Here is a 55937-nt window from a genome sequence, read left to right as displayed (position 1 = left end):
ACGGAGGATGCGGTGACTGCGCTCCCTACACAGAAACACCCCCACCCCCACGCCGCCGTCACCGGACCACCTGACCACCGCGCCCCCGTCGACAACCGAGGACGCGAGCCCCGCGCCCACCGCGATGCCCATGCCAGCGCGCGTGCCTGCCTCCTCACCAGCAGACCACCACACGGACCACAGCAGCATCCCACCAGCCAGGAGGACTCGTGACCGGCCTCGCAATCGGCCAGCTCTGGATGTGCAAAGACCCCCGCAGGGCCGGACGCACCCTGAAAATCACCGCATTCGACCACGAGCACGTCCACGCCGTTGTCACCGACAATACGTTTTCAGTCCGGGAACGCGTCCGCGCCGGATACAAAAAACTCGACAAGCGCGGACACCGCACCACCATCCTCACCCGCCGCTTCTCCGCAGACCTCTACCGCCTCCTCCCGCCAACAGGCGCACAGAACGACAGCGGTGTGCTGCGGCTGCCCCAGACCTGTACGGACTACGGGCCCCACACCTGGACCCCGATCCAGATCCTCGGACTCATGGAACGGGGAGCCGTCGTACGCCTGGTGTGCACGAAGTGCTACGCCCACACCCAGAAGCAGTCGGCATACGTGCCCGCTTCCCCACACCGCAAGATCGGCTGACGGCCGCCATGCACCCCTTCATCGGTATCGATCAGAGCTACTCCGGATTTGCCTTCGCCGTCTACTGCCACCCCAGTGAGGTCTACGAGACCAGAACTCGGAAGTGGGAGACGAAGAACTACATGTCCCAGTCGGACCGGCTTGCCCGCATCTACCGGGATGTGCAGATGCTGCTCTCCGAGGTGTGCTACGCCCACGGAGGGATTTCCCTGGTCGCTATGGAAGGCTACGCCCACGGGGCAAAGTTCCAGCGCGAGGCCCTGGGGGAGCTCGGCGGCATCGTCAAATTGGCGATAGCAGAGGTAGCTGGCCAACATCCGTGGCGTCACCCCCTGATCATCTCCCCGCCGACTCTCAAGAAATTCACCACGGGCAAGGGAACAGCCACTAAGCAGGAAATGATGGAGGCAGTCCGCACCCGCTGGGGCGCTAACTTTCTTAACGACAATCTGGCAGACGCCTACGCCCTGGCGCGGGCAGCAGCGGCAAGACACACAGGGCGGGTCAGCACCCAGCAACTCGAAGTCCTCAAGAGCATAGACGTGGCACCCGCTGACCAGGGATCCCCGCAGGCAGCCTGACGCGTATCCGGGAGCTCCCACTCCAGAAGCAGTGGGAGCTCCCGGCTGTTACCACTAATTCTGTGCCGCCTCCTATTCTCGGAATGTCCTTTCAAGACATACCGACAGAAGCGGCCAAGATGAACAACCAGAATTCCGAGGACATCACCCTCCTGGTGAAGTCCGGCACATCAGCAACGAGCCTCGGCTCCATGCTGGCCCGCTGCATCTACCAAGGGAAGCGCGTCACCCTCCGAGCCATCGGGGCCTCCGCAGTCAACCAGGCAGCGAAAGCCGTGCCCATCGCCCAAGGACACGCAGCCCCCAAGGGACACTGCCTCGCGGTCACGATTGCCTTCTTCGACAGCGAAATCCAAGGACAGAAGAAAACCGGGCTCCAGTTCCAGGTAACCGACACCGCCCGGTAACCGTCAGCCGCACACCCAGAAGCGCCACCACCCCACACCCGCAAAGCCACGTACCCGGGCCAGGAGGCCGTATGAGCGAGCACATCATCTCCAGTGGACAGTTCGCCACCATGGGCAAGTCCATGGCCCGCGAACACCCGGCCTTCGTCCAGCCCCAGGCTGGTATCACGGTCCCCCGCACCGGCAACGCCAAGGGCGGCACCGACTACCCCGAGCACGCCACCGGCCACCGCACCGGCAAGGTCGACCGCACCGGAATCGGCGGTATCAAGGCATACCGGCAGGTGAGCAACACACCCCTCGCAGGCGAGACCGGCCGCAACGTCCACACCATCCCATCGAAGTTCTACTTCGACACCTCGGGCAAGTGACATGCTCCCCCTCATCCTGGCCGCCCGCGCCGCCCTCCCCGTCCTAGGACGCGCCGTTGCCGGTCGCGCCGCAGGAGCAGCCGCCTCCGAAGGCGCCAGCAGCCTGCTCAGCCCCGCCCAGTTCGGCGCCGGAATGATCACCGGCTCACACACCGGCACCAGCAACAGTTCCCCGTCGGCACCCGACGACGACGCATCCAACCCGGTCTTCAACCGCTGACGAGGAGCCATGCCCGACACCAGCGCCTACACCGCCGGACTCCTGAGCCAGACCCAATTCGGCAAGGTCCCCGGCGAGGTCAGCAACATCCTCACCGGACAGCCGCAGCCCATGCAGCGCACCTCACCCATGGGCAACATCATCGGCGGCGCCCTCACCCCGACACCCCCAGCTCCGCAGAGCACCATCACCCGACCCACCACACCGCAGCCGTCCGCCCCGCCCGCCTCCACCACGACACGTCCCGGCAACTACACGGGCAGCAACCCCGTCACCAACCGCCAGGCAACAACCGGGAGCCGACCGTGAGCGACATCCTCTACTCCACGCCCTACCAACTCCCCAGCGGAGGCAACCCGGTATACGGCGGCGGTGGCAGCACCCACATCACCGGCGCCCGCGACATCGCCATCGCACGCTCCGGCATGACCAAAGGCCGACTCCCCGAAGCCGAATACCCCGACGGCTACATCGCCACGTTCACCTCCCGCCGCGCCGACCGCCTCAGTAACCAGTCCCTGCGCACGGCCGAGCGCAACAACACTCGCCCCTACCTCCGGGGCGTGCACAAGGGCAGTCGCATGACACCCAGCGACTACCAATGGCCCGCCGATTTCCATCCGATGACCGGCATCGAGTACCAGCGCCAGGGGCGGCGATGGACCGCCCAGGGCTCTCCCGAGCAGCCGACACCGGCACCGACCAGCTCCGGCAGTACCGGCACCACACCTCAGGATGCCGACCCCGCCCAGCGGCAGGCACTGCGGCAGCTCCTGCCCACCTGGAAGTGACGTCGTGACCCACACACCTGATCCCTGGCGCACCCTGCGCGAGCGCCAGCTCAGTGACCTGCTCAGCGCCTACACGACCACGATCGCGCCGGGCCCCTGGACAGCCCCCCGCCCCAGTCGTCTGCGCCGGAAGTCCAGTCCCACCCTCGCCGATGCCTTTCACCCGGACGCCGCTTTCCCCCTCGCTGAAAGGAAGCCCAGTCATGGCCGATAAGCCCATGTCCCTCTTTGACCGCAGGCGCTCCGGACGCGGTGACAACGTGAAGTACACCGTCAGCGACGACCTCGCACTCCTCGCCCGAGGGCGCCTGGACAACCTTTTCAACGACCGCTCGAAATCGAAACTCGGCAGCACCAAGCGCACCACCAAGCCGCCGCGCATCCCGAAGACCGAGGCGAACTGATGGTTTACATCCCGCGAGGCCCGCTGGTCGACGAGCTCAGCTACGGACTGACCGACGGCACCCTCCGCAAGGCCAACCCGAACCGGGGAGGCGCGGTGGAGCCGACGACCTCCCAGGCGCGAGCCACCCTCGACTACCGCCACTTCGGCTCGCCTGGACTGTCCGATGACGCGGCAGCCTCCCTCTCCACCTATGACAAGCCCGCACGCTGAAATCCTTGAAGGAATGGCATGAGCACACGATGGATCCCCGAAGCCGAAGACCTCGGAAACGGCGATATCGGCGGCGACATGGACTCGCCCGAACTCCCCGCCCGCGTCGTCTGGCACAGCACCGAAACCGGCAACGGCGACCAGGCATTCGACAACGTCGCATCCGGCCTCATCGAGGACAGCGTCCAGCCCCACATCCTCTACGACCCCACCACCGACCGACTCGGCCAGTTCGGTCCCCTCGACCAGTCAGCCCGCGCGCTGCGCAACGACGGCGACATCCGCACCAACCGCACCGGCGCAGCCTGCATCCAGATTGAAGTCCTGGCACGGGCTGCGAGCCCCTTTACCGACTACTGGAAGCCTGGCCCCAATTTTGCGGCTCTGATGAAGGCAATCCGCTCCTGGGACATCCCCGACACCTTCCCCATGGGCGACCCTCCGGAGTACCCGGGCGACTCCCGGCGTGACCGTGATACCTGGGAGAACGATGGCGGCCACTACTGCCACGCCAATATCCCGGGCAACGACCACGGGGACCCCGGCGCAATCGCCCCCGACGCCCTGTTCAACGCCGCTCCCGGCGGCGGGCAGCCCAGCAAGCCCAAGCCGCCTGCCGACGGCGGCATCGGCCACTACCAGGTCACCATCGACGGCGCCGCCTACGGGCCTGGCGCGTACGGCAGCCAGGTCACCCGCGTCGGCCAGGCCCTCGTCGCCAAGGGATTCGGCAGTGCATACTCCGAGGGCCCTGGGCCCCGCTGGACCGACGCCGACACCAAGGCGTACGCGGCCTATCAGAAGTCTCTCGGCCTCAGCGGCAAGGACGCCGACGGCATTCCAGGGCCCACTACCCTGCACCAGCTCCTGGGCACCAACGCCATGGAATTCCCGGGCAATGATGAGGTCAGCTACGGCGCCAGCGGCCCCCAGGTGCTTGCCGTCGACCAGGCCCTGATCCGCCACGGCTACGACAGCTACCTCTCCTACGGTCCCTCGGACTACTACGGAGACACCACCCGCGCGGGCGTGAGGGCCTTCCAGCGCGACCAGGGCTGGAGCGGCAGCGACGCCGACGGAGACGTGGGCCCGGTGACCTGGCAGAGGCTCATGCAGTGAACGACTTGACCGCGCTCGCAGCCATGCTCAGCGCCGGTCTCGGCTCCCTCGTCACAGCAATATTCCAGGGCATGCGGGCGCGCCGTGACGGCTACAACCGCACCAGACGCGAGCACATGGAAGACATCGCGCAATGGCGCGAGGATCTCGCACAGCAAACCCGCGAGCTGGAAGCCCTCCTCAACTACTGGCGGGGCGTCGCCGCCGGATACGAGTACCAGCTCCGCGCCGCCGGAATCGAACCCGAAAGACCCGAGCCCCCCGACTCACCCCTCTACCACCGTACTTCTGAAGGAGACTGACGTTGCGCCAGTACATCAAGGACAATCCCATCCTCACCCGCACCCTGGTTGTCGGATTCCTGACAGCGCTCGTGCACTGCGTCCCCGCCCTGGCCGGTATCGAGGTCAACGAAGTCATCATCGGCGGCCTGAATACCCTCCTGGTGCTGATCATCGGCCTGGAATCCCGGGTCCGGGTCACCGCCAACCACAAGATCACCCCCGCCCCCGCGCCGACTCCGGCCCCGGCCCCGGCCCCGGCGCAGGCTTCCCAGAGCTTCACCCCGGTCGTAACCCCCGGCGCCTCGACGGACAACTCCGTCCAGCTCTGACAGCACACAGCCCCTGGCGGTGTTGCCAGGGGCTGTTCCGCGCGCCCGCAGCACCGACAAGGAAGACACCCTCATGCACCCCAAGTTCGCCGTCGCACTCCTGCCCGCGATCACCGCCGCCACGCTCGCCGTCTCCACAGAGCAGGCATCCGCCCAGGCAGAACCCAGCACCACATCCACCACACGGCAGGCCGCCGAGAAGCCGTCACTCAGCACCTACACAGTCCGCACGGGCGACACACTCAGCCTTATCGCCGACCAGCAGCTCGGCGACGCCACCCGCTGGCAACGCGTCTATGAGATGAACCGGAAGGCTGTCGGCCCCGACCCCGACAGCATCCTGCCGGGCCAGAACCTCCTACTCCCCACCAGCTTCCCCACGTCCTCCACAGGCGAGAGCGAACAGAAGCCGCGCGACCGCACTCCACGCCATGCCAAGCCCCAGGCGACCCACGCACAATCCGGCAGTGGCAAGTGGGATCGCCTCGCCCAGTGCGAATCCTCAGGCAACTGGGGGACCAACACCGGCAACGGCTACTACGGCGGCCTCCAGTTCAGCCCCGACACCTGGCGTGAGTACGGCGGCACCGGCATGCCACAGAACGCTTCGCGCGAGGAACAGATACGCATCGCCGAGAAGGCACTTGCGGGCCAGGGACCTGGCGCATGGCCTGTCTGCTCCTACGAAGCTGGTATGCGATAGCCCTAACTCCTTCTGCTAACAGACCTGTCGGCTCGCCCCATAGCGTAAGGGGCGAGCCGACAGCCAATTAAGGAAAAGGTCTGTGACAGAAGAGAACATCCGGGTACTGCTCTGCCATAACTGCCACACGATCGAGGAGCTCCCGGACCACGAAGGAAGTCCGCGCGAAGACTTCCTCCTTGAGAACCTTGTCAACCGCCACGAGTTCCCTGACGGTGTCCGGCATCGCGGCCAGCTGATGAAGGTGCCGAAGCGGTACTGGGAGAAGGCGCACTACAAGGACGAGATCGTCAAGAAGATCAACGACAGCCTGGCCAAGGGCGGCAGCGACGGCCTCGGCACCGACTTTTATAACACCAAGGCCACATTCCAGGACGACGCCATGGCCTGCTTCAAGCGCCACCACCGCAACCTGGACTGCTCCGACTGGAAGAGCTCCAAGGCACGGCTCACACCCGGCACCGCCAAGGAACGCAAAGCCGCCGGACTCCCCAAGTACCGGTCGCCGAAGGACCGATACCTGTGCGATTTCTGCCCTGTCGCCAACGCCGTACGCCAGCACCACTTTGATAAGACCGCACCGAAGGACTGAGGATGCCAACACCCACCGTTGGGACAATCGTCCACCTCCGCTCTTACGGAACTCCTAGAGGCACCTGCTGCGCCGCCATTGTCACTGTCATCGAGCAGACCAGAGATGAAGATGACACCGTCCGCGTCGGGCTGGCAATCCTCCGCCCAGAGGGCATTGAGTTCAACCGTGACTGTCTCCAGGACGAGACGGCGACTCATGGTGGTACCTGGCATTGGCCAGAGAAGAAGGACTGATGATGACCTCAACGAAGAAACAGACCAAGGGAGAGGCAATTCTCTCGGGGAAACGTGGCACGAAGAGAGATATCGCCCATACTGAGAAGGGCTACCAGTCCGTCCGCGACCCCAAGACAGGCAAGGTCACCTACACCCACATCCTCGTCGCAGAGAAGCGGATCGGACGCAAGCTCAAGCCCGATGAAACCGTTGACCACAAGAACGGCGACAAGAACGACAACCGGCCCTCCAACCTCAAGGTCGTCTCCCGCGCAGAGAACGTCCGCCTCCGCCACCAGCGCGACAAGGCCAAGAAGAACGGAAAGAAGGCATGACCCTCGACCTCGGCAACCTCAAGGCCGCATCGACTGAACCGGCGAAGGCGCAGACGGCTTTCCTCGTCGTTGTGGACGTGGACGGCTCGGTATCGGTGAGCACTGACCTCAACAACCCTCCGGCCGTCGAACGGCCAGCCTCATTCACCGACATCCGTACGGCCTCCTACGTCGTCCAGGAGGACATTAAGGCCATGCAGATCTCAGCCCTGGTTCAGCAAAAGATGATGGCCGTCGGCCAGATGGTCCAGCAGCAGATGCAAACTGAAGCTCTCGCCAAGTCGCTGAGGATCTAGCCCCGGACGGCGACGCTCGCGCTTCCGCTCACCGACACGACAATGCGCTGGCCGTCATAGCCAGGGACTACCCGCACATCGCCTGAAGTCCTGCGACGCACCCACTCTGCATGGGCCTGGCGGTAATGCGACGAGGAATACGCTGCGTCGTAGTGCTGAACTAGCAACATCTCAGGAGCGAGTTGGCGGGCGATCACAGGGAGGTCGCGCATCCCCAGGTGACAGGCGGCCCGTCGCTCGTCGTCGGCATGCAGGAGGGCGGCATCGCCGTGGACGATGACCAGCCGGGGGCGCGGGGCGATGGCGGCCACAGCATCGAGCAGACCGGGCCACAAGTTGGTGTCCGACGAGTACCAGATGTGGCCTGCCGCTGTCTCCAGCACAAGCCCAATCGCGCTGTGGCTACGGCCTGCCTCCTCCAGATGCAGCGCCGGTGTGGCATGCACCGTCATGTCTGTGACCTTCACACAGGGCTCGCCGTCGCCCTCGGTCTCGGGATGCGCGAGGACGATCCACGTACCCATCGACTGGTGATACGGAGAGAACGCCGCGAACCGCTCGGCAGCGGTGGGATTCACCAGGACCAGGGGCGGGCGCCCACTCGCCATGGCCACCCCTTCCAAGCAGGGGATGAGGTCGGCGTAGTGGTCCGGATGCAGGTGCGTGACAACGATCCCCGCAACCTCAGCGAAATCGAACTCGCCCTCGGCCGCCAGCTTCAGCAGGCGAGTCAGAGCCGCAGGACCGGGGTCCATGATCAGCGCACCTCCAGCCGTCCGGACCAGGAGCCCCCCGGCCCCGCCGGACAGCATGCCGTACCGGCACCCGAGCGCCCCCAACAGCGTGACCTCACACGTGTCATCAGGGACGGCCCGCGCAGCCGGGGTGACACGTACAGGCAGCGTCCGCATGACGAGATCGGCATCGTCGGCGGCCGACAGGACCGCCTCCAGATCTCCGTCGCTGGCGGCTGCCGCCCATGCGGCGTCGTCGGACACGGAATGCGGACGGTCCACGTGGCGGTCTCCCGGGCGTGCGATAACAGCGAGGGCCGACAGCACCAGAGCTGTCGGCCCTACGTGGTACGGAAGCGGAGTCTACGGCCGCAGGACCGATGCCCGCGCTCGAATGCCACGGAATGCTGAACCCCGGGCCGCGTCTCGTACGCCTGTACGGACGGCGTTGATGGTCCGGGATACCTCGTCCTCCGTCATGCCGGGAGAGCACGGCAACTGGAGCACAGCTCGGCCCAGCCGCTCGGCCACTGGACAGGGCGCAGGAGCGCAACCCGCGTGAGCGCGAGTCTGATGCAGGGGAGTCCAGACCGGCCCCGCCGAGACTCCCTTGGAGGCCAGATGAGCCCGCAGCTCAGCGGCGTCGATACCAGCCGTTGCCGGGTCCACGGCCAGCGGCGCGAACCACCGCGTCGTCGTGGCCCACGGCGCGCAACCCGGCTGGGACACCCCCGGGACATTCACCAGCGCCTCGCTGTACGCGTCGTGGATGCGCCGCTTGGCCGCGACGAGGTCTGCCAGTCGCTCAACCTGGGCACAGCCGATCGCTGCCGAGACGTTGCTCATCCGCCAGTTGTGCCCGACCTCGTCATGCTGGTACGTCCCCGAGGCTGCCTGCGCTCCGAGGTAGCGGGCCCGAGCCGCGAGATCGGGATCGCCGGTCAGAACAGCGCCTCCACCCCCGGTCGTGATGATCTTGTTCGCGTTGAACGACAGCGAGGTCAGCACCCCGCCACTGGCGATGCCGCATCCCCGATAGGTGGCTCCCAGCCCCTGCGCTCCGTCGGCCACCACGGCTATCCCAGAGTCCTGAGCGAGCTCGTCCAACTCGGCGAGCGGCGCGGGGTGCCCCAGCAGATGCACAGGGACGACTGCTGCGACCCGTCGACCGCTCGCGGGGTTGATGACACGCCCCCGCCGCTGCTCGCACCCGGTCAGGAACGCCGCGACGGCGCAGGGATCGATCTGCCAGTACTCGGGGTCGATGTCCACGACGACGGGATACGCTCCCAGGTGCCGGACAGCGTTGGCCGTGGCGACGAACGTGAGCGCGGGCACGACCACCTCGTCGCCCGGCCGGACACCTGCGAGGAGCAGCGCGAGATGCAGGGCATCGGTGCCGCAGCAGGTAGTGACCGCACAGGCAGCGTCGCTCACCTCGGCAACCTGTCGTTCCAGGCGTTCAAGATAGGGGCCAGCAGGACCGATGTGGCCGGAGGCCACGGCATCGGTGACGTACTCGACCTCACGCCCGGACAGGTCCGGGACGCACCACGGAATGTCACGCGCGGACATGGTCGGCCTCCCCCGTGATCCCGTGACGTACAGCGTCGGCGATCTGCGCCGCGCCCTCCCCTGGAGACCAACGCGGCAGCCACCCGGTGGCTGCACGGAGCCGTGCGCCGTCGGCGCGGTAGTCGCGGCGGTCCGCCGAGGTCTCGGCGGTCTCGATCTTCGCGCCGCCGCATGCCGTGGCGATCTGCTCGGCGAGATCGCTGATGGTGATGTTCGTCCCGACGACGTTGAGGATTCCTGCGCTGTTGACTGCCGGGGTCCGCAGGACTGCGCGGACCGCGCTGGCCGCGTCGGCGACGTGGGTCATCGGCCGCCACGCCTGCGGCTCCATCACGGTGAGCGTCTTGCCCAGAGCGGCCTGCCGGGCGAACAGGTTCGCCACCAGGTCGTAGCGCATCGCCGGAGCGAGCCCGAATAAGGTTCCGTTGCGCAGCACCGTCACCGCCGTGCCCGGCGTGGTGAGAAGCCGCCTCTCCGCCTCTACCTTGGCAGTGGCGTACAGCGACAGCGGCTCCAGGACGTAGGTTTCGTCGGCGAGATCGTCTCCCTGAACTCGTCCGTACACCGAGCAGGTAGAAGCGAAGACGAAACGCTCCACGCCGAACTCGATGGCGCTGCGGTGCAACAGCACCGTGGCGTCGAGGTTGACCTCCTGGGCCAGGACCGGCTCCGCAGCGCAGGCTGGGTCTCCCACGATTGCGGCCAGGTGAACAACTGCCTGCACGCCGTCCACTGCCCTCTTGACCGTCTGCCGGTCGCGGATGTCTCCAGCCAGGAGTCGGAAACGGCCGGTGGGATAGGCGCCCAACACGCCCTCCCCGCTCCGGCGCAGGCTGTCCAGCCCAACCACCTCGTACCCGTCCGCCAGCAACTGCTGACAAAGCACCGATCCCAGGTATCCAGCGACTCCGGTGACCAAGACCCTCATCGTGCACCTCCCGCGTTGTGGTGTGGCCTATGCCACAAGCCACCGTAGAGAGTGGTCCTGCACTAGGCCACATGCCAGCGTGCGTATATTGCGCTACGCTCCCCGTGGCCTAGTGCACATCTCTGAAGGAGCGTCAAGTTGTCTCCCGAGATCGAACGTTCACTCCCGGCATACATGCAGGTGCTCACCCACCTGCGCGAACAGATCGTCAGCGGCCAACTGGCCGAAGGCGATACCGTCCCGTCGGAACGCCAGCTCGCCGCAGACTGGGGCATCGCGCGGGCCACCGCCGCGAAGGTTCTCAACGAACTGCGCCACGAGAAGCTGGTCATCTCCAAGCAGGGCTCCGGGACCGTCGTCGCGGCCCGCGCGACCCTGCACCACTCACCAGCCGAGCGCTTCCAGACGGCGCAGACCACGGGCCGCATCTACCCACCCGGCCACTACGCCAAGATCCTGTCCGCCGGTCTAGCGCCCGCCTCGACGAACGCGGCATTGGCTCTCGGCATTGAAGAGGGCCAGGACGCCATCCGGCGCCAGCGGGTGACCTACACCGAGGACGACGCCCCCGCGTCGGCCTCCATCTCATGGTTCGCAGCTGAGCTCGCCGAACGCGTGCCAGAACTTCTCCGGCCCGAGCGCATCATCGGCGGCACCCCCAAGGCCATCGAAGACAAAACCGGCTGGTCCTGGGAGGACGGGCAGGATCTCGTCGGAGCCAGCCTAGCCACCGATGAGGAAGCCGAACTGCTCGGCATCACCGTGCGCCCAGCCGCACTGCTCGTGGGGTACAACTCGCTCCTCGACGCTGAAGGCGCGGTCATCGAGTACGGGGAGTACATCACCCACGGAGATCGGCTCACCACCTATACCTATCGGCGGCCTCGCGACTAAGCAGGGCACGTTCGTGGGGTCGCCACCCTAACGGCAGCGGCTCGGGTGGGCCTGACAGGGGGCGGACTCACAATTGAGTCCGCCCCCTTCATTCTCGGATCAGTCGCTCGGCAAGAACTGCCTCAAGCCGGTCTGCCGCATCTGCGTAGTGTCCTCTGGGATCGCCACGGGAGCGGGCCTCGCGATTCTCGGAGAGGTCGGCGTTCGCCTCCAGGCCCACTCCACAATGCCCTCCAACGTCCGGCGCAGGGACCCGTCCAGGCGCCCCAGGGCGTACGCACGCCGCCACTGGTCAACGATGCGACCGAACTCGACCCCCTCCTCAGTTATCGCACCGACAGGGATCGCGGTGTGACCGTGCTGATCAGTAAACGCCCGGATGGCATCCAGCACCGGCCCCACATCGTCAACGCCACGCCGCGAGGCGAGCTGCCACGCGCGCCGCTGTGCCTTACGGGCGCGCTTCGCCTCCTCTTTCAGCTCCTGAGTAATTACCGCTGCGGCTGCACGGGCCTCCTTAGCGATCTCCTTGTCCGTACGCAGATCAACGCCCAGGCCCTCAAGCTCACGGCGCTGCCTCTCCTTCATGCCGGGGGAGTTGTATTCGAGACGCTTCTTGGCCCACCACGAGCGCACCGGGAAATCATCCACGCTCTCGGGAAGCTCGTGAACGGACACACCCTGCTCAATGAGCTTGCGGATGATCCTCATGCCGCGTTGGTGATCGACTGTCCTTTTCGCGCTCTTAGGAAGCGGCCCGTCGAAGTCAAAGTCCCGCCTACGCAGGAGCACTTCGAGCACCACGTTCAGCGACCCGGAATGGTACTGACTGCGCCAGACACCCGTATCCTTTGCAGCAGTAGACCCCGGCTTGATCTCCAAGCCAGCGCGCTGGTGGTAGTCGATCGTGCCGAGCCGACCCAGAGTGGTGGACCAGGTCTTGAGGAAGGAGTACCCGGCCCGCCGGGCACCGGGGACACAATGGATCAGCGCCACAGCTTGGTGCCGAGGATCGTCCTTGGGAAGCTGCCACATCTCGGCCAGCCACCAGGCCAGCTCCGTCTCGTCGGTGGGCAACCGGTTGTCGTGATCGACCAAGTAGTGCAGAAGCTGCTCCAAGTGGTCGACGAAGGACGTGTCGGCTGCAAGAGCCGACACGTCGATCGTGTGCGTCATCGCGGAGCCTCCAGGACGGGCAGCAGCAGAACCGGGATGTCACGGGTGAACCCCTGCTCGGACAGCAACTCCCGGAACGCCGCGTCGGCCTCGTTGATGATCTGATCGTCCAGCTCGTCGTGCATGACGGCAAGGACGTCGTCGAAGGGCGCTGCTCCGTCTTCCTGCACAGCGAAATGCACCCCGCTGGCGCCGATCAGCACCCCAGACGGGAGGCCAGAATTTGCGTTCTCGAACTCCAGAACATCCTTAGTGCCCATCGGCTTTCCTTCCGGGTACGGGTTGCCCTTCTGACGGGCGGCGTGCCGTTCGTACGACCGGTCGAAGAGCCTGACGTACACGCTGCCGACCATGACTCCGGTGATCAGCAGGTCGTGCCAGTCCGTCATGACCAGAGCAGTGGCTCCGGGGAACCAACGACGGATTACCGCCGCCACGTCCTCAACGTTCCTTGGCACAGCCGTCAACGGATTGGCCGGGACGGTGAAGATGACTTCGTGGCGCAACAGGAAGGCATGCGTCACTTCGGGAAGATCGTGCATCACAACGGCAGGCGGCAGAAGCCACTGCCGGGGAAGCTCTGCCGTTGGTGCGAGCTGACCGGCCCCGGCCATGGACTGAGCGTCCACCAGGATCGGCTGGCCGTCCTGGACGATCGTCTTGCCCTGCGCATCCACCATGACGGGAGCCGTCCCGGCCGACCACGCCAATGCGATCTTGGACAGTAGGTACATGTGCCGGAGCAGGTAGGGGCTGATCAGCTCGTCCCGGGAACGGGAGAGCGGCAAGGCTCCCGTCAGCGCGAGGTGAGCCAGCGCGATCGACTCTGCCGTTCCCCAGCGCGGATGTACGAGCAACGTCCCATCCGACCCCTTGGACAGCCCGGCGACAGCAGCCAGGTTCTGTGCATCGTCCACGAGCGTGATCAGCGAGTCCGGCCGCGAGCCGATCTCCCTGTAGTCGGCAGGCGGAAACGGGATATCTCTGACCGTGCCGATGATGTGGGCGGCTACGTCCATCAGCCCAGTGGCGAGATGATCCCGCCACGTCGAGCCGGAGTGCATCGCGAACCCGGCAACCGCTGTCGCAGGCTCCACACCCATACCCCCCAACTCAACAACAGCCCTGCACCACCAGACGAGTTGTGCAGCAGCCCGCCCACCTTCGGTATCACCCATCCCGTAGTCAACGACCTCCTCGGGCAGTTGACGGGCGAGCAAGCGCCTACGCACCGTCGCGATGAACTCCTCGTCGACGAGGGCTTCCGGCAGAGGCAACCCACCGTAGGTCTTCTTCCCCGTGGCCACGACCTCGGCAGGGCTACCGCTGTGCCAGGGAAGCACGGCTGCCCGTGACGCCCACACCGCCCCACCCGTCGGACCAGCCTGGCCAGAACCGAGTGGGTAGACGCGACCGGACGTGACATCCACAGTCCCGACCACGACATACGCGGGCAACGACAGAACCGATGCGAGGAAACACTCCGCTGTCGTCTGCTGCCAGCTCGCCGACTCACCCCGCTGCTCCTCGACCCGAGCGACGGCACTGCGCACGGCCGATACCAGCTTCCTGAGCGCCAGCACATTCCGGCCGAACACAGCCTCCCTGAAAACCTCGGGCGTGACCTGGTCCCCGTATGCCTTCGCGAGGACGCCCGGCTCCGTCTTAGAATGCCGTTCCAGAAGGTGCAGAGCTTCGTAATACCGTCGGGCACCGTCGATGATCCGCAGTGAGCACAGCGGGTCAGTTCCGTCTGCGAAGCGCTCAACCTGCGGCAACAGTACTAGTGGCGTGATCACTCCACCTTTTTTCGGGAAAAGGTGCAGCCGGTCACTGTGCGGGTCGGACGCGTACAACTGCCTGTTGTCCTCCAGATGGAAGTCACGCTCAGCCCGGGAAGGCCATGTCACCACTGCACCATCCACGCTTTCCTCGGCGTGAGGAATGCTCGGGATCGACGGGTCGAAGGCCGGAAGCTTCTTGCGGTCGCCGTGGCGGACCATCTCGTCGGCAGCGGGAGTGACCCACGGGGTCCACACCCGAGTGGGTACCGCCAGCAGGTGAACCCCAGACCCGCCGCTCAGGCCAGGGAGCCGCGAATCCAGCGCGGTCCGTACCACATTGGGGTCGGTGGCGGCGAGGGCTAGGACGTCAGCAGCCTGCTCGCCCATGGAGACCTCGGTGACCAGGCGACGAGCCAACTTGCGCACCGCGTCAGCCTTCGCAGGCACAGGTGGCAGGACGAACTGAGAGGTGTCCAGGAAGGACGAGCCGTGCAAGGTTGTGCTCATGGTGGCATCAGCCAATCTTCCGCCTGGCGGCCGGGCGCACAGCGATATTGCGGCGGCGAGCTCTAGGCGAAATAGCAAGGGTCAGGGTGACCGCCCCGGATGCTCCCCTCGCCGTCCATGACGATCCCCGCAGCAACGGGGTGTGGTCACAGATAGGGCGCAGGGCAGGTCCGGGCGGGCCTGCCACAGTCCGTCCTCCGATCCCGGCCTCGACCGGGCGTGGGCTGATCCGACTGCTGCGTGAGCAGGACCATACCAGGGACTCGGGACAGGGCAAGCGGGTTCGGGGAACCAAAAGCCCTCGGAGGGCCACGAGCAGTACCTGCTGTCGGAATCAACTCACACCTCCATGAAGAACGGCTTCCGAACCAAAGGAATGGCGCACTAACACTTCAACTGAGGCCACTCATAGCGTCGCAGCTATGAGTGGCCCCAACGCTTTCTACGAGCGCCTCAGCGAATCCCTCACGGACATACCCGATCCCATTCACGGGGGCAGCGGATACTTCTCCGAGCCCTCCCGGGAGCTCGACCCCAACCTGTTCGACGGCGACCACATCAAGCCTGATGTCCGGGACTGGATTCTCACCACCGTCCGCAACTTCTTCGATCGGTACAAGGGGTTCGACGATTGGGCAGAGGTGTGGCTCGCCGGATCAGGCATCTCCTATCAATGGGCAGCCGACCGTGGAAACGGCGACCTGGATGTGCTTATCGGCATCGACTTCGCGAAGTTCGTCTATGACAACCCCAAATACAAGGGGCTTACCTCAGAAGAGGTCGCCGACATGACGAACGCGAGCATGCGGGCAAGCCTATGGCCCGAAACTGCACACACCAAAATCGGTAACCGCGACTACGAAGTCACCTTCTACTGGAACGCGGCACGAGGCACCAAGGACATCACCGCCATTCGCCCCTACGCCGCCTACAGTCTCACCAAGAATCAGTGGACCATCCAGCCCCCTGAGCTCCCCGAAGACCCAAGGAATCTCTACCCGACTGAGTACACCGAGGCCGCTGACCAGGACGAGCGCCAGGCCCGCCATCTCATCGACCGATACCGAGACCTTCAGCAGCAACTCGCCGCAGTTGCCAAGGGTTCTCCCGGATGGATGACAACCGCGACGCACCTCAAGAAGGTCATCGCCAACGCGGCCCAGCTCTACGACTCCATCCACCTCGGCCGCCATCAGGCATTCAGCCCGAACGGCGACGGCTACGGCGACTTCGACAACTTCCGCTGGCAGTCGGCCAAGGAACGCGGCATCACCACGGCACTCCGCGAGATCAAGGGCATCGGAGCCACAGCCCAGGAACTCACCGACACCCAGCTCTACGGCCAGCCCATCGCCGACGCACAGCAGGCACTCATCAACGCAGCACTCTGGGGAACCCGATGAATATCGCCATCACCATCGAAGGAGTCCTCCGGAACACAGAGAACGACGGGGCCATCCCCGCAGGAAAAGCCCTGTACCAGGCACTCGGCAGCCAGCACAGCCTCTACCTCATCAGCGACTCCACCGACGCATGGCGCACCAACCGCTGGCTTGCACACAACGGCCTCGACCTCCACATGCGCACCGTCCACAACCGCAAGCCCAACGAATGGCGCGACACCACCCAAATCCGCCTCGACGCCGTCGGCCAGCTCACCGGAGCCGGAATAAAGGTCGACCTGGTCGTGGAACCCGACCCCCGGATAACGGCGGAACTCCTCGCCCTCGGCTACCCGACAGCCACACTCACGCTCCCCCACTTCGCCAAACCTGAATGGCGACCCGACTACGACGGAAACCTGCGCCCCTGGGACTCGCTCATCGAAGAGATGGAAGCTCAGGCCGACGCCTACGCCAGCGACACCCGGCGGACGGCGGACCCCCTGTGAAGCTCTTTCTCGCGGGTACGGAATTCCCCACGTATAGGCGCCTGCTGGCTGCCGAAGGCCATGCCGACGTCGCACTCTCCTACGCCGGACTGCGCAAGCGCCGCAAGCTCGACAAGCCCCTGAAGCTGGACGAGCAGTTCGATGACAGAGCCAGCATCCTCCTCGACTCCGGCGCCTACAGCCTCGACAACGAATTGCCCGCCGATGAGCTGCGGGACCTAGCTGAGGCGTACTACACCAACCTCGTAGAGCCGAACATCGACCGCATTGCCTTCTTCACGGAGCTCGACGCGGAGAACTTGGGGGAGGAGCAGAAGCTCCGCTGGCGCACATGGATGGCCGACCACAAGGACAAGGCAGTCGCCGTCTGGCACCCCGGCCAGAACCTCGGCAAGCTCAGCGCTGAGTGGCGCAATGTGGCGATCCCCAAGGATGCGCTCGACGACCGTCTCGCGGGGCGGCTCAAGAGCATCCTCCGGGAGAACGATGTCCGCTTCTTCGGCCTGGGCATCACCAAGCCCGAAGTCATGCAGCGTGTCCCGTTCTATGGGGTGACGAGTACCAGCTGGCTGTCGCCAAGTCAGTTCGGGGAGACCATTTGGTTCTCTGGCGGTGAACTACGCCGATACCCCAAGAAGATGAAGGACCGTGCGCGAGCACGCCATCGCCAGGAGTTCCGCGATGCAGGGTTTGATACCGACCTCATCGACGCCGACGACTCAACTGAAGTTCTCCGGCTCTCCATCTGCGCCTGGTCGCGTTACATGTACAAGCTCAACACCACGAACAGGGGAGTAAGTACGCCCGTGGAAACGCCAACTCCAGAAAACACGGATCTGACCCCCCAGACAGTTGATACGCATGCCCTGGAAGAGCGGCACGGGGAAGTAACTCCTCACGCCGAATGGCGCCCCGTCGTACCCCAGGAAGTACGGACCAAAGAGCAGCTCGCGGACGTCGAAGCCACGCTCCTCAAGATGGAAACCACTCTTGTAGTTGAACTCTGGGAACAGTCGCGTCAGAGGGGAGGTGAACCGGACCCACTGCTCACTGAATTGATGAACAGCCTCCACAAGAAAATCATCAACAAGCGCAAGTCAGACGAGACTTCGGTCTCCATCTCCATCAAGGCATCCCAGAAGGGCGAAGCCCAGACCGGCTTGATCTCCCGGCTCTTCGGCCGCGAGGACGACACCCAGCCCAAGGCCCTGGCAGCTCCCGCCGAAACACATCAGCAGAAAGACATCGTGGACGCAGAGATCATTGAGGACGCAGCATAACGAGTAAGTACGCGACAGCCACGACAGCTTGGAATGCCACTCACGAGAGCGACGAACTCGTTGAGCGGCCTTGCCCACACTGCCGAGGGCGCTGGCCGGAGATGGACCAGTGCACCACTTGCGAGGGAGACGGCACAATCGTCACCTGACGCTCAGAAGGCCCCCGGCACAAACCGGGGGCCTTCGTCAATGTCCTGAGCGCCTTTGCCATGTCGTGACGCTGGGGATCAACTACTGTCCGAGACATCCGCGTTGCTCCCGTGATCGCCTGTGCTGATCCAGTTCACAGACCTAGTTCACGGGAGTACGCGGTGGCTGACCAAGAGGCATCCAACGTAGTGGCGCTGCACCAACACGAAGCTTGGACCGAAGAAGCCGAGACGGCCCCTGAAGTCATCGTCGAGTGGCACCCAGCCGCGCTTGCTGATCCCGGCGCCTACCGACGGCTGCTGGAGCACCTGTTCCTCCCCGGCAGTCGTCCGGATGAGGAGATCGCTGCCTAACTACTGGGGGTGTGGGTGGAGTTGGACGTAAGATCGCATGTACAAGACGACCCCGGCAGCGAGGGCACGCTACCGGGGTCGGGAGCGCCAGTCTGCGTGTTAGGAGACGAGACTGACATGAGCAAGACTCTCATATCCGCCATCGATGTTGCATCTGGGGTAGCGATCCTGCGTGCTGTTGACTACCTAAGGGTGTCAACCGAGGAGCAGAAAAAAGGCTACGGGATCTCGTATACGGGTAAGCGGACAGCCCGACACATCGGGGCGAAGGGCTGGCAGCACGTCGGCACCTACGCCGATGAGGGCTTCAGCGGAAGCCTGGACCACACGCAACGGCCGGATCTCAAGAAGCTGATGGAGGCGGCGCGACAGACCCCACGCCCCTTCGATGTCGTGGTAGTCGCAGAAGAACGGGCCATCGGTCGGCGTGACAGAGCCTTCTGGCCATGGGTGTGGCAGCTGGAGGACCTCGGGATCTTCGTCTCCATCGTGAAGGGCGATTACGACAACACGACAGAAGCCGGACGCTCCCGAATGCGCAAGGAAGCGGATCGTGCAGAAGACGAGCGCGTCACGATCAGAGACCGTACCCAGGGCGGTCGTCAGGAGAAGGCGGAATTTGGTGGACACATAGGTGGGCCCGCGCCCTATGGGTACCGAATAGAGGACAAGGGGAAAGTAGGCGAAAGTCGTCTCGTACTCGACACCGGTGATGGCGACGAGTCATTTCCCATGCTGAGGCGGATGTTTACCCTACTTGTGGAACAAGGGAAGAACCCAAGCGAAGTCGAAGATCTATTCAATATAGAGGGGAAGTGCGGACCCCAGTTGGAGTACTGGCGTCGTGGATCCGTACGCCAAGTGCTAACCACTCGGGCAGTTCAGGAAGCGCGTGTCATATTCCGTGATCCTAATAGTCCAAGAACCCGCATGGACGCTTCCGGCAAGCCGACCTTCGGCGACACCGTAGAGATCAAACTAGACCCCGTCTTCAGTGACGTGGAATTGAAGCTTCTGAACCTAGCGCTTGAGAGGACGTCTCGGGGACCGCGCACTGCCGAGAACAACGTGCATCCCCTCAGCGGCCACGTTATCGGCTTGTGCGAAGCCCACTTCACCGGGGTAAGTAACACCGGGAGAGCGGGCAAGCGAGTCTACCGATGCACGGGCAAGAGCCACGAGAAGGACAAGGGCGGAGTACGTCAGAAATGTGACTGCGCTCAAATCGACGCTGAGACTCTGGAAAGTCGTGTCTGGTCAGCGATCTGCGAAATGTTGGAGGATCCGGACCGCCTGAATCAAATGGCGGGAGACTGGGCCGACATGGTCAAGAGTAGTGACGTTGACTATGGGGCGCGTATCCAGGAACTGGGCGAGCAGATAGAAGAGCTGGAAGCCGCTATTGAAGCAACCGAGGCTTCTGCCGCCCGTCGCGCTGCCCGCAAGAAGATGGATAAGAAAGCCATCGCCGAAGCTGTGGAGAGGGCATCGTTCAGTCTCACTGAGGAGCTTGACAGCCTCGAAAAGCTGAGGAGCGAAGCCCGTGCGTGGCAATCGGAAGCGCAAGGCACGCTAGCCAGGGCCAGAGATCTTGAGGCGCTGGCTGTAGTAGCGCGTACGAAGATCCACAATATGGATGTCCTCCAGCAGGAGGACATTATTGATCTGTTGGATTTGCGGGTAACCATCCTTGGTGAGGTGCCACGTGCTACCCGCCATGATGACGGCATCACTAAATGGTTCCGCGAGCGAGATCGTGTCGTACCAGTACTTACTGATGCGGCGTGGGCCCTGGTCGAGCCGATCTACAACGCACGGAGGGGACGTAAGCCGAAGGATCCGCGCGCCCTTCTTGACGCCGTGCTGCTGAAGGCGCGGACTGGGTGTCCGTGGAAGGACGTGCCTTACGGCGACGTAGCGAGCATCTGGCAACGATGGGTGAAGAGCGGCCTGTGGGAGGAACTGATGGAGGCGCTGGCAGGCGTTCCAGGGAAGCCTGTGCGGGAACATGTAGTGCTGCCTCCGCTGAGGATCGAGGGGCGTGTCGACCCCCGCCTGCTCATTAGCGAAGATCGGGAACTTGATCAAGACGACGTGTTCAAGTCCAGTGACTACAAGATCTCCCCCTTCGAGCTGGAGAGCGCGCTCCTCGAGCACGAGGCCGTCGCGGAGGCCGCGGTCGTCCCCGCCCCCGACCCGCTGCGGCTCGCCGTGCCCAAGGCGTACATCGTGCTCGCGGAGGGCTGGGAACCCGGCCCCGGCACCGCGAAGGCCCTCTTCGCGCACTCGCGGGCCACTCTCGCCCCCTACAAGCGCGTACGGCGGCTGGAGTTCGCCGAGCTGCCGAAGACCGTGTCCGGCAAGATCCGCCGCATCGAGCTGCGCGAGCGCACCGCACGGGGCGGCGGAGACGAATACCGAGAGGAAGACCACCGGTGACCACACCCGCGTACGCGGCCGGCAGCACCTCCGTCCCGTTGATCGACGACACCATCGGCGCCGACCTGGCCTTCACCATCGAACGCTTCGGTGACCGCGAGGCGCTCGTCGACGTCCCGAGCGGCCGTCGCTGGACCTACGCGGAGTTCGGCCGGGCCGTCGAGGAGGTCGCGCTGGGCCTGCTCGCCAAGGGGGTGGCGAAAGGGGACCGGGTCGGGCTCTGGGCCGTCAACTGCCCGGAGTGGGTGATGGTGCAGTTCGCCACCGCCCGGATCGGCGCCGTCATGGTCAACGTCAACCCCGCCTACCGCGTCCACGAACTGGGCTTCGTGCTGCGGCAGGCCGGCATCGGCGTGCTCGTCTCCGCCACCCGGCACAAGACCAGCGACTACCGCCGCATGGTCGAGCAGGTCCGCGCCGACTGCCCGGCGCTGCGCGACGTCGTCTACATCGACGACCCAACCTGGGACGGCATGATCCGCCTGGGCGAGCGGGTGGCGCCCGGGCGGCTCGCCGAGCGGGAGGCGCAGCTCGGCTGCTACGACCCGGTGAACATCCAGTACACCTCCGGCACCACCGGCTTCCCCAAAGGCGCCACGCTCTCCCACCACAACATCCTCAACAACGGCTACTTCGTGGGGGAGTCGGCCGGCTACACCGAGGCCGACCGGATCGCCGTGCCCGTGCCCTTCTACCACTGCTTCGGCATGGTCATGGGCAACCTCGCGGCCACCACCCACGGCTCCTGCGTCGTCATCCCGGCGCGCTCCTTCGACCCCGTCGCCACCCTGCACGCGGTCGAGCGGGAACGCTGCACCTCCCTCTACGGCGTCCCCACCATGTTCATCGCCGAGCTGAACCTCCCCGACTTCGCCACCTACGACCTCTCCTCGCTGCGCACCGGCATCATGGCCGGCTCACCGTGCCCGGAAGAGGTGATGAAGCGGGTCATGACGGAGATGCACATGGCCGAGGTGGCCATCTGCTACGGCATGACGGAGACCTCACCGGTCTCCACCCAGACCCGGGCGGACGACCCGGTCGAGCGGCGCACCGGGACCGTGGGCCGGGTCCTGCCGCACCTCCAGGTCAAGATCATCGATCCGGACGGCGGCGCCACGCTCGCGTGCGGCGAGGCGGGCGAGCTGTGCACCCGCGGCTATTCGGTGATGCTCGGCTACTGGGACGAGCCCGAGCGCACGGCCGAGGCCGTCGACGCCGACGGCTGGATGCACACCGGTGACCTCGCGGTGATGGACGAGGACGGCTACGTACGGATCGTCGGCCGCATCAAGGACATGATCATCAGGGGTGGGGAGAACGTCTACCCCCGGGAGATCGAGGAGTTCCTGCACTCCCACCCCAAGATCGCCGATGTGCAGGTCATCGGGGTCCCGGACGAGAAGTACGGCGAGGAGATCATGGCCTGCGTCGTCCTCCGCGACCCCGCCGCGTCCCTCAGCCGCGACGAGCTCGCCCGCTACTGCCGGGGCCGCCTCGCGCACTACAAGATCCCGCGGCAGCTGTGGATCCTGGAGTCCTTCCCCATGACGGTCAGCGGCAAGGTCCGCAAGGTGGAGCTGAGGGAGCGGGCCGCGACGAGCGGGCTGACCGCCGCCCGCGCGAGCTGAGACGGCTGGAGGGGCCCGCGATCCCCCGTCCATGTCGCGGGCCCGCAGCAAGTCTGTGCCCGGAGGGGGCCGGCATGCCATGCCGGGGCTCCGGTTCAGAGGAAGAATTGAGGTTGGCGGGGCGGGCCGGGGCCCGCGTGGTCAGGACGGGCCCCGCTCGACCAGTTCATCGGCCGCTCCGTTCAGTGGTTGCGGAGTGCCCGTCAGATCCATGACGAACAGCGGGAGTCGGAGCTCCTCGGCGCGCGATCTCGCGTCGCGCTCGTATCCCGCGAGGGAGAAGAAGGTGCCGGTCGCCGCGTCGGTCAGGCCGTGCAGCCACAGACACTCGACCGCGCGCAGCGAGGTCGGCAGGGTGGTCGGGTCGACCCGGGCGACCAGCCCCTCGGCCCGCAGGTCGACCCCCGACCCGGCGGGGTCCCCCGGCCGGGTCACGGCCGTGAAGCCCAGCCACGTCAGATACCGCTCGGCCGCCACGACGGCGTCCTCGGCGGTACGGATGGCCACCGGGCGGAAGGCGGGCCGCAGCGCCCGCGGCCCGTCGGCCGGGCCGCGCGCAGGCTCGACGGGCAGCCGCACCACGGTGCCGCAGGAACACCCGAACTCCGGGCGGGGCCACTGGTCCTGGCGGTCGCAGGCGGGGCAGCGGACCGCCACCCAGGAGTCGCGCCAGGTGCGGTGCACCAGTAACTCGGGTGAGGCGTCGGACAGGACGGGCAGGGTGAGCGGTGCCCCGCACGCGCAGGGGAAGGTGGGCGGGGTGAAGGAGTGCTCCCGACGGCATGTCGGGCAGTGAACCGGCACGCTCTTGGCCATTTTCTCGGCTCCAGCAACGGGTCCGTGGGTGTGTGAGTACGGGCCCATCGTCCACGATGAGGGCGCGCCGGGGGCGTGAATGGTGTCCTTGCCCGCATGGGGAGGCGCGAGGCGCCGTCGCGTGCCGGTCCGGCGCGCCCGGTTCAACGAAGCGGCTCGAACTCCCTTACCGAATCGATGTCCGGGCCGTGCGGTGTGTTCGCCTCGCGTTCGATGAGGATCTCCACCAGCACCGGGCGGGACGTCGACACGGCCTCCTTGCGCGCCCACTCCACCGCCGTGCGGATGTCGCCCGGATCCACGACGCGGCGCCCTGAACAGCCGTACGCCTCCATCAGCTTGACGTTGTCGGTGCCCGTCTCGTCGTAGTGGATGTCGACCTGGTAGTTCATGCCGTAGCCGATCGACGCCTGGCGGATCAGGCCCAGGTACTCGTTGTTCAGCATGATCAGGACGAACGGGACGTCGTACTGCGCGGCGACCGCCAGCTCCTCGACCATGTACTGGAAGCTGTAGTCGCCCACGATGCCGACGACCTCGGTATCGCCCCTGCCCTGGCCCTGGAGCGCCTTCTTCACGCCGATCGCCGCCGGGATCTCCCAGCCCAGCGGGCCCGCCTGCCCGCACACCTGATAGCGGCGCGGCAGATGGGACTTCTGGTGCTGGCCGCCCCAGATCTGGTAGAGGCCGATGGCGGTGACGAAATACGTGTCGGGCCCGAAGATCTCGTTGATCTCCTTGTAGACCCGGGGCGCCTTGACCGGCGTGCTCGTGAAGTCCTCCCGGCGCACCAGCGTCCGCTTGAGCTCCCGGCAGCGCTCGGCCCATGGCGCGATGTCCGGCCGTGCGCCGCGGGCCCGCGCGGCGTCCAGCAGGGCGGTGAGGAACAGGCCGGCGTCGGAGACGATGCCGAGATCCGGCTCGAAGACCCTGCCCAGCTGGGTGGGTTCGATGTCCACGTGGACGAACGTCCGCTCGCCGCGGTAGACACCGAGGTCCGCGCCGGTGTGCCGGTCGCCGAAGCGGGCGCCGACCGCGAGCACGAAGTCCGCCTCCAGGAAGGAGGCGTTGGCGTAGCGCTGCGAGGTCTGGATGCCGGTCGTGCCCATGTGCAGCTCGTGGTCGTCCTCGATGGCGCCCTTGCCCATCAGCGTCACCTGGAAGGGCACCCGCAGGAACTCCACCAGCTCCCGCAGCGCGGCCGACGCCTCCGCGAGGATCACCCCGCCGCCCGCCAGCACCAGCGGCCGCTCGGCGGCCAGCAGCAGGTCGAGGGCGGCCTCGACGCGGGGCGGGTGCGGGGCCACGGCGGGGACCGGCAGCCGGGCGTCGAGCGCGGGGTCGTAGGAGATCTCGCGCCCCGCGATGTCGAGCGGGATGTCGATCAGCACCGGCCCGGGGCGGCCCTCGCGCGCGACGCGGAAGGCTTCCCGGAACACCCAGGGGATCTGTGCGGCCTCCTTGATCTGCACGGCCCACTTGGTGACCGGCCGGACGATCTCCACGATGTCGACCGCCTGGAACGCCTCCTGGTGCAGCTTGGCCGACACCGCCTGCCCGGTCACGCACACCATGGGGACGGAGTCGGCGAACGCGGTGTAGAGCCCGGTGACCAGGTTCGTCGCCCCGGGGCCCGAGGTGGCGAGCGCGACACCGGCCCGGCCGTTGGTACGGGCCCAGCCGTCGGCCATGTGCGTCGCGCCCTCTTCATGACGGACGATCAAGTGCTCGATGCCGCCCACGGTGTGCATCGCCTTGTACAGCGGCAGGATCGCCGCCCCGGGGCAGCCGAACGCGATGTCGACGCCCTCGTCCTTCATGATCCGTACGGCCGCCTCCATGGCGGGCACGCGCCTTCCTGTGGACCGGTCGCTCATGAGGCCACCCCCGAGAGCCGCTCGACGCCGCGCAGCAGGGCGGAGTGGTCCAGGGCGCCGTCGCCCTGCGCCCGCGCCGCGGCGACCAGCGTCGCGGCCACCGCGCCGAGCGGGAGGGCGGCGCCGACGGCGCGGGCCGCCTCGGTGACGATGCCCATGTCCTTGTGGTGCAGGTCGATGCGGAAGCCGGGGGCGAAGTCGTGGGCGAGGAAGTTGTGCCGCTTGCGCTCCAGCACGGCCGAACCGGCGAGCCCGCCGCCCAGCACCTCCAGCGCCGCGCCGAGGTCCACGCCCGACTTCTCCAGGAAGACCACCGCTTCCGCGCAGACCTGGATGTTGACCGCGACGACCAGCTGGTTGGCGGCCTTCACGGTCTGGCCGCTGCCGTGCGTCCCGCAGTGGACGACCGTCGTGCCGAGCGCGCGGAACAGCGGCGCGGCCAGGTCGAAGTCGGCGCGCTCCCCGCCGACCATGATCGAGAGCACTCCTTCGACGGCCCCCGCCTCACCGCCGGACACGGGCGCGTCCAGCACGCGGATGTCCCGCGCGGCGGCTGCTTCGGCCAGGGCGACGGAGGTGCTCGGCGCGACGGTCGACATGTCGATCAGCAGCGTGCCGGGCGCGGCGTGCGCGAGCACCCCGTCCTCGCCGAGGGCGACCGCCTCCAGCTGGGGGTCGGCGGGGAGCATCGTGACGACGACGTCGGCACCCCGGACCGCCTCCGCGACGGAGGCGGCGGGGGTGCCGCCGGCCGCGGCGAGCCGGTCGAGCTTGTGCTGCTCCAGGGTGTGGCCGGTGACGTGGTATCCGGCCTTGACCAGGTTCTCGGCCATGGGGGATCCCATGATCCCGAGTCCTATCCAGGCGATCCGGGGGGTGGGCATCGGGGTCCTTCCTTTCAAGGTGGTTGTGCGGGTGCGGGTGTCGGTGCGGTGCGCACGGGCGCGGGGTGCGGGGGGTGTACGGAGTGCGGGCCCGGTGCTCATTCCGCGCCGAGGCGGAAGTCCTCCAGCCAGCCGAACGCCTCGGCGTGCGGCGCCGCGTACTCCAGCCCCACCCACCCGTCGTAACCCGCCTTCCCCAAGTGCCCCAGCAGCTCCGGGAAGTCGAGCGCTCCGGAGCCGGGCGCCCCGCGCCCCGGCGCGTCCGCGATCTGGACGTGGCCGGTCACGGCGGTGTGCTCGTCGATCACGGCGCGCAGGTCCTCGCCGCCCATCGCCAGGTGGTAGAGGTCCATCAGGAAGCGCGCGTTGCCCAGGCCGCTCGCCGCGTTCACGGCCTCGACCAGCGCGACCGCCTTCGCCGCGCCGGTGAGGGGGTAGAGCGGTGACTCCACCGCGTTGAGCGCCTCGATCAGGAGCACCGCCCCCACCCGGTCCGCGGCGCGCGCCGCGCGCACGAGGTTCTCCAGGGCCAGCGCGTCCTGCGTGCGGGGGTCGACGCCCTGGACGCGGTTGCCGTAGAGGGCGTTGAGCGCCGTACAGCCGAGCGAGGCCGCGAAGTCGGCGGCGGCGTCGAGGTTCGCGCGGAAGCCGTCGGAGGCCGGGCCGGGGATCGAGAGCGCGCCCCGGTCGGGGCCGGGCAACTGCCCGGCGAAGAAGTTCAGGCCGACGAGCTGCGTCCCGGCGTCGCGCAACGCGCCGCGCAGGGCGTCGAGTTCGCGCTTGTCCGGCACGGGGCGGTCCGGCCAGGGCCACCACAGCTCGACCGCCGAGAAGCCCGCCGCGGCCGCCGCGGCGGGCCGCTCCAGGAGGGGGAGTTCGGTGAAGAGGATCGACAGATTCACATCGAAGCGCGGCTCCGGAAGACCCATGAGAGGTTCTCGCTTCCGTATTGCGGAATTTGAATTCTGCTCAACGGAAGCGTGCCTGCGGGCCGCGAAGGCTGTCAAGGGGAGTCGCGGCGCTACCGTGTGCCCATGCTGCGATTGCGAGTGGAGTTCACCACCGAGCCCTTCGACCTCGACGAGGCGCCGCCCCACGCGGAGGCGGCCCGCGAGGTCGTCCAGGGAGCCGACCTCGACGCCGTGGACGTCGGCCCGTTCGGCACCACCGCCGAGGGCCGCGCCGAGGTGGTGCTGGCCACCGTGGACGAGGTGCTCCGCGCATCGCTGCGCGCCGGTGCCACGCGGGTGTCCCTGCAGCTCAACGTGGTCGGGGAGGACGGCTCGTGACCGCGACGGACGACGCCTTCCGCGCGGCCGTCCGGCCGCTCGTCGACGCCATGGGCGGCGAGATGGTCGACCCGGAGCGCGCCCTGGGTGACGACGTGCTGCTGTCCTGGGAGGGCCGCGCGGTCGTCGCCGTACGCCTGCCGCACCTGTCCGACTCCCTCGACCACATCCTGGCCGACCTCGAACGCCGGCACGGCCTGCCGCTCTCCGAACTCGACCGCAAGACCAAGCAGTCGGTGGTACGGGGTCTGGAGGCGCGCGGTGCCTTCTCCGTACGGCACGGCGTGGAGACCGTGGCCTCGGCGCTGGGCGTGAGTCGCTTCACCGTTTACAACTACCTGAACCGGGAGAACCCCTCCCGGGGTGAGGGCCGTCGCGCGGATTAGCCGGCCCGCGGAATTCAACAAACTGTTGACGCCGTGTTCTTCGAGGCGTTAGCTATGCGCAGCCCTTCCACGCCCATCGACAAGCGGCCACGGAGGCACCCGTGACTTCGAGTCCGACGCCGGGCCTGGCCCGGTTCAACGAGGTGGCGGACAGCGCGGCCCGCGCGGCGCTCCGCGAGATCTGCGCCAGCCGGACGTGGGCGAGCGCCCTGCTCGCCCACCGGCCCTACCCCGACACCGCCGCCCTGTGCGCCGCCAGCGACACCGCCATGGCCGCCCTCACCCCGGCCGACCTCGCCGAGGCGATGTCCGGCCACCCGCCCATCGGCCGCCCCACCCCCGGCGACCCGGTGTCCGCCCGCGAACAGCGGGGCATGGCGGGCGCGCCCGCCGCCCTCCAGGCCGAGATGCTCGCGCGCAATCTCGCCTACCAGGAGAAGTTCGGGCACGTCTTCCTGATCTGCGCCACCGGTCTCACCGCCGGACAGCTGTACGACGCGATCCGTAACAGGACCGACAACCCGCCGGAACGCGAGCGCGAGATCGTGCGCACAGAACTCGGCAAGATCAATCGCATCCGGCTGACCCGGCTCGCGGAAGAGCCGCGGGCGGCGAACGTGACGCCGGAGCCCGACGACGGAGGAGCGCCACCATGAGCGGCGGGACGACCCAGGTGACCGTGTCCACCCACGTCCTGGACACCACCATCGGCCGCCCGGCCCAGGGCGTCGCCGTCGAGCTGTCCGTCAGGGAGAAGCCCGACGGCCCCTGGGAGCCGGCCGGCACCTCGACGACCGACGCCGACGGGCGCTGCGAGGACTTCCCCCCGCTGCCGGCCGGCACCACCCAGGCGCGGCTCCTCTTCGCCGTCGAGCCCTATCTCTCCCGCTCCGGGGAGCGGGACGGGGGCGCGGCCTTCTTCCCGGAAGTGGCGATCGCCTTCGCCGTCACACCGGGCGAGCACTATCACGTACCGCTGCTGCTCAACCCGTTCGGCTATTCCGTTTACCGAGGGAGCTAGCGACCCCCATGCCCATCCTTGGCCAGAACCAGTACGGCAAAGCCGAGACCCGCGTCCTGAAGGTCACCCGGGACGGGGACACCCACCACCTGAAGGACCTCAACGTCTCGGTCGCGCTCTCCGGTGACATGGAAGACGTCCACCTCTCGGGCTCCAACTCCCGCGTCCTGACCACCGACACCACCAAGAACACCGTCTTCGCCTTCGCCAAGGAGCGCGGCATAGCCTCGGCCGAGGCGTTCGGCGTCCACCTGGCCCGGCACTTCGTCGTCAGCCAGCCGGCCGTCAGGACCGCGCGCATCCGGCTGGAGGAGTACGCCTGGGAGCGCATAGAGACCCCGGGGGAGCGGCGGCACTCCTTCGTCCGCGCGAACCAGGAGACCCGCACCGCGCAGATCACCTTCGACGGCCGCTCATGGCAGGTGATCTCCGGGCTCAAGGACCTCGTGGTGCTCAACACCACCGACTCCGAGTTCCACGGCTACGTCAAGGACCGCTACACCACGCTCCAGGAGACCCGTGACCGGATCCTCGCCACGCAGGTCCACGCCCGCTGGCGGCACGCCCGGTTCGACGACACGGTGCGATCCCCGGACTGGAACCGCAGTTACACGGCCACCCGGGAACACCTGCTGACCGCCTTCGCCGAGACGTACTCCTACTCCCTGCAGCAGACGCTCTTCCGGATGGGCTCGCGGGTCATCGACCGCCGCCCCGAGATCGACGAGATCCGCCTCTCGCTCCCGAACAAGCACCACTTCCTGGCGGACCTCGAACCGTTCGGCCTCAAGAACGACAACGAGGTCTACTTCGCGGCCGACCGCCCCTACGGCCTCATCGAGGCGACCGTCCTGCGTGAGGGCGCCGAGTCCGCCATCCCGGTGGACCTGACGAACCTTCCGTGACCCGACTGCGAGGAATCACCGTGGCCGCACCACCGCAAGCACCGCACGCACCCGAGCGGACCGTCATCGAGAACTGCGCCGTCGCCACCGTCGACGCCCAGGACACCGAGCACCCGAGCGGCCACGTCGTCGTCGCCGGGAACAGGATCGAGTCCGTGGGCCCGGGCCCGGCCCCCGCGGGGCTGACCGGAGTCGTCCGCCGCGTCGACGGCACCGGCCACCTCGTCACCCCCGGCCTCGTCAACACCCACCACCACTTCTACCAGTGGCTCACCCGCGGCCTCGCCCAGGACTCCGCGCTCTTCGACTGGCTCGTCGCCCTCTACCCCACCTGGGCGCGGATCGACGAGGAGATGGTGTACGCCGCCGCGCGGGGCTCCCTCGCGATGATGGTCCGCGGTGGCGTCACCACCGCCATGGACCACCACTACGTCTTCCCCCGCGGCTCCGGCGACCTCCTCGGCGCCGAGATCCGGGCCGCGCGCGAGATGGGGGTGCGGTTCAGCCCCACCCGCGGCTCGATGGACCGCGGCAGGTCCGACGGCGGCCTGCCCCCCGACTTCGCGGTCGAGACCACCGAGGCCGCGCTGATCGCGACCGAGGAGGCCATCGACACCTACCACGACCCGGCCTTCGACTCGATGCTGCGGATCGGCGTCGCCCCCTGCTCGCCCTTCTCCGTCTCCACCGAACTGCTCCGCGAGGCCGCCGTGCTGGCCCGCCGCAAGGGTGTGCGCCTGCACACCCACGGCTCGGAGACCGTCGAGGAGGAGCAGTTCTGCAAGGAGCTGTTCGGCATGGGGCCCACCGACTACTTCGAGTCCACCGGCTGGCTCGGCGACGACGTGTGGATGGCCCACTGCGTCCACATGAACGACACCGACATCGCGGCCTTCGCCCGCACCGGCACGGGCGTGGGCCACTGCCCCTCCTCCAACGCCCGGATCGCGGCCGGCACGGCCCGCGTCCCCGACCTGCTGCGGGCCGGCGTCCCCGTCGGCCTGGGCGTCGACGGCACCGCGTCCAACGAGTCCGGGGAACTGCACACCGAGCTCCGCAACGCCCTGCTGATCCACCGGCTCGCGGGCGGGGCGACCGCGCTGAAGGTCCGTCAGGTGCTGCGGATGGGCACGTACGGCGGCGCCCAAGTCCTCGGCCGTGCCCAGGAGACCGGCTCCCTGGAGCCGGGCAAGCTCGCCGACCTCGTGCTCTGGAAGCTCGACGGACTCGGGCACTCGACCATCGCCGACCCCGTCGCCGCGCTGGTCCTCGGCGCCGCCGCGCCCGTGACCCTGTCCCTGATCAACGGCCGGGCCGTCGTCGAGGACGGCAGACTGACCACCGTCGACGAGGACGCCATCGCCCGTGGCGCCCGCGACGCCTCCCGCCGCCTGGCGCGCGTCGCGGCAGGCGACTGACGCCCCTTGCCCGGCACGGCCCGGCCTGACCCGGCACGGCCCGGCCCGAGACCCGGCGGAGGTGGACGGACCTCGGCCGGGCCCGTGGACCTCCGGGTCCACGGGCGGCGGACCGGGGCGCCCGCACGACGGCGCCCCGGTCCGTTCCCCGTCCCGCCCTGCCCCCTCGTACTCCCTCGCAGCGCCGCCTCCCTGAAGCCGTGTCACATCGGCGACACGAAAACCGACAGGAGGAACCGCCGTGGCCACAGCGCCCAGGTTCACCGAGCGAAGCACCGAGCCGGCCGCAGCGGGCGGCGACAGCGGCGATGTCCACCCGGTGGACCGGCTCCTGCCACCGGGGAAGCTGCTGGCCGGCGGCTTCCAGCACGTCGCGGCGAGCTACGCGGGCGTGGTCGCGCCACCCCTCGTCCTCGGCGCGACCCTCGGACTCTCCCCGCTGGAGATCACGTTCCTGGTGAGCGCCGCGCTCTTCACGGCGGGTATCGCGACGCTGCTCCAGACGATCGGGTTCTGGAAGGTCGGGGCCCGGCTGCCGTTCGTCAACGGCGTCTCCTTCGCGGGCGTCGCCCCCATGGTGGCCGTCGCGAACGCCCAGCCCCACAAGGGCGACGCCCTGCCGGTCATCTACGGCGCGGTGATCGTGGCCGGGGTCCTCGGTTTCCTCCTGGCCCCTTACTTCTGCAAACTCATCCGCTTCTTCCCGCCCGTCGTCAGCGGCACCGTCATCACCCTGATCGGCATCACGCTGCTGCCGGTCGCCTTCACCTGGATCCAGGGCGGCCAGTCGGAACACCCCGCCTCGCTCACGGGCCTCGGGCTGGCGGGCGCGACGCTCGCCGTCATCCTCGGGCTGCGCAGGCTGCTGCGCGGCTTCCTCCAGCAGATCGCGGTCCTCCTCGGCCTGGTCGCCGGCACCCTGATCGCCATCCCGGCCGGCGCCGTCGACTTCGCGCCCGCCGAGCACGCCCGGGTCGTCGGCTTCCCCAGCCCCTTCCACTTCGGCGCCCCGCACTTCGCGATCTCCGCGATCGTGTCGATGTGCGTGCTCATGCTGGTCTGCATGACCGAGAGCACCGCCGACATGCTCGCCCTCGGCGAGGTCGTCGGCCGCGAGGCGGACGAGAAGGTCATCGCGCGCGGCCTGCGCGCGGACACGCTCGGCACCGCCGTCAGCCCGCTCTTCAACGGCTTCGCCAACAGCGCCTTCGCCCAGAACATCGGCCTCGTCGCGATCACCCGCGTCCGCAGCCGCTTCGTGGTCGCGGCGTGCGGGGTGATGTTCGTGGCCCTGGGCCTGAGCCCGGTCTTCGCCTCCCTCATCGCCGTCGTCCCCCGCCCGGTCCTCGGCGGCGCGGGCATCGTCCTCTTCGGCAGCGTGGCGGCGAGCGGCGTGAACGTCCTCCGCGGGGCGGGCCTGGACAAGGGCGACAACATGCTGGTCGCGGCGACGTCGCTGGGGGTGGGGATGATCCCGGTGATCTCCCCCAGGTTCTACGACGGCGCGGGAATCCCCGCGACCCTGAAGATCATCCTGGACTCGGGGGTGAGCGCGGGCTGCATCGCGGCGGTGGCGCTCAACCTGCTCTTCAACCATGTGGGACGGGGGCGGGGCGACGCTTCCTCCGCGTCGGGTGAGGAGTGTACGGAGAGCCCCGCCATCCCGGCACCCACCACTCGGCCGGGTCATTGAGCCGTGCCCTCCGACCGCCGTCACCGGACCGGGGGCCAGGGCGCGTTCATCGGGCCAACTTCACTGCGCCGGAGGCGTGTTCAGCTTCGCGGCGGCTTGCCATCCGCGCTCCGACGGCCCGCTCTCCGGCGAGGTCCTCCGCGCACTGTGCTCGGCGGAGCGCGATGCCGTCTCGCCGCACAGGCGCTCGACACAGGGCCGCGGCTACGCTCCGGCCGCGTGGTGGAGCGGGCGCGCAACGGTACAGGGACAGCTTGCCGTATGGCACCGCGCCACGTACGACGAACTCCTGGGCCGGGCCTCGGACGTGCATCACACGGGACTCACGGATTCCGACTCGCAGGCACACATGGCGGGGAGTGAGATCCTCGTGGGGCTCGTGGACGAGCTCTGTGCCGTGTGGGACGGGCAGCCGGCGCGAGGCTACGGCGGAACCGCCGACGTGGTCGCCTACGCACGCCGCACCGGCGTCCCCGTTCGTGTCCTGTGGCCGGCCGGGGCGAGGCGGGGCTGACGGCACGTCTGAGACGGAGCGCCCCGTGATCGGGGGGGGGAGCTCACCCACTCGACTCCCTCCCCGCGTAGCGATCCGCACAGACCGCCCACAAGGAAACCGGGGATGCCGAGCGGCTCCGGTCCGTCGACGGTCCGCCCCGGTCACCGCACCGGTTCCTCACGGATGTAGCCCTGGTCGATGAGCCACTGCACCGAGATGCCCTCCGGCAGCAGGAACTGCGTTCCGCCCCCGGGCTGTTCGAACCAAGGGGCTACCTTGCCCGACTGGATGACGCCGTACTTCTCGGCGTCCTCCTGGGTCCACGGCCGGATCCAGCTGTACACGTGGTATCCGCACCCCGCATGGGTGGGAGGCAGGGAACGCTGGGCGAACGGCGTCCCCTGCGGGTGCGCGAACCTCCCCAGCGGGCTCCCGAACCGGTCCCACACTTCCGTTCCCCCCGCCGGCCGCTCCCGCTTCTTCCCGCGCCGCCACAGCCTCACGACCGCCCCCCGGCCGGATAGGCGTCCACGTCCTCCAGGCGCACTCCCGGACACTGCCGCGGGATCCGCGCCCGGAACCGCTCCGCCCACTCGGGCCGGACCAGCTTCAGCAGCTGGACCTGCCTGGCCAGCCATCCCACCCGGGTGTCGTCGCAGCCGGGCAGCAGACCGCGGTGGCCGAGCTCCCAGCGGGCGGCGGCGTCACGGGTGGTGTGCAGCGCCGCCCAGTACAGAAACTCGTCCAGGTCCCCGGTGGTGCGGCGCTCCACTTCCTTGTCGCGCTCCCGCACCACCCAGTGGACGGCGCCGTCGTGGACTTCGGCATGGGGGTAGCCGGCATCGGGAAGGCCGTCGCCGACGACGTCCGCGCCCTCGAGCCCTTCGATGCCCGACAGCATGCCACGAACAGCGGCGTAGACACCCTCGAGAGTTATCGTCATGCAGACGACTATCGCATCGCGCATCGGTGCCCTCGGCGTGGGTTCGGTCACACGACGACCGGCGCCCACTCACTCCGCCCGGTCCGCGGCTCGTCGGCCACCCGGACTTGAGCCGCGCGAATCGGCCGTCTCCGTCCGCGGCCTCCAGGCCCTGGCTCGCCCGCGCCCGATGCGGAAACCCCCGGACACACCCCGCATCGACAACCCACCGCCTGTCAATCCGGGCAAGATGGGTGAAATCGTCGCCCCCGGAGAGGCCCGCCGTGGATCAGCCAGCCGAGACACCCGCCCCCGCGGACCCGCGTCCAGGCCGCCGGAAATTCGTCTTCCCCAGTGCCCTCACCGTCCTCGCCGCCGTCACGCTCGTTGTCTGGGCCCTCACCTTCGTCATCCCCTCCGGCGCCTACCGGCGCAACGGCACCGGCAAGCCCCTCCAGGGCACGTACCACCGCGAGGCCGCGCCCGGGGACTTCGTGCACCGGCTCGGGGACCTCTTCCTCTCCCCGGTCAACGGCCTCTACGGCATTCGCGACAGCGGGACCGGGCAGGTCGCCCCGGACGCGGTCGGCGCGCTCTACGGCAGTGCCGGGGTCTTCCTCTTCGTGCTGGCCATCGGCGCGTTCATCACGGTCGTCTTCGCCACCGGCGCCCTGGACCGCGGCATCGAACGCCTCGCCCACCGGCTGCGCGAGCGCGGGGCCCTGCTGATCGCCGGGGTGATGACCGTCTTCTCGCTGCTCGGCACGGTCGAGGGCTTCGCGGAGGAGACCCTCGGCTTCTACGGCCTGATCGTGCCGCTGATGCTGGCCCTCGGCTACGACCGCATGGTCGCCACCGGCACCATCATTCTCGGCGCGGGCGTCGGCGTGCTGGCCTCGACCGTCAACCCCTTCGCCACCGGCGTCGCCTCCTCGGCCGCCGACGTCTCGCTCGGCGACGGCATCGTGCTGCGCTTCGCGATGTGGATCGTGCTCACCGCGGTGACCATCGGCTACGTCCTGCGGTACGCGCACAAGGTGCGTACGGACCCCGCCCGCTCCCTGGTCGGCTTCCTGCCCGGAGACCGCGAGCTGGCGGCGGCGGCCGCGGAGCCACCCGCGCTCACGGGGCTGCAGAAGGGCGTGCTCGCCGCGGTGACCGTGGTCTTCGCCTTCATGATCTTCTCGGTGATCCCCTGGGCGAGCGCGCTCACCGGAAAGGCCGACGCGACGCCGTACGGCTGGGAACTGGGCTGGTCCTTCGCCCAGTTGGCGGCCCTCTTCCTCGTCGCCGCCGTGCTCATCGGCGTCGTGGCCCAGCTGGGCGAGCAGGAGCTGAGCGCGCGGGTCGTCCAGGGAGCGGGCGACTTCATCGCCCCCGCGCTGACCATCGTGCTCGCCCGCGGCGTCACGGTGATCATGAACAACGCCCGCATCACGGACACCGTCCTGCACTCCATCGAAGGCGCCGTCTCCGGGACCCCGGCGGCGCTCTTCGGGATCATGGTCTACATCGTCAACCTGCCCCTGGCGTTCCTCATCCCCTCGACCTCCGGCCACGCCACCCTCGCGATGCCCATCCTCGCGCCACTCGCCGACTTCGCGGGCGTCGCGCGCTCGGTGGTGGTCACCGCCTGGGAAGCGGCGAGCGGAGTGATGAACCTCTGGGTGCCGACCACCGCCGTCATCATGGGCGGCGTCGCGCTGGCGAAGGTCGGCTACGACAAATACCTGCGCTTCGTCTGGCCGCTCCTGCTGCTCCTGTCCGTTCTCGTCTGCGTCTTCGTGGCCCTGGGCGCGGTCGCCGGCTGAAACCCTCCGCGCGCCGGCGCTCACAGCCGGATCTCCTGCCCGTCCGCGGCCACCTCCACGAGCGCGGCCGCCAGCGTGGAACGCTCGCACGAGGCGGGGTCCGCCGCCGGGTTGGTGTTGTTGAGATGGGTGTAGAGACAGCGCACACCCGTACGGCCGCGCAGCCGGGCGAGCGTCCCGCCGGGACCGCTGATGGGCAGGTGGCCCATCGCACGGGCCCCCGGGCCGTGGCCCGTCCTCCGTTCCATCTCGTCCTCGCTCCAGAAGGTGCCGTCGAGGATCACGCATCCCGCCCCGGCCAGGGCGGCCCCCAGGCCCCGGGGCCACCGGGCGAGCGACGGCGCGTAGACGGCCGCCGCGCCCGTCACGGCGTCGTCGAAGCGATAGGCCACCACCCACGGCCCGGCCCGGGTGGAGCCCGCCGCGTAGCGCGGCCGCTTGTCGCTCACGGGGATCGCGGTGACGCGCAACCGGCCGTCGCCCAGGGCCAGTCCGCCGGTGAGCGGCTGCCAGCGGACCGCGCCGTACGGAGCGAGCAGGCCGCGCAGCGGGAAGTCCTCGGCGAGGGACGCCGTCACGGCCGCCGGGGCGAAGAGGTCGAGGGCCGCGCCCTCGCGCAGCGCGAGCAGCCCGGCCGTGTGATCGAGCTCGCCGTCGGTGAGGAGCACACCGCGCAGCGGGGTGCGCCGGGTGCCGGGCGGCGGGGAGAGCTCGGGGGTGGCGAGGATCTGCGCGCGGATGTCGGGGGAGGCGTTGACGAGATACCAGTCGCCGGGCGAGGCGCTCACCGCCAGGCACTCCTGGGTCCGCCACACCGCCGGGCCCGCGGCCCGGGCCCGGGTGCAGCCGGGGCAGGCGCAGTTCCACTGCGGCAGCCCGCCGCCCGCCGCGGTGCCCAGAACGCGCAGCCTCATCGCCGGCCCCCTCCGCCGTCAGCCCAGCAGCCCGTAGACCTGGAGCACTCCGGAGAACGTCGGTACGTACACCCTGCCGCCCGCGACCGTCGGCGGCGCGAACTTCGCGAACAGGCCCACGTCGTCGCGGGCCGCGTTCATCTTGCTGTTCCACACCTCCCGGGTCAGGTCGGTGGCCTGGTAGGCACGGAAGACGCCCTCGACCACGGCCTGGTTGGCGTTGTCGCGGTACGGATGCGTCGCCCAGACCAGGCCGGTCGCCGGGTCGTCGCCGTCGGCGGAGACGGACAGGAACCCGCCCGGCATCCCGGGCGCACCGCCCGGCACGCCCCTGGGGTCGGTGGTGGTGCTCGTCGAGACGGGCGTCGTCCGGAAGGTGCCACCGGTGAAGCGGTAGGCACGCAGGAAGGCGTTCTCCGGCCATACGTACACCCAGGGCCCGCCGCCGCCCCGGAAGTTCCAGTGCACCGCGCCGCCGTGGATGTGATGGGTGTCGCGGTCCGGCGCGACCACATAGAAGCTCTGCGCGATCTGACTGTCCGAACCTGCCTGGAAGTGGCCCATGTCGCCGGTGTCCAGCAGATAGAACTTGCCTTCCTTGCCGCCGCCCAGCAACAGCCGGGTGCCCGGGATCAGCAGCGGTCCGGCGGAGCCCAGGTCGGCGTCGGCGGCGTCCAGAGCGGCGTTGTCGAACGGCGAGAACCAGTCCGCGAGCGCGAGGTCGGGCGTCAGCTTGACGACGGCGTCGCCGAGCTCCGAGCCGTCCGGGCGGAAACCGCCGTTCCCCGTCATGAAGTAGAGGTTTCCGAGGTCGTCGGCCCCGAGCCCCTGGCCCGCCTGCCAGATCCCGCCCCGCCGGGTGCCCGGCGTGGTCACATACACTCCCGTGCGCCGGAGGTCGCTCGCGTCGAAGCCGAACACCCAGCCGTGGTACGGGTCCTGGTCGCCGTAGGCGGCGAACGCCACGTACACCCGGCCTCCCGCCAGCGTCAGCGCGGAGCGCTGGAGCTGCCGGTTGCTGGTGAAGGTCAGCTTCCCCTGGGCGCTGCCGTCACCCGTGCCCGGCACCGTCGCGGCGATCCGCACCGGCCCGCCGAGCGCCTCCCGGCCGGTGGAGAGGTCCAGCGCGTGCAGGGTGTGGTGGTACGCGCCCTGCTCCTTGGTGAAGGCGACGGCATACAGGATGTGCCGCTCCACATCGATGACCGGCGTGCTGAGCACCCCCACCTCGACCGCGATGTCGCGGTAGCCCGGCGGTCCCACGTTCGCGTCGGGCAGGGTGACCGAGGGGCCCAGCGAGGCGTGCCACAGCGGCGCGGAGGCCGCCGGGTCGTCGGCGTCGAAGGCGTAGACGCTGTTGTGCATCGTCGCCGTGAAGACGACGTTGCGCACCCCGCGCCCTTCGACGGGGCAACGGGCGAGATAGAGGGGCTGGGCGTAGATCTGCCCGTCCACCGTGCGGCTGAAGAGCTTGCCGAAGGTGGCCGGGCCGACGTTGCCCGGCCGGAGGACCGTCTCCAGCAGGTTGGCGCCCGTGCGGCGGTTGTCGTTGTGCTGGGTCGTGACCGACAGCCCGGCCGGTGGCAGCGGATTCATGGCGTCGTCTCCTGCGGTGCCGGGTGGTGGATACGGGCGTACGGGCCGGGGCCGTTGAGGTTCAGCCGCGGGGGCGGGCCGCGCCGGGTATGGCCGTGGCGTCGCGGACGAGGTCACGCACCAGGCCGTGGTGCGGGGAGAGCCGGCAGGCCGGGTCGGTGGCCGCGGCGTCGCCGGTCAGCTGGAACGCCTGGCAGCGGCAGCCGCCGTGATCGATCTCCTTGCGCGGACAGCTCCGGCACGGCTCCCGCATCCACGCCGTGCCGCGGAAGAGGTTGAACGCCTCGGAGCGGAACCAGATGTCGGCGAGGCCCGACCGCCTGGCGCTCGGCACGGTGAGTCCGGATATCCGCGCCGCCGCCGAGCACGGCAGCACATCGCCGTTGGGCGCGACGGTCAGCTGGCGGCTGCCCCAGCCGCGCATACAGGGCTTGGGCACACCGTCGTGCAGATCGGAGAGCACATAGACGATCTCCAGCCGCCCTGCCAGCCGCTCCCGCGCGGCCCGGACCACGGACTCGGCCGCCGTCAGCTGCTCGCGCGTGGGCAGCAGGGCACGGCGGTTGAGCAGGGCCCAGCCGTAATACTGCGCGTTGGCCAGCTCCAGCCGGTCGGCACCCAGCCGCACGGCCAGCTCGATCAGTGCCCCGGCGCGCCCCATGGTCGCGCGGTGCAGCACGGTGTTGAGCGTGAGCGGCAGGCCCGCGTCCTTGACCAGCGCCGCGGCCGCGAGCTTCCGCCGGTGCGCCGGACGGCCCGCGAGCGCGTCCGCCTCCGCCGCGTCGGAACTCTGCACACTGATCTGCACATGGTCGAGCCCGGCGGCGACCAGCGCGGCGAGCCGGGCCGCCGTCAGGGCCTGACCGCCGGTGATCAGGCCGGTGTAGAGCCCGAGGCCGTGCGCGTGCGCGACGATCGCCGCCAGATCGCGCCGCACCAGCGGCTCCCCGCCGGACAGATGCACCTGGAGCACCCCGAGCTCACGGGCCTCGGTGAGCACCCGGCACCACTGCGGCAACGTCAACTCGGTGGCGTACGCGTCGAGGTCCACCGGGTTGGAGCAGTACGCGCAGTGCAGCGGACAGCGGTACGTCAGCTCGGCGAGCATCCCCGACGGCCTATCCATCGCCGCGCTCCTGGGGAGCGAGGCAGGCTTCGACCAGCCGCCGCCGCGCCAGCTCCGCGAGGAAGGACCGCACCTCCCCGGCGGACACCGAGGCATACCGCCCCGCCAGGGCCCGGGTGACGGCGTGCTCGTCGGTGGCGCCGTCGCACAGCGCGAGCACGGCCGCACCCGTGTCGTTGAGCAGCAGGACGCCCTCCGGGTGCAGAAGGACGCCGACGTCCCGCACCGCGTCATGACCCAGCCGCACGCCCCCGCGCAACCGCCACCGAACTCCCGCGCCGGCGCCGCTCACCGTGGCCGGGACCTCGCCCGCGCTCACCGGACCCGCCCCGCGTGTTCGAGGGTGTCGAGGATGCTCCACAGCACATCGCACTTGAACGCCAGCGCGGCCAGCGCCGCCTGCTGCCGCTCCCGCGTGGTGCAGTGCGCGAGGACCAGATCCAGGGCGTGCCGGGCGTCGCGGGTGGCGGCGGCCGGGCGCTCGGCGAAATAGGTGTGGCCGGACGCGGTGACCCAGGGATAGTGCGCGCGCAGCGCCTCAAGGCGCTCCCGCATCAGGTCGGGTGAGAACAGCTCGGTGAGAGAGGAGGCCACGGCCTCGGTCCAGGGGCGGGTGCGGGCGAAGGTGACATAGGCGTCGGTGGCGAAGCGGACGCCGGGGAGCACATGGCGCTCGTCCAGCACCTCCGAGCGGCTCAGGCCCGCGGCCTCGGCGAGGTCGAGCCACTGGGCGTGGCCGCCGTGCCGGTCGTCGGTGCCGTCCTGATAGAGGATCCGCCGCACCCAGCGCCGACGCACCTCTGAATCCGGGCAGTTGGCGACGATGGCCGCGTCCTTCTGCGGCAGGCACTTCTGGTAGTACCACCGGTTGGCGATCCACTGCCGCAGTTCCTCGCGGCTCAGCTCGCCGCGGTGGAGGCGCAGGTGCAGCGGGTGCCGGTGCCAGTAGCGGTCGGAGTGGGCGCGCAGCGCGGCGGTGAATTCCTCCGTGCTCCGGGCGGTGGTCATCACCATCGCCCGGCGTAGGCCGTGACCTCTTGACCGAGCTCGATGTCCGTGAAGGCGGGTGGTGACCAGGGCCGGAGCGCGGGCCCGCCGGGGCTCTCGCGGGGTGCGGGCGGGGCCTGCGGCGCGATGCCGGCGCGCGGGCCCGCCGTCACCGGACCGGGGCGGGAGCCCGGGGCCGGTGATTCCGTGACGGGCGGGGGAACGCTGGTCGTCGCACCTTCGGCCATGGTGTTCCCCCCGTCGTCCGCGTGGGCAGGGCGACCGGCGGGTGTGCCCTGCTCTCTTCCAGGGTGAGCCAGGGCACACATGAGCCACAATCACTGAATCGGGTGAACAATCATCCAATCACCTGTCACATGCGGCTGTTTCGCCTCTTGGATCAGCCCAGGCCCACCTCAGGCCGGCCGGTCCAGCAGCTCGTACGCGGGCAGCGTGAGGAACTCCGCGTAGTCCTCGTCCAGGGCGACCTTCAGCAGCAGGTCGTGGGCCTGCTGCCAGCGGCCCGCGGCGAAGGCTTCCTCGCCGGCCTCGGCGCGGATCGTGGCGAGTTCCTCCGCGGCCACCCGGCGGGCCAGTTCGGCGGTGGCCTTCTCGCCGTTCCCGAACACCACCCCGGCGTTGATCCACTGCCAGATCTGCGAGCGGGAGATCTCGGCGGTGGCCGCGTCCTCCATGAGGTTGAAGATGGCGACGGCGCCCGAGCCGCGCAGCCACGCCTCGATGTAGCGGATGCCGACGGCCACCGCGTTGCGCAGCCCCTCGTACGTCGGCCTCGCCTCCAGCGAGTCGACCGCGATGAGTTCGGCGGCCGTCACGCGCACGTCCTCGCGCAGCCGGTCCTTCTGGTGCGGCCGGTCGCCGAGGACCGCGTCGAACGACGCGCGCGCCACCGGCACCAGGTCGGGGTGGGCGACCCACGAGCCGTCGAAGCCGTCGCGCGCCTCACGGTCCTTGTCGGCGCGGACCTTCTCGAACGCGGCCTTGTTGACCTCGGGGTCCTTGCGGGAGGGAATGAAGGCCGCCATGCCGCCGATCGCGTGGGCGCCGCGCCGGTGGCACGTGCGCACCAGCAGCTCGGTGTACGCGCGCATGAACGGCGCCGTCATCGTCACGGCGTTGCGGTCGGGCAGCACGAACCGCGGCCCGCCGTCGCGGAAGTTCTTGACGATCGAGAAGAGATAGTCCCAGCGGCCCGCGTTCAGCCCCGAGGCGTGGTCGCGCAGCTCGAAGAGGATCTCCTCCATCTCGTACGCGGCGGTGATCGTCTCGATCAGGACGGTGGCGCGGACCGTGCCCTGGGGGATGCCCACGTAGTCCTGCGCGAAGACGAAGATGTCGTTCCAGAGGCGGGCCTCCAGGTGCGACTCGGTCTTGGGGAGGTAGAAGTACGGGCCCTTGCCGAGCTCGATGAGGCGCCGGGCGTTGTGGAAGAAGTAGAGGCCGAAGTCGGCCAGGGCGCCGGGGACGGGCCGGCCGTCGACGGTCAGGTGGCGCTCGTCCAGATGCCAGCCGCGCGGCCGGACCACCACGGTGGCGAGCTCCTCGGCCGGCCGGAGCGCGTACGCCTTGCCGCGGGCGTCGGTGAAGTCGATGCGCCGCTCGAACGCGTCGGTCAGGTTGAGCTGGCCGAGTACGACGTTCTCCCAGGTGGGCGCCGAGGCGTCCTCGAAGTCGGCGAGCCAGATCCGCGCGCCGGAGTTGAGAGCGTTCACGGTCATCTTGCGGTCGGTCGGGCCGGTGATCTCCACGCGCCGGTCCTGGAGCGCGGCCGGTGCGGGCGCCACCCGCCAGCTGTCGTCCTCGCGGATCGAGGCGGTCCCGGGGAGGAAGTCCAGGGTGCTCGTCCGCGCGATCTCCGCACGGCGTGCGGCACGGCGGGCGAGCAACTCGTCGCGGCGCGAGGTGAACCGGTCGTGCAGTGCGCCGACGAAGGCGAGCGCCTCCTCGGTCAGCACCTCTTCCTGTCGCTCCACGGGAGGGGCGTCGACGACGACCGGCGAGGACGGCGCTGGTGCGGACATGAACGGTCACTCCTTCAGCGGGGACGGCTTCAGCGAGGACGGCACGGAGTGCCGTGCGAGCCTGATCGAATGGAGGATAGTTTCCTCATGGTGGAAGTTCAATGGCGCCCGGTGCCAAACCGTGCGACAGGCGCCCCGCCCGCTCTCAGTCCAGGAGCCGCAGATCCTCCGGCGTGTCCACGTCGTCCGGCGCCGCGACGTCCCCGCACTCCACCAGCGCCACCGCCCCGGCGTGCGCCCGCAGATAAGCGCGCGCCCCCCGGTCGCCGACCGCCGAGAGCGCCACGCCCTCCCAGTGCTCGCGCGCGAACAGCACGGGATGGCCGCGCTCACCCCCGTACGCGGCGGCGGCGAGACCCGCGCCCGCCCGGTGCGCGGCCAGCAGCCGGGCCACCGCCGCGGCCCCCACGCGCGGCTGGTCCACGAGCGTCACCAGCACCGCCGGGGCGTCCGTGGCGGCCAGCGCCGCGAGCCCGGCCCGCAGCGAGGACCCCATGCCGTCGGCCCAGCCGGGGTTGTCCACCAGGACGCAGCCGGGCAGTTCGGCCCGGTTCCGCACATCCGCCGCGCGGGCGCCCAGCACTACGTACCGTGGTACGCAGCCACCGTCCCGCAGCACCCCGGCCGCGAACTCCACCAGCGGCCTGCCCAGGTGGCCGAGCAGCGCCTTGGGTCGGCCGCCCAGCCGTCGCCCGCCGCCCGCCGCCAGCAGCAGCCCGGCGACAGGCAAGGCGCCGGGCCGGGCGCCCTCGGCGGGGCCGTCTCGCGTGTCTGTGATGCGCGTCATGAACCCTGCATACCGCATCCGTTCATCCGGCAGGGGAGAGTCCGCTTCGTCACCCGTGCGTGCGGAGTACGGACCCAATTTCGCTGTGCGTATAGCGCGCTGTACGGAAAGTGCGTTAACTGATCGGCGCCAGCGCGTGGGAGGGGGAGTGTCGTGACGGAAGGCGCCGTTGTGGTGGAAGAGGAGCAAGATCACGTCGGTCAGGACCCGGGAGTGGACGCGTTGGGAGCCGCGGTGTCCCGGCTGCGCCGGGCGCTCGCGGCGCACCCCGCCCGGTTACCCGACCGGGACGCCGCCGAGGACGAACTGGCCGCGCTGGCCGCCATGGCGCGCGAAGGGGAGCCCGAGGTGGCCCGGCTGCGCCGTTCGCTGCTCCTGGTCGCGGGCGCGGTGGGCTCGGTCAGCGCCCTCGCGGCGGCCCTCGGCGAACTCCGCGCCGCGGTCGACGGCTTGGGCGGGGCGCGCGTGCCGGAGCAGGGAAGAGGCAGACCCGCGGGCGCGGTCCGGCAGGAAGAAGGGCGAACGCCCCCGGCGCGGGCCGAAGGCTTCCGCCAGGGGTCGTGAGGAAGATCAGGCAGTGGCCGCCAGCGCCAGCGAGAGCTCCGCGGCGACCTCCTGGAGCAGCGGCACGATCCGTTCCGTCGCCGCGTCCGTGACCCGGCCCGCGGGCCCCGAGATGGAGATGGCCGCGGCCGTGGGGGAATTGGGCACCGGGACCGCCAGGCAGCGGACGCCGATCTCCTGCTCGTTGTCGTCCACCGCGTAGCCCGACTCGCGCACCCGGGCCAGCGCCTCCAGGAAGACGTCCGGCGTGGTGATCGTCTTCTCGGTCGCGGCGGGCATGCCCGTACGGGCCAGCAGCCCCCGCACCTCGTCGTCCGGGCTCTGGGCGAGCAGTGCCTTGCCGACGCCCGTGGTGTGCGGCAGCACGCGGCGGCCCACCTCGGTGAACATCCGCACGGAGTGCCGCGACGGCACCTGTGCCACATAGACGACCTCGTCGCCGTCGAGCAGCGCCATGTTCGCCGTCTCGCCGGTCTCCTCGACCAGCCGGGCCAGGTGCGGGCGGGCCCAGGTGCCGAGCAGCCGGGAGGCGCTCTCGCCGAGCCGGATCAGCCGCGGGCCGAGCGAATACCGCCGGTTGGGCTGCTGGCGTACGTAACCGCAGGCCACCAGCGTGCGCATCAGCCGGTGGATCGTGGGCAACGGCAACCCGCTGGCCGTCGACAGCTCGCTCAGCCCGACCTCGCCACCGGCGTCGGCCATGCGCTCCAGCAGATCGAAGGCGCGCTCCAGTGACTGGACACCGCCACTGGTCGGGGCGGTTCTGGGGTCGGCGGACGAGGGCACGTCTGGGTCCTTCCGGTACAGGGGTGGGAGCAGCCTACCGGGACATCGGGGGCTTTACGCCCCGCCTTCCGCGATTTGAAAACTGACTTCTGTTACATGAAAAACATAAGGGGTCAGGGGGTCTTGACGGGTAGCGGACACGGCAGAAGACTGCGTGCACCGCGGTTCAACAGAACGTTGAAATTTCGCCCGGACGGCGCGAAGGGCCCTCCGGAGGAAGGGGCGTGGGCGTGGGCACGACGGAAGCGAGCGAGCCGGTGCCACCGGTGGAGCTGGTACTGCGCTCCACCCGCGTCGTCACCCCGGAAGGCGTCCGGCCCGCCTCCGTCACCGTGGCCGGGGGCCGGATCGCGGCCGTGCTGCCGTACGGGACCGACGTGCCGGGCGGCCCGGGACCGCACGCGTCCGCGCCCGCCGTCGAGGATCTCGGTGACGACGTCCTGCTCCCCGGCCTCGTCGACACCCACGTGCACATCAACGACCCCGGCCGCGCCGAGTGGGAGGGCTTCGCGACCGCCACCCGGGCGGCGGCCGCCGGTGGCATCACCACGCTCGTCGACATGCCGCTCAACAGCCTCCCGCCCACCACCACCCTCGACCACCTGCGGGTCAAACAGGACGCCGCGCGCGGCAGGGCCCACGTCGACCTCGGCTTCTGGGGCGGAGCCCTGCCCGACAACCTCGCCGACCTGCGGCCCCTGCACGACGCCGGGGTGTTCGGCTTCAAAGCCTTCCTCTCGCCGTCCGGCGTCGAGGAGTTCCCCTCGCTCGGCCCCGGCGACCTGGAGGCGGCCGCGGCGCGGATCGCCGCCCTCGACGGGCTGCTGATCGTGCACGCCGAGGACCCCGGCCACCTGGCCCGCGCGCCGCGGGCCGACGGACCCCGCTACTCCGGCTTCCTCGCCTCGCGCCCCCGCGCCGCCGAGAACGAGGCCATCGCCCGGCTGATATCCGTCGCCCGCCGGCTGGGCACCCGCGTCCACGTCCTGCACCTGTCGTCCTCCGACGCCCTGCCGATGATCGCCGCGGCCAAGGCCGAAGGCGTGCGGATCACCGTCGAGACCTGCCCGCACTTCCTCACCCTCACCGCGGAGGAAGTCCCGGACGGCGCCACCGAGTTCAAGTGCTGCCCGCCGATCCGCGAGGCCGCCAACCAGGACGCCCTGTGGGCCGGGCTCGCCGACGGCACCATCGACTGCGTCGTCTCCGACCACTCGCCCTGCACCACCGACCTCAAGGTCCCCGACTTCGGCCGGGCCTGGGGCGGCATCTCCTCCCTCCAGCTGGGCCTGCCCGCCGTCTGGACCGAGGCCCGGCGGCGCGGCCACACCCTGCACGACCTCGCCCGCTGGATGTCCGGCGGCCCGGCGGCCCTCGCCGGCCTGCGCCACAAGGGCGCCGTCGAGGCAGGCCGCGACGCCGACTTCGCCGTACTCGCCCCCGACGAGACCTTCACCGTCGACCCGGCCGCGCTCCACCACCGCAACCACGTCACCGCCTACGCCGGGAAGACCCTGCACGGCGTCGTACGGGCGGCCTGGCTGCGCGGCCGCCGGATCACCGGCCGTGAGCCCACCGGCCTCCTCCTCGAAAGGCAGCCCAGCGCATGAGCGGCACACCCGCGGACATACCCTCCTTCACCGGCGACGCGAACCCCTACGCGGGCGGCGACCCCTACGCCGACTACCGCACCGCGGCCTTCCCCTTCGACCACTTCCCCGACCTCGCCGACCGGCGGCTGGGCGCCGCCGTGATCGCCGCCAACGACGAGTTCTTCGCCGAGCGCGAGAACCTCCTCCAGCCCGGCGCCGCCCGGTTCGACGCCGGACACTACGGCCACAAGGGCAAGGTCATGGACGGCTGGGAGACCCGCCGCCGCCGCGGCGCCTCCGCCGCCGCGCCCCACCCGGCCGAGGACGACCACGACTGGGCGCTCGTCCGGCTCGGCGCGCCCGGAATCGTCCACGGACTCGTCGTCGACACCGCCCACTTCCGCGGCAACCACCCGCAGGCCGTCAGCGTCGAGGCCACCGCCCTGCCCGGCACGCCCTCCCCGGAGGAGTTGCTCGCCGACGACGTGAAGTGGACGGTCCTCGTCCCCCGTACGCCCGTCGGCGGCCACGCGGCCAACGGCTTCGCCGTCCACCGCCCGGAGCGCTTCACCCACCTGCGGCTCAGCCAGTACCCCGACGGCGGCATCGCCCGCCTCCGCGTCCACGGCGAGTCCGTCCCCGACCTCGCCTGGCTCGCCGCCCTGGGCACGTACGACCTCGCCGCCCTGGAGAACGGCGGCCATGTCGAGGACGCCTCCGACCGCTTCTTCTCCTCCCCCTTCCACAGCATCCACCCTGGCCGCTCCCGCCGCATGGACGAAGGCTGGGAGACGAGGCGCCGCCGCGACCGAGGCCACGACTGGGTCCGCTACCGCCTCACCGGCCGCGCCGAACTACGCGCGATCGAGATCGACACGGGCGGCTACAAGGGCAACGCGGCCGGGTGGGCGACGCTTTCCGCGCTTGACGCGACGACGGGGGAGGACCCCGCGTCCCCTGCCGCCGGCTGGACGGAGATCTTGCCGCGGACGCGGCTCGAGCCGGATGCGGTGCATCGTTTTGTGCTGGGGGGTTCTGTGGTGGCGACGCATGTGCGGCTGGACATCCATCCGGACGGGGGCGTGGCGCGGGTACGTGTGCATGGGGCTTTGGCGGGGCCTCTCGGGAGCGGCTGAGTCTGTGGTGGGGGTTCGGGTGGCCTCAAGCGCCGGCCGGGCTTTGGTTGGGTGGGGTTCGCCGTTGTCTTCTGCGGGTCCGTTGCGCCTGCGGCGGGTGGCCTCAAGCGCCGGCCGGGCTGGTTTGTGGTGGGTGCCGGGGGTGGGTCTTCCGGGCTGGGGACCTGGAACGCGGTGCGGGTGCCCTGATGCGTATGGGGTGCCGTGACGACGCACCGCGTTCCAGAACCCCACCCTCCAGCCCCACCCCCTCCCGCCCGGAGGGCAACATCAGGGCCGGTGGGTGCGCCCGTCTTTTCCTCTCAGCCCGTCCGGCGTTTGAGGACAACGCGCGAAGCGTGTTGCGGGGGTCCGGGGCGCAGCCCCCGTTCCAGGGCGCGCAACGCTGCGGGGGTCTGGGGGCTTGCCCCCCCACGCGGCGGAGCCGCACATCAGACGCAGCCGGGAACAAGCCCGCCGCAGGTGCCACGGACGCACCCCGCCCGACAATCAGAACCGCACAGGCAACCTCTCCGGCCCCCGGATAAGCAACCCCTGCCGCCAGGCCAGAGAAGCCGGATGCGCGTCAAGGGCAAGGTCAGGGAAGCGATCCAGCAGCGCACCGATCGCGATCCGGGCCTCAAGACGCGCCAGCGGCGCGCCGAGGCAGTAGTGGATGCCGTGCCCGAAGGCGACATGTCCCCGGGCATCGCGGCGGATGTCGAAGCGGTCCGGCTCGGGGAAGCGGGCGGGGTCACGGTCCGCGTCGGCGAGGACGGGCAGCACGAGGGCCCCGCCACCCGGTATGCGCACACCGCCGATCTCCACCGGATCGGTCGTGAACCGATAGGTCGGTGTCTCCACCGGCCCGTCGTAGCGCAGCATCTCCTCGACGGCGTTCTCCATCAGGCCCGGGTCGGCACGCAGCTGTGCCAGCTGGTCGGGGTGCTGGAGGAGGGCCAGCACCCCGTTGGAGATCAGATTGACCGTCGTCTCGTGGCCGGCGACGAGCAGCAGCCAGGCCATGCCGAGGAGTTCCTCGGAGGAGAGCCGGTCGCCGTCCTCGTCGGTGGTGCGGATCAGCGCGCTCAGCAGGTCGTCGCACGGCTCCTCGCGCTTGGCGGCGATGAGCCCGGCGAGGTAGGCGCCGCCCTCGCTCGACGCGACGGCCTTCTCTTCCAACGGCGCGGCACCGACCGCGATGTTGGACCAGGCCCGGAACGCCTTCCGGTCGAGTGAGGGCACGCCGAGCAGCTCGCAGATGACGCCCATGGGCAGCGGGAACGACAGGGCGTCGACCAGATCGACGCGCCGCCCCGGTGCCGCGGCCATCGCGTCGATCAGCTCGTCCGTCATCCGCCGCACCTGAGGTGCCATTCCCTCGACGCGCTTCGGGGTGAACTCCTTGGCGACGAGCTTGCGCAGCCGGGTGTGGTGCGGCGCGTCGGAGATCAGCATGTGCGGGCCCGAGGCCACGGGGATGAGGCCGATGTCACCGGTCGCCGACTGCCAGTCCTTGGACAGCCGCGGGTCGTTGAGCGTGGCGCGTACCTCGTCGTAGCCGACGACGAGCCAGGCTTCCGCGCCCTCCGGCATCCACGCCCGGTGCACGGGCCCGAGCGCGCGCAGTTCCGCGTAGACACGGTAGGGGTCTCTGGTGAACTCCTCACCCATAGCCGCCAGATCGACGATCGCGCCGGTGTCCGTACCCATGGCGAACCTCCTCGTTGACCAAGGCAACCACATTAACGTTCGACGGTCTTCCGCTGAAGGGTGCGCCGGTGAGACCTAGGTCCCAAAAGGCAGGCGGCGTCGTGGTGTTGGCCTGGTGTTCCGCCACCGGTCAGGGATAGGAGCGGAGATACGCGACATTCGTGGTCGCGTCGGACGGGCCGCCGGTGTCGTTGACGATGTGCCGAATCGTGCCCGTGCCACCGAGTGAGACCGTGACCAGGTGATGGAAGCGCACCCCGGGCCGGCGCGGCGCCGCGAAGGCGCGGTCGGCCACCACGCGCGGATCAGCGGTGAAGTGGCCGTAACTGCCCAGCCCCCAGCCCTCGTGGCGCGTCACCCGGCCGTCGACCTCGTAGGCGGGGTAGCCCCTGGTCGCGCCCTGGCTCCAGGCCGCCTGGGAGGGCGGGTCGTAGGGCAGCTCGTTCTGGAAGAAGTACGTCCGTCCGCCCTCGCCGTTCCAGACGGTCTGCCGGCGCTGGTAGTGCTCGACGAACAGCCCGTACAGCGTGACGCGGTCGCCGCTGACGACCAGCCCCTCGGCGGCGGTGTTGGCGGCCCAGCCGACGCCGGAGCCGTGGTCGGCGCGCCACAGCCACAGGTCGTCGCCGATGACGTCCGAGCTGTTGACGACGAGGGTGCGCACCGCCTTGCCGGCGCCCGCCCCGCCGATCCGGAAGAAGACGTCGTGCAGCGAGACGGGATCGCGGTCGTGCCGCCGGCGGGCGCCGGGCGATCCGATCTCCATCAGCGCGGGTGAGGCGACGGGCCCGGCGTCGACGAGGAGACCCGCGACGCGTACGCCGTCCACGTCGGCGACGGACAGGGCGCTCGTGCCGCGGTCGGGTACGAGGGTCGCGAGCCCCAGCCCGAGGACGACCGTGCCGGGGCGGGTGATCCGCAACGCCCGGTCGAGGTGGTGGACGCCGGGCAGGAGCAGCAGGTCCTTCCCGTGCGCGAGGGCCGTCTGGATCCGGGCCGCGGGCGTCCCGGGCCGGACGACGAGGAACCGGTCGAGCGGCCGCGAGGAGCCGGGCTGCCGGGCGCCGCGCTCCCAGGTGGTGCCCCGGGTGGCGGTGCGCAGCCCGGGGACGAAGACGCGGTAGGCGCCCGCGCGGTCGACGTAGAGGAACGGCTTCTCCCGTACGCGGGGCGTCCGGTCGACCCGGGTGTAGGGCGGGTGCGGGAAGGTGCCGGCGGGGGCGTTGGGCACACCGACGAAGACCATGTTCCAGGCGCCGCCGCTCCAGCCGCCGATGCCGCTGTCGCGGGTCAGCCACTGCTGCTGGGTGCCCGAGCGCACCTGCCCGTCGATCCGGGAGTCGGCGAGGAAGCCGCCGCTGGCCCAGCCGCCGCCGTCGAGCCGCAGGTCGCCGCGGAGGTGCATCCGGCGGTACGGGGCGGCCTGGGACACCGCCCAGCGGTCGGCCCCGTGGGCGGGGGTGACGCTGAGGTTCTCGGCCTCGCGCCAGAAGTTCTGGGTGGCGTCGCCCTGCCGCCAGTCGGCCTCGGCGTGCACGGCGCCCCTGATGGTGACGTCGTCGGGCGACATGCCCAGGCCCGCGACCTGTGTGGAGAAGCCGACGTTGACGTCCACGTCGTACGTCCCCGGCTTGAACAGCAACGCCTGGCGGGCGGGCCCGAACTGATCGCGCTCCTGCCGCCGGAAGACCTCGTCCACCTTCCGCTGGATCACGGCCCTCGGCGTCGTGGGGCCGAAGACGGTGACGTCCGGCCCGAGGTCGGGGACGGCCGGCGGGGGAGCGGAGGGGGACTGGGAGAGGGCGAGGCAGGCGGTGACCGCCGTCGCGGTGAGCAGGGCGCGTACGGACCGGGATCTCACCGGGCCATTGAAGCGGAGGTCCCGCCGTCGTGGGCGACGGCGGGACGGGACACGCGGTGGGTGATGGGCTCAGCAGGTGAAGTCGACCCGGTCGAAGGTCTCGTAGTGGTCGGCGGTGTAGTAATCCTCGTGCTGCTGCTGACCGGTGATGATGCGTCGGGTGCCGCGGTTCGGGGCGCCCGGGGTCTTCACGGTGTACTCGTGGTAGTAGCCGCCGGCCTGCTGCGGCAGCACGCCTTCGCGGTTGGAGAAGACGATCCCGTCCCTCGGATAGGGGAACGGACCGCCGTTGTCGATCAGGGTGATCGTGTCGTGCGCCTGGGACGGCAGGTCGTTGTAGCAGATGTCACCGACGATCTGCGCGGAGGCGACGACGGATGTGGTGGCCGGGTGGGCGGCGGTGGTGGGAGTGGCGGCGGCCGCGGGGCCGCCGATCAGCAGCGCCGAGGCGAGGGCCGCGAGCGCGGCGGTACGCATGAAACGAGGGGGGTTGGTCATGACGCCCAGCATGACGCGCGTAGCGCATGACATGTCAATGCCAAAAAACAGAGTTTCCCGGCTGTTCACCGGGGGTGGGGCGGGAGATGAAGCGATCAAGAAGAAGCCATGAAGAGCCCTGGTGAATGCCTGGGCGGAATCTTTGCCTCACGGCATTTTTGCCTCACGGGCAAAACCTTTGCCTCTGAGGTACGCGGCCCGCTATACCGGAGGCATGAGCCCGTCGCCCGACCTGACCGCGCCGTCCGGCCCGGCCGATCTCGCCGATCTGCCGTCCGTCGCCCCACGCCTGCGTGATCTGCGCAGACGCAGCGGCCTGACCCTGGAGGCCGCCGCCGCGCGCGTCGGTCTGTCCCCCGCGCACCTGTCCCGCCTGGAGACCGGCCGCCGCACCCCGTCCCTGCCGATGCTACTGACGCTGGCGCGCACGTACGGCACCACCGTCTCGGACCTGCTGGGCGAGGTGATCCCCGAGCGCGATCCCATTGTGCGCGCGGACCGCATGGAAGCCCAGGAGTCCGGCGGCTGGACGTACTGGCGGGCCGGCGGGTCCGGCCGGGCCATGCAGGCGCTGCGGCTGCACGTGCCCCCGGGCGCGAGCGGCCAGGCGGAGCTGGTCCGTGTGCACCCCGGCGAGGAGTGGCTCTACGTCACCCGCGGGCGGCTGCGGCTGACGCTCGGCGAGGCGGTCCACGTACTGGACCCCGGCGACGCCGCGCACTTCGACTCGCTGACCCCGCACCGCATCGCGGCGGCGTCGGGCGAGGGAGCGGACCTGCTGTTCATGCACACGCTGATGCAGAGCGGCGCGACCGAGCTGTGCCTCGGCGGCGCCGCACCGACCCGGAGGGGAATGCCGTGAGCAACGCCTCGCAGGACCTGAACACCGCGGAGGTCACCACCGCGGCACCGGCCTCGCCGACCGCATCCGCTGGGAAGAAGGTGAACGAGCAGGACCGGGCGCCGATAGCGATCACGATCCGCATCTTCATCTACCTCGTCGCCGTCCACTTCTTCGCCGGCTTCCTCTTCCTCCTCTTCTACCTGGCGGGAGCGAAGTGAGCGCGGCGGCCGGGCGCTGAGCGACGATCTTCTGGCAGCCTGTTCCAGGGGTTCCTCACCGTTCGGGACAGAAAGGCGTCGCGATGGCTCGTACGGCCCGAGAAGTGCTGGCGGACGCGGTGGCGGGCCTCGCGCCCGCCGAGGGGGCGAACCGGCTGGTGCCGCTGATCGCGGCGGGCGAGGCACCCCGCGAGGTCCTCGCGATGCTGGCCCTGGAACAGCACCACATCATCCCCAGCGACCGCCGCAGCTTCCTGCACCTGGCCGACCGGGCCGGACTCCAGCCCGCCGTGGCCGCCTTCTTCCGCTTCCTCGCGGAGGGCGAGACCGAGGCCCTCCACCGGCTGACCTTCCTGACGACCGCCTGCGGCCTGGACGAGAAGGCGGTACGGGCATACGAGCCACAGGCCGGCTGCCAGGCATACCCCGCGTACGCGGCCTGGCTCGCCCTGGGCGCCGAACCCGTCGACGCGGTGGTCGCCCTCACCGCCAACTTCGCTGCCTGGTCCGACTACTGCGCGACCGTCAGCCGGGCCATGCGCGACCACTACGGCTTCGACGACCAGGCGTGCGCCTTCTTCGACTTCTTCGCCACTCCGTCACCGGAGGCCGAGGAACTCTCCCTGGCAGCGGTCGGCTCCGGCCTGGCAACCGGCCTGCTCTCGGAACCGACGGCCCACCGCTACGGCCGCCTGCTCCAGTCCTACGAGCTGATGTTCTGGGAGACGCTCGCTGTACGGTGAAGTCATGGTGATCTACCGCGTAGCGACCCCGGAAGACCGGAAGCGTGCCGAGGCGATCGACAACTCCTTCACGACCGACACGATCCTCGAAGTGACTGCCACGGAGGGCGAATTCAGGGTGCGCCCTGTTGTGGCGAACCCTCCCGTGCACAAGGTCTACCCGGACGACGAGGAGACCGACGGCGAGGAACACATCATCGTCGCCGTCGACACCGAGGGCGATGTGTGCGGCGCGATCACCCTCGCATACGCCTCCTGGAACCGCCGCCTCCATATCGCCGACTTGAGGGTGGCTCCGACTCACCGCGGCCGAGGTATCGGCACTGCTCTGATGGAGCGCGCGCTGACCCACGGCCGCGAACTCTCCGCTCGCACGGCGTGGCTGGAGGTCACCAACATCAACGCGCCGGCGGTGCGGGCCTATCGCCGCATGGGCTTCGCGCTGTGCGGGCTGGACACGTCGCTGTACGTGGGGACGGAGTCGGAGGGGGAGGTGGCGTTGTTCATGAGTCGGGGGGTGTGAGCCCCCCGACTCCGCAGACCTGATTCAGGCCGTGGCCGGCTGCTTCTTCCGCCGGCTGCCGGACAGCAGCTTCACACCGGGCTTCTCCACGTACTCATGCAGGAGTACGGCGCCGCCAAGAGAGACCGCCAGCACCAGGCCCAGATGCGCGACCATGGGAATGGTGAAGTGATGGGTCTTGAGGAAATGGTCGACGCTGAATATGACGATCTCGTGCACCAGGTAGAAGGCGAACGAGACCTCTCCCAGATACACGTTGATCCGGTTCCTGAAAGGTGAAGGTTCACCTCGGACGTCGGCGCGCGCGGCCGCGGCGATGGTCAGCGTGTACGGGATGACCGTGTCGGCGGCCCAGTGGAAGTCGAAGGGCATGATGTGACTCGGGCCGAAAACGACCAGGACGGACAAGGCGAGGCTGGCGGCCAGCCCCGGACCGCGCCAGGCGCCCTTCTTCACGAGCAGTGCGACGGCGATACCGATCACGAACTCGATCAGTCGCATGGGCGGGAAGACGTAGAGCAGGAACTTCGGGTCCCAGCAGGTCGCGTGCTCGACGGACTTCATGTACAGCGGGGCCAGGACGACACAGGCGTTGCCTGCGACCACCGTCATCCACAGGCCGCGGGTGGAGAATCGCCGGACGAGCTTCACCACGAGCGGGAACGACAGATAGAAGAGGAACTCACAGCTCAGCGACCAGGAGACGCCGTTGTACCCGAACCACCAGTCCTTCCGGTTCGGAATCCAGGACTGGAGCAGGCTCAGGTTCGCCAGCGCGATGCGGAGGTCGAGGGCCTTGCTCATCCAGATCATCGTGGCCACGGCGACGAAGAACGTCACCAGGTGGCTCGGGTAGATGCGGGCGAAACGTCGCCGCCAGAACCCGGTGACGGTGTCATGGGGACGCGCCGACCAGGCAAGGACGAATCCGGAGAGAATGAAGAAGAAGGAGACCGCCGAGGGGCCGGCGTAGACGATTTCCTTGAGCCTGAAGACGTGCAGGGAGGTGCCGGAGGATATCTCCTCGTAGCCGAAGTGGAAGCAGGCGACGAGTAGCGCCGCGTACCACCGCAGGCCGGTGAGCGAATCCAGACGCACCCGTGAGGTGGGGGGCTTGTCGGACGGCTTGGTGGTGATGGGGGCTATCAGGCTCACTGTCGATTATCCCAGGTTGAGAGCAGGCGAGTCCTGCGGCGTCGGTTACGTCACAGAGCAGTGCGCGAGCGTTGTGCGGGCCTTGGTGCACACTCACCAAGGCCCTCTGAAACGCCTGTCTTCCGCCCGGCAGGAGCGGACGGAAGACCGGGGTGTACTGTGTACGGTCAAGATCGTCCCGTAAAGGGCATCAGGATGCCTGATCGTCATGACGGGACAAGCTTGCTAGATTCGGACCTTACTACCCGGTTCGCCGACGCCGGTGGCGAGGGTCCCTTGTTCGGTCCAGCCGCCGTGTCCGGTGCCGCCGTTGTTGATCCAGGCGTTGACGACGCCGTCGTCCTGGAGGACGAGGTAGTCGGCTTTGCCGTCGCCGTTGATGTCGGCGAAGCGGATTTTGTCGGCGGGCTGGCCGACGCCGGTGGCGAAGGTGCCTTGTTCGGTCCAGCCGCCGTGTCCGGTGCCGCCGTTGTTGATCCAGGCGTTGACGACGCCGTTGTCCTGGAG

At 69.2% G+C, this 55937-nt stretch carries 61 protein-coding genes and 5 pseudogenes (1 of these 66 running past the window's edge); 41 read left to right on the top strand and 25 right to left on the bottom strand.

What is annotated here, in order from left to right:
* The 17 genes from ACH427_RS04130 to ACH427_RS04050 all read left to right on the top strand — a co-directional run.
* Window positions 1–74, top strand: the end of a protein-coding gene (locus ACH427_RS04130) for a hypothetical protein (protein ID WP_398867801.1). 766 nt of this gene lie to the left of the window's left edge; only the last 74 of its 840 coding nucleotides appear in the window; its start codon lies beyond the left edge, outside the window; the stop codon is at window positions 72–74.
* 135 nt (window positions 75–209) lie between these two features.
* Complete coding sequence (locus ACH427_RS04125; RefSeq protein WP_398867800.1) at window positions 210–644, top strand: hypothetical protein; 435 nt, start codon at window positions 210–212, stop codon at window positions 642–644.
* An 8-nt stretch (window positions 645–652) separates the two neighbouring features.
* Window positions 653–1225, top strand: coding sequence for a hypothetical protein (locus ACH427_RS04120; RefSeq protein WP_398867799.1), 573 nt, complete (start codon window positions 653–655; stop codon window positions 1223–1225).
* A gap of 119 nt (window positions 1226–1344) precedes the next feature.
* The gene (locus tag ACH427_RS04115; protein ID WP_398867798.1) at window positions 1345–1632 is read left to right on the top strand and encodes a stage V sporulation protein S; all 288 of its coding nucleotides are present in this window, start codon (window positions 1345–1347) and stop codon (window positions 1630–1632) included.
* A 71-nt stretch (window positions 1633–1703) separates the two neighbouring features.
* Window positions 1704–2003, top strand: coding sequence for a hypothetical protein (locus ACH427_RS04110; protein ID WP_398867797.1), 300 nt, complete (start codon window positions 1704–1706; stop codon window positions 2001–2003).
* Window position 2004: 1 nt separating this feature from the next.
* Window positions 2005–2223, top strand: a complete 219-nt coding sequence (locus tag ACH427_RS04105; RefSeq protein ID WP_398867796.1) for a hypothetical protein — start codon at window positions 2005–2007, stop codon at window positions 2221–2223.
* A gap of 9 nt (window positions 2224–2232) precedes the next feature.
* Window positions 2233–2532 carry a hypothetical protein gene (locus tag ACH427_RS04100; protein ID WP_398867795.1) on the top strand — a complete coding sequence of 100 codons (300 nt, stop codon included), beginning with the start codon at window positions 2233–2235 and terminating at the stop codon, window positions 2530–2532.
* Window positions 2529–3014, top strand: a complete 486-nt coding sequence (locus tag ACH427_RS04095) for a hypothetical protein (protein ID WP_398867794.1) — start codon at window positions 2529–2531, stop codon at window positions 3012–3014. Before ACH427_RS04100 ends, ACH427_RS04095 begins: the two co-directional genes overlap by 4 nt.
* A gap of 203 nt (window positions 3015–3217) precedes the next feature.
* A complete protein-coding gene (locus ACH427_RS04090) occupies window positions 3218–3418 on the top strand; it encodes a hypothetical protein (RefSeq protein WP_398867793.1) in 201 nt (66 codons plus the stop codon).
* The gene (locus tag ACH427_RS04085; protein WP_398867792.1) at window positions 3418–3630 is read left to right on the top strand and encodes a hypothetical protein; all 213 of its coding nucleotides are present in this window, start codon (window positions 3418–3420) and stop codon (window positions 3628–3630) included. Before ACH427_RS04090 ends, ACH427_RS04085 begins: the two co-directional genes overlap by 1 nt.
* 18 nt (window positions 3631–3648) lie before the next feature.
* Entirely contained in the window at window positions 3649–4749 is a 1101-nt protein-coding gene (locus ACH427_RS04080; RefSeq protein WP_398867791.1) for a peptidoglycan-binding protein, read from the top strand.
* Entirely contained in the window at window positions 4746–5051 is a 306-nt protein-coding gene (locus tag ACH427_RS04075) for a hypothetical protein (protein ID WP_398867790.1), read from the top strand. Before ACH427_RS04080 ends, ACH427_RS04075 begins: the two co-directional genes overlap by 4 nt.
* A gap of 2 nt (window positions 5052–5053) precedes the next feature.
* A complete protein-coding gene (locus ACH427_RS04070; RefSeq protein WP_398867789.1) occupies window positions 5054–5362 on the top strand; it encodes a hypothetical protein in 309 nt (102 codons plus the stop codon).
* A gap of 73 nt (window positions 5363–5435) precedes the next feature.
* On the top strand, window positions 5436–6065 hold the full coding sequence (locus ACH427_RS04065) for a transglycosylase family protein (protein WP_398867788.1): 630 nt from the start codon (window positions 5436–5438) through the stop codon (window positions 6063–6065).
* An 82-nt stretch (window positions 6066–6147) separates the two neighbouring features.
* On the top strand, window positions 6148–6657 hold the full coding sequence (locus tag ACH427_RS04060) for a hypothetical protein (protein ID WP_398867787.1): 510 nt from the start codon (window positions 6148–6150) through the stop codon (window positions 6655–6657).
* 235 nt (window positions 6658–6892) lie between these two features.
* Entirely contained in the window at window positions 6893–7210 is a 318-nt protein-coding gene (locus ACH427_RS04055) for an HNH endonuclease signature motif containing protein (RefSeq protein ID WP_398867786.1), read from the top strand.
* Window positions 7207–7506 carry a hypothetical protein gene (locus ACH427_RS04050; RefSeq protein WP_398867785.1) on the top strand — a complete coding sequence of 100 codons (300 nt, stop codon included), beginning with the start codon at window positions 7207–7209 and terminating at the stop codon, window positions 7504–7506. The genes ACH427_RS04055 and ACH427_RS04050 overlap by 4 nt, the downstream gene beginning before the upstream one ends.
* Here ACH427_RS04050 and ACH427_RS04045 read toward each other — a convergent pair.
* The 3 genes from ACH427_RS04045 to ACH427_RS04035 all read right to left on the bottom strand — a co-directional run bounded on the left by ACH427_RS04045 (window position 7503) and on the right by ACH427_RS04035 (window position 10734).
* Window positions 7503–8504, bottom strand: a complete 1002-nt coding sequence (locus ACH427_RS04045) for an MBL fold metallo-hydrolase (protein ID WP_398867784.1) — start codon at window positions 8502–8504, stop codon at window positions 7503–7505. The two genes, ACH427_RS04050 and ACH427_RS04045, sit on opposite strands and share 4 nt — an antisense overlap.
* Before the next feature lie 99 nt (window positions 8505–8603).
* Window positions 8604–9815: an aminotransferase class I/II-fold pyridoxal phosphate-dependent enzyme gene (locus ACH427_RS04040; RefSeq protein WP_398867783.1), complete on the bottom strand. Its 1212-nt coding sequence runs from the start codon at window positions 9813–9815 to the stop codon at window positions 8604–8606.
* Complete coding sequence (locus ACH427_RS04035) at window positions 9802–10734, bottom strand: NAD-dependent epimerase/dehydratase family protein (RefSeq protein ID WP_398867782.1); 933 nt, start codon at window positions 10732–10734, stop codon at window positions 9802–9804. Before ACH427_RS04035 ends, ACH427_RS04040 begins: the two co-directional genes overlap by 14 nt.
* Before the next feature lie 147 nt (window positions 10735–10881).
* Here ACH427_RS04035 and ACH427_RS04030 point away from each other — a divergent pair, with 147 nt between their 5' ends.
* The gene (locus ACH427_RS04030) at window positions 10882–11637 is read left to right on the top strand and encodes a GntR family transcriptional regulator (protein ID WP_398867781.1); all 756 of its coding nucleotides are present in this window, start codon (window positions 10882–10884) and stop codon (window positions 11635–11637) included.
* A 99-nt stretch (window positions 11638–11736) separates the two neighbouring features.
* Here ACH427_RS04030 and ACH427_RS04025 read toward each other — a convergent pair whose 3' ends face one another.
* The gene (locus tag ACH427_RS04025) at window positions 11737–12813 is read right to left on the bottom strand and encodes a helicase associated domain-containing protein (RefSeq protein ID WP_398867780.1); all 1077 of its coding nucleotides are present in this window, start codon (window positions 12811–12813) and stop codon (window positions 11737–11739) included.
* Complete coding sequence (locus ACH427_RS04020; protein WP_398867779.1) at window positions 12810–15104, bottom strand: hypothetical protein; 2295 nt, start codon at window positions 15102–15104, stop codon at window positions 12810–12812. The genes ACH427_RS04025 and ACH427_RS04020 overlap by 4 nt, the downstream gene beginning before the upstream one ends.
* Before the next feature lie 422 nt (window positions 15105–15526).
* Between ACH427_RS04020 and ACH427_RS04015 the strand changes: the two genes are divergently transcribed.
* From ACH427_RS04015 to ACH427_RS03985, 7 genes and pseudogenes are all read left to right on the top strand, one after another.
* Complete coding sequence (locus ACH427_RS04015; RefSeq protein WP_398867778.1) at window positions 15527–16507, top strand: hypothetical protein; 981 nt, start codon at window positions 15527–15529, stop codon at window positions 16505–16507.
* Window positions 16504–16995 (top strand): hypothetical protein, encoded by a 492-nt coding sequence (locus tag ACH427_RS04010; protein WP_398867777.1) that lies wholly within the window; start codon window positions 16504–16506, stop codon window positions 16993–16995. Before ACH427_RS04015 ends, ACH427_RS04010 begins: the two co-directional genes overlap by 4 nt.
* Window positions 16992–18275, top strand: a complete 1284-nt coding sequence (locus tag ACH427_RS04005) for a hypothetical protein (RefSeq protein ID WP_398867776.1) — start codon at window positions 16992–16994, stop codon at window positions 18273–18275. Before ACH427_RS04010 ends, ACH427_RS04005 begins: the two co-directional genes overlap by 4 nt.
* 311 nt (window positions 18276–18586) lie before the next feature.
* The gene (locus tag ACH427_RS04000; RefSeq protein WP_398867775.1) at window positions 18587–18778 is read left to right on the top strand and encodes a hypothetical protein; all 192 of its coding nucleotides are present in this window, start codon (window positions 18587–18589) and stop codon (window positions 18776–18778) included.
* A 117-nt stretch (window positions 18779–18895) separates the two neighbouring features.
* Window positions 18896–20734 (top strand): annotated as a pseudogene (locus tag ACH427_RS03995) (recombinase family protein); the annotation flags it as partial.
* A 132-nt stretch (window positions 20735–20866) separates the two neighbouring features.
* A pseudogene (locus tag ACH427_RS03990) lies at window positions 20867–21217 on the top strand (AMP-dependent synthetase); the annotation flags it as partial.
* Window positions 21214–22848, top strand: coding sequence for an AMP-binding protein (locus tag ACH427_RS03985; RefSeq protein WP_398867773.1), 1635 nt, complete (start codon window positions 21214–21216; stop codon window positions 22846–22848). The pseudogene ACH427_RS03990 and the gene ACH427_RS03985, both read left to right, overlap by 4 nt.
* Before the next feature lie 141 nt (window positions 22849–22989).
* On the opposite strand, the gene ACH427_RS03980 is transcribed toward ACH427_RS03985, so the two are convergent.
* The 4 genes from ACH427_RS03980 to ACH427_RS03965 form a co-directional block, all read right to left on the bottom strand.
* Window positions 22990–23664 carry a hypothetical protein gene (locus ACH427_RS03980; RefSeq protein ID WP_398867772.1) on the bottom strand — a complete coding sequence of 225 codons (675 nt, stop codon included), beginning with the start codon at window positions 23662–23664 and terminating at the stop codon, window positions 22990–22992.
* A 143-nt stretch (window positions 23665–23807) separates the two neighbouring features.
* Window positions 23808–25505 carry a glyoxylate carboligase gene (gene gcl / locus ACH427_RS03975; RefSeq protein WP_398867961.1) on the bottom strand — a complete coding sequence of 566 codons (1698 nt, stop codon included), beginning with the start codon at window positions 25503–25505 and terminating at the stop codon, window positions 23808–23810.
* Between the two features lie 32 nt (window positions 25506–25537).
* Window positions 25538–26425, bottom strand: a complete 888-nt coding sequence (locus ACH427_RS03970; protein WP_398867771.1) for a 2-hydroxy-3-oxopropionate reductase — start codon at window positions 26423–26425, stop codon at window positions 25538–25540.
* Between the two features lie 98 nt (window positions 26426–26523).
* Window positions 26524–27354, bottom strand: coding sequence for a TIM barrel protein (locus ACH427_RS03965; RefSeq protein ID WP_398867770.1), 831 nt, complete (start codon window positions 27352–27354; stop codon window positions 26524–26526).
* A 108-nt stretch (window positions 27355–27462) separates the two neighbouring features.
* Here ACH427_RS03965 and ACH427_RS03960 point away from each other — a divergent pair, with 108 nt between their 5' ends.
* The 8 genes and pseudogenes from ACH427_RS03960 to ACH427_RS03925 all read left to right on the top strand — a co-directional run.
* On the top strand, window positions 27463–27714 hold the full coding sequence (locus ACH427_RS03960) for a thiamine-binding protein (protein ID WP_398867960.1): 252 nt from the start codon (window positions 27463–27465) through the stop codon (window positions 27712–27714).
* Between the two features lie 50 nt (window positions 27715–27764).
* Window positions 27765–28100: a helix-turn-helix domain-containing protein gene (locus tag ACH427_RS03955; RefSeq protein ID WP_398867959.1), complete on the top strand. Its 336-nt coding sequence runs from the start codon at window positions 27765–27767 to the stop codon at window positions 28098–28100.
* A 101-nt stretch (window positions 28101–28201) separates the two neighbouring features.
* On the top strand, window positions 28202–28756 hold the full coding sequence (gene uraD / locus ACH427_RS03950) for a 2-oxo-4-hydroxy-4-carboxy-5-ureidoimidazoline decarboxylase (protein ID WP_398867769.1): 555 nt from the start codon (window positions 28202–28204) through the stop codon (window positions 28754–28756).
* Entirely contained in the window at window positions 28753–29121 is a 369-nt protein-coding gene (gene uraH / locus ACH427_RS03945) for a hydroxyisourate hydrolase (protein ID WP_398867768.1), read from the top strand. Before uraD ends, uraH begins: the two co-directional genes overlap by 4 nt.
* An 8-nt stretch (window positions 29122–29129) precedes the next feature.
* Window positions 29130–30026, top strand: a complete 897-nt coding sequence (gene pucL, locus ACH427_RS03940; protein ID WP_398867767.1) for a factor-independent urate hydroxylase — start codon at window positions 29130–29132, stop codon at window positions 30024–30026.
* Between the two features lie 20 nt (window positions 30027–30046).
* Window positions 30047–31444, top strand: coding sequence for an 8-oxoguanine deaminase (locus ACH427_RS03935; RefSeq protein ID WP_398867766.1), 1398 nt, complete (start codon window positions 30047–30049; stop codon window positions 31442–31444).
* Between the two features lie 241 nt (window positions 31445–31685).
* Window positions 31686–33137 (top strand): nucleobase:cation symporter-2 family protein, encoded by a 1452-nt coding sequence (locus tag ACH427_RS03930; protein ID WP_398867765.1) that lies wholly within the window; start codon window positions 31686–31688, stop codon window positions 33135–33137.
* 233 nt (window positions 33138–33370) lie between these two features.
* Window positions 33371–33651: pseudogene (locus ACH427_RS03925) on the top strand (hypothetical protein); the annotation flags it as partial.
* Window positions 33652–33794: 143 nt separating this feature from the next.
* On the opposite strand, the gene ACH427_RS03920 reads toward ACH427_RS03925, so the two are convergent.
* Both ACH427_RS03920 and ACH427_RS03915 read right to left on the bottom strand, forming a co-directional pair.
* Entirely contained in the window at window positions 33795–34082 is a 288-nt protein-coding gene (locus tag ACH427_RS03920) for a TNT domain-containing protein (protein ID WP_398867764.1), read from the bottom strand.
* Between the two features lie 50 nt (window positions 34083–34132).
* Window positions 34133–34576 carry an Imm63 family immunity protein gene (locus ACH427_RS03915; protein ID WP_398867762.1) on the bottom strand — a complete coding sequence of 148 codons (444 nt, stop codon included), beginning with the start codon at window positions 34574–34576 and terminating at the stop codon, window positions 34133–34135.
* 263 nt (window positions 34577–34839) lie between these two features.
* On the opposite strand from ACH427_RS03915, the gene ACH427_RS03910 reads away from it, so the two are divergent.
* Window positions 34840–36366, top strand: a complete 1527-nt coding sequence (locus tag ACH427_RS03910) for a YfcC family protein (RefSeq protein ID WP_398867760.1) — start codon at window positions 34840–34842, stop codon at window positions 36364–36366.
* 20 nt (window positions 36367–36386) lie between these two features.
* Here the strand turns inward: ACH427_RS03910 and pqqB are convergent, their stop codons facing one another.
* The 8 genes from pqqB to ACH427_RS03870 all read right to left on the bottom strand — a co-directional run bounded on the left by pqqB (window position 36387) and on the right by ACH427_RS03870 (window position 43818).
* Window positions 36387–37280, bottom strand: coding sequence for a pyrroloquinoline quinone biosynthesis protein PqqB (gene pqqB / locus ACH427_RS03905; RefSeq protein WP_398867759.1), 894 nt, complete (start codon window positions 37278–37280; stop codon window positions 36387–36389).
* Window positions 37281–37298: 18 nt separating this feature from the next.
* The gene (locus tag ACH427_RS03900) at window positions 37299–38876 is read right to left on the bottom strand and encodes a hypothetical protein (protein WP_398867758.1); all 1578 of its coding nucleotides are present in this window, start codon (window positions 38874–38876) and stop codon (window positions 37299–37301) included.
* A gap of 61 nt (window positions 38877–38937) precedes the next feature.
* Entirely contained in the window at window positions 38938–40002 is a 1065-nt protein-coding gene (gene pqqE, locus ACH427_RS03895) for a pyrroloquinoline quinone biosynthesis protein PqqE (protein WP_398867757.1), read from the bottom strand.
* Window positions 39995–40321 carry a pyrroloquinoline quinone biosynthesis peptide chaperone PqqD gene (pqqD, locus tag ACH427_RS03890; RefSeq protein ID WP_398867756.1) on the bottom strand — a complete coding sequence of 109 codons (327 nt, stop codon included), beginning with the start codon at window positions 40319–40321 and terminating at the stop codon, window positions 39995–39997. Before pqqD ends, pqqE begins: the two co-directional genes overlap by 8 nt.
* Window positions 40318–41010 (bottom strand): pyrroloquinoline-quinone synthase PqqC, encoded by a 693-nt coding sequence (gene pqqC / locus ACH427_RS03885; protein WP_398867755.1) that lies wholly within the window; start codon window positions 41008–41010, stop codon window positions 40318–40320. The genes pqqD and pqqC overlap by 4 nt, the downstream gene beginning before the upstream one ends.
* Window positions 41010–41237, bottom strand: a complete 228-nt coding sequence (pqqA, locus tag ACH427_RS03880) for a pyrroloquinoline quinone precursor peptide PqqA (RefSeq protein ID WP_398867754.1) — start codon at window positions 41235–41237, stop codon at window positions 41010–41012. The genes pqqC and pqqA overlap by 1 nt, the downstream gene beginning before the upstream one ends.
* 168 nt (window positions 41238–41405) lie before the next feature.
* On the bottom strand, window positions 41406–43031 hold the full coding sequence (gene aceB / locus ACH427_RS03875) for a malate synthase A (RefSeq protein WP_398867752.1): 1626 nt from the start codon (window positions 43029–43031) through the stop codon (window positions 41406–41408).
* Between the two features lie 145 nt (window positions 43032–43176).
* A complete protein-coding gene (locus tag ACH427_RS03870) occupies window positions 43177–43818 on the bottom strand; it encodes an NTP transferase domain-containing protein (RefSeq protein WP_398867751.1) in 642 nt (213 codons plus the stop codon).
* 153 nt (window positions 43819–43971) lie between these two features.
* On the opposite strand from ACH427_RS03870, the pseudogene ACH427_RS03865 reads away from it, so the two are divergent.
* Window positions 43972–44274, top strand: a pseudogene (locus ACH427_RS03865) (DUF5955 family protein); the annotation flags it as partial.
* Between the two features lie 114 nt (window positions 44275–44388).
* Here ACH427_RS03865 and ACH427_RS03860 read toward each other — a convergent pair.
* On the bottom strand, window positions 44389–45168 hold the full coding sequence (locus ACH427_RS03860; protein WP_398867750.1) for an IclR family transcriptional regulator: 780 nt from the start codon (window positions 45166–45168) through the stop codon (window positions 44389–44391).
* A 257-nt stretch (window positions 45169–45425) separates the two neighbouring features.
* Between ACH427_RS03860 and allB the strand changes: the two genes are divergently transcribed.
* Together allB and alc are read left to right on the top strand one after the other, a co-directional pair.
* Complete coding sequence (gene allB, locus ACH427_RS03855) at window positions 45426–46778, top strand: allantoinase AllB (protein WP_398867958.1); 1353 nt, start codon at window positions 45426–45428, stop codon at window positions 46776–46778.
* The gene (gene alc, locus ACH427_RS03850) at window positions 46775–47896 is read left to right on the top strand and encodes an allantoicase (protein WP_398867749.1); all 1122 of its coding nucleotides are present in this window, start codon (window positions 46775–46777) and stop codon (window positions 47894–47896) included. Before allB ends, alc begins: the two co-directional genes overlap by 4 nt.
* A 489-nt stretch (window positions 47897–48385) precedes the next feature.
* Here alc and ACH427_RS03845 read toward each other — a convergent pair whose 3' ends face one another.
* From ACH427_RS03845 to ACH427_RS03835, 3 genes are all read right to left on the bottom strand, one after another.
* The gene (locus ACH427_RS03845; protein WP_398867748.1) at window positions 48386–49588 is read right to left on the bottom strand and encodes a cytochrome P450; all 1203 of its coding nucleotides are present in this window, start codon (window positions 49586–49588) and stop codon (window positions 48386–48388) included.
* A gap of 130 nt (window positions 49589–49718) precedes the next feature.
* Window positions 49719–51449, bottom strand: a complete 1731-nt coding sequence (locus ACH427_RS03840; protein WP_398867747.1) for a coagulation factor 5/8 type domain-containing protein — start codon at window positions 51447–51449, stop codon at window positions 49719–49721.
* A 69-nt stretch (window positions 51450–51518) separates the two neighbouring features.
* Window positions 51519–51947 carry a ribonuclease domain-containing protein gene (locus tag ACH427_RS03835; RefSeq protein WP_398867746.1) on the bottom strand — a complete coding sequence of 143 codons (429 nt, stop codon included), beginning with the start codon at window positions 51945–51947 and terminating at the stop codon, window positions 51519–51521.
* 214 nt (window positions 51948–52161) lie between these two features.
* Here ACH427_RS03835 and ACH427_RS03830 point away from each other — a divergent pair, with 214 nt between their 5' ends.
* The 4 genes from ACH427_RS03830 to ACH427_RS03815 all read left to right on the top strand — a co-directional run bounded on the left by ACH427_RS03830 (window position 52162) and on the right by ACH427_RS03815 (window position 54275).
* The gene (locus ACH427_RS03830) at window positions 52162–52809 is read left to right on the top strand and encodes a helix-turn-helix domain-containing protein (RefSeq protein WP_398867745.1); all 648 of its coding nucleotides are present in this window, start codon (window positions 52162–52164) and stop codon (window positions 52807–52809) included.
* A complete protein-coding gene (locus ACH427_RS03825; protein WP_398867744.1) occupies window positions 52806–53009 on the top strand; it encodes a DUF6126 family protein in 204 nt (67 codons plus the stop codon). The genes ACH427_RS03830 and ACH427_RS03825 overlap by 4 nt, the downstream gene beginning before the upstream one ends.
* A gap of 83 nt (window positions 53010–53092) precedes the next feature.
* Window positions 53093–53752, top strand: coding sequence for a transcriptional regulator (locus ACH427_RS03820; protein WP_398867742.1), 660 nt, complete (start codon window positions 53093–53095; stop codon window positions 53750–53752).
* 4 nt (window positions 53753–53756) lie between these two features.
* The gene (locus ACH427_RS03815) at window positions 53757–54275 is read left to right on the top strand and encodes a GNAT family N-acetyltransferase (RefSeq protein ID WP_398867741.1); all 519 of its coding nucleotides are present in this window, start codon (window positions 53757–53759) and stop codon (window positions 54273–54275) included.
* 24 nt (window positions 54276–54299) lie between these two features.
* Here the strand turns inward: ACH427_RS03815 and ACH427_RS03810 are convergent, their stop codons facing one another.
* On the bottom strand, window positions 54300–55430 hold the full coding sequence (locus tag ACH427_RS03810; RefSeq protein WP_398867739.1) for an acyltransferase family protein: 1131 nt from the start codon (window positions 55428–55430) through the stop codon (window positions 54300–54302).
* A gap of 225 nt (window positions 55431–55655) precedes the next feature.
* Window positions 55656–55937, bottom strand: a pseudogene (locus tag ACH427_RS03805) (esterase); the annotation flags it as partial.

Origin of the sequence: Streptomyces sp. NPDC020379 (assembly GCF_044387105.1) — a bacterium.
Lineage (GTDB): Bacteria > Actinomycetota > Actinomycetes > Streptomycetales > Streptomycetaceae > Streptomyces.
Note: the sequence above shows the minus strand (reverse complement) of the source record. Positions and strands in the feature narration are given on the sequence as shown.

Coding starts and splice junctions, on each gene's coding strand:
- ACH427_RS04120 (WP_398867799.1), top strand. CDS start 653: ATGCACCCCTTCATCGGTATCGATCAGAGCTACTCCGGATTTGCCTTC.
- ACH427_RS04115 (WP_398867798.1), top strand. CDS start 1,345: ATGAACAACCAGAATTCCGAGGACATCACCCTCCTGGTGAAGTCCGGC.
- ACH427_RS04110 (WP_398867797.1), top strand. CDS start 1,704: ATGAGCGAGCACATCATCTCCAGTGGACAGTTCGCCACCATGGGCAAG.
- ACH427_RS04105 (WP_398867796.1), top strand. CDS start 2,005: ATGCTCCCCCTCATCCTGGCCGCCCGCGCCGCCCTCCCCGTCCTAGGA.
- ACH427_RS04100 (WP_398867795.1), top strand. CDS start 2,233: ATGCCCGACACCAGCGCCTACACCGCCGGACTCCTGAGCCAGACCCAA.
- ACH427_RS04090 (WP_398867793.1), top strand. CDS start 3,218: ATGGCCGATAAGCCCATGTCCCTCTTTGACCGCAGGCGCTCCGGACGC.
- ACH427_RS04085 (WP_398867792.1), top strand. CDS start 3,418: ATGGTTTACATCCCGCGAGGCCCGCTGGTCGACGAGCTCAGCTACGGA.
- ACH427_RS04080 (WP_398867791.1), top strand. CDS start 3,649: ATGAGCACACGATGGATCCCCGAAGCCGAAGACCTCGGAAACGGCGAT.
- ACH427_RS04065 (WP_398867788.1), top strand. CDS start 5,436: ATGCACCCCAAGTTCGCCGTCGCACTCCTGCCCGCGATCACCGCCGCC.
- ACH427_RS04055 (WP_398867786.1), top strand. CDS start 6,893: ATGATGACCTCAACGAAGAAACAGACCAAGGGAGAGGCAATTCTCTCG.
- ACH427_RS04050 (WP_398867785.1), top strand. CDS start 7,207: ATGACCCTCGACCTCGGCAACCTCAAGGCCGCATCGACTGAACCGGCG.
- ACH427_RS04040 (WP_398867783.1), bottom strand. CDS start 9,815: ATGTCCGCGCGTGACATTCCGTGGTGCGTCCCGGACCTGTCCGGGCGT.
- ACH427_RS04025 (WP_398867780.1), bottom strand. CDS start 12,813: ATGACGCACACGATCGACGTGTCGGCTCTTGCAGCCGACACGTCCTTC.
- ACH427_RS04020 (WP_398867779.1), bottom strand. CDS start 15,104: ATGAGCACAACCTTGCACGGCTCGTCCTTCCTGGACACCTCTCAGTTC.
- ACH427_RS04015 (WP_398867778.1), top strand. CDS start 15,527: ATGAGTGGCCCCAACGCTTTCTACGAGCGCCTCAGCGAATCCCTCACG.
- ACH427_RS04010 (WP_398867777.1), top strand. CDS start 16,504: ATGAATATCGCCATCACCATCGAAGGAGTCCTCCGGAACACAGAGAAC.
- ACH427_RS03980 (WP_398867772.1), bottom strand. CDS start 23,664: ATGGCCAAGAGCGTGCCGGTTCACTGCCCGACATGCCGTCGGGAGCAC.
- gcl (WP_398867961.1), bottom strand. CDS start 25,505: ATGGAGGCGGCCGTACGGATCATGAAGGACGAGGGCGTCGACATCGCG.
- ACH427_RS03970 (WP_398867771.1), bottom strand. CDS start 26,425: ATGCCCACCCCCCGGATCGCCTGGATAGGACTCGGGATCATGGGATCC.
- ACH427_RS03965 (WP_398867770.1), bottom strand. CDS start 27,354: ATGGGTCTTCCGGAGCCGCGCTTCGATGTGAATCTGTCGATCCTCTTC.
- ACH427_RS03955 (WP_398867959.1), top strand. CDS start 27,765: ATGGGCGGCGAGATGGTCGACCCGGAGCGCGCCCTGGGTGACGACGTG.
- uraH (WP_398867768.1), top strand. CDS start 28,753: ATGAGCGGCGGGACGACCCAGGTGACCGTGTCCACCCACGTCCTGGAC.
- pucL (WP_398867767.1), top strand. CDS start 29,130: ATGCCCATCCTTGGCCAGAACCAGTACGGCAAAGCCGAGACCCGCGTC.
- ACH427_RS03915 (WP_398867762.1), bottom strand. CDS start 34,576: ATGACGATAACTCTCGAGGGTGTCTACGCCGCTGTTCGTGGCATGCTG.
- pqqB (WP_398867759.1), bottom strand. CDS start 37,280: ATGAGGCTGCGCGTTCTGGGCACCGCGGCGGGCGGCGGGCTGCCGCAG.
- ACH427_RS03900 (WP_398867758.1), bottom strand. CDS start 38,876: ATGAATCCGCTGCCACCGGCCGGGCTGTCGGTCACGACCCAGCACAAC.
- pqqE (WP_398867757.1), bottom strand. CDS start 40,002: ATGGATAGGCCGTCGGGGATGCTCGCCGAGCTGACGTACCGCTGTCCG.
- pqqC (WP_398867755.1), bottom strand. CDS start 41,010: ATGACCACCGCCCGGAGCACGGAGGAATTCACCGCCGCGCTGCGCGCC.
- pqqA (WP_398867754.1), bottom strand. CDS start 41,237: ATGGCCGAAGGTGCGACGACCAGCGTTCCCCCGCCCGTCACGGAATCA.
- aceB (WP_398867752.1), bottom strand. CDS start 43,031: ATGTCCGCACCAGCGCCGTCCTCGCCGGTCGTCGTCGACGCCCCTCCC.
- ACH427_RS03870 (WP_398867751.1), bottom strand. CDS start 43,818: ATGACGCGCATCACAGACACGCGAGACGGCCCCGCCGAGGGCGCCCGG.
- alc (WP_398867749.1), top strand. CDS start 46,775: ATGAGCGGCACACCCGCGGACATACCCTCCTTCACCGGCGACGCGAAC.
- ACH427_RS03845 (WP_398867748.1), bottom strand. CDS start 49,588: ATGGGTACGGACACCGGCGCGATCGTCGATCTGGCGGCTATGGGTGAG.
- ACH427_RS03835 (WP_398867746.1), bottom strand. CDS start 51,947: ATGACCAACCCCCCTCGTTTCATGCGTACCGCCGCGCTCGCGGCCCTC.
- ACH427_RS03830 (WP_398867745.1), top strand. CDS start 52,162: ATGAGCCCGTCGCCCGACCTGACCGCGCCGTCCGGCCCGGCCGATCTC.
- ACH427_RS03820 (WP_398867742.1), top strand. CDS start 53,093: ATGGCTCGTACGGCCCGAGAAGTGCTGGCGGACGCGGTGGCGGGCCTC.
- ACH427_RS03815 (WP_398867741.1), top strand. CDS start 53,757: ATGGTGATCTACCGCGTAGCGACCCCGGAAGACCGGAAGCGTGCCGAG.